This window comes from Actinomadura violacea, from assembly GCF_017573465.1.
Taxonomy (GTDB): Bacteria; Actinomycetota; Actinomycetes; order Streptosporangiales; family Streptosporangiaceae; genus Spirillospora; species Spirillospora violacea.
Genome location: NZ_JAGEPF010000048.1, coordinates 1 through 56,092, shown reverse-complemented (window position 1 = coordinate 56,092; position 56,092 = coordinate 1). Strand labels below are relative to the sequence as shown.

Annotated in this window: 50 protein-coding genes (1 of these 50 cut by a window edge); 19 read left to right on the top strand and 31 right to left on the bottom strand. The window is 72.2% G+C overall.

Translation table 11 applies throughout. From position 1 onward, the window contains the following. The 7 genes from J4709_RS49335 to J4709_RS49305 form a co-directional block, all read right to left on the bottom strand. Positions 1–387, bottom strand: the 5' portion of a protein-coding gene (locus tag J4709_RS49335) for an EF-hand domain-containing protein (RefSeq protein ID WP_208252441.1). 141 nt of this gene lie to the left of the window's left edge; 387 of the gene's 528 nt are visible here — the first part of the coding sequence; the start codon lies at positions 385–387; its stop codon lies beyond the left edge, outside the window. A gap of 235 nt (positions 388–622) precedes the next feature. Continuing rightward, on the bottom strand, positions 623–1,048 hold the full coding sequence (locus J4709_RS49330) for a DUF6917 domain-containing protein (protein ID WP_208252440.1): 426 nt from the start codon (positions 1,046–1,048) through the stop codon (positions 623–625). Continuing rightward, on the bottom strand, positions 1,045–2,037 hold the full coding sequence (locus tag J4709_RS49325) for a Gfo/Idh/MocA family protein (protein ID WP_208252439.1): 993 nt from the start codon (positions 2,035–2,037) through the stop codon (positions 1,045–1,047). The genes J4709_RS49330 and J4709_RS49325 overlap by 4 nt, the downstream gene beginning before the upstream one ends. Then, positions 2,034–3,191: an Ldh family oxidoreductase gene (locus tag J4709_RS49320; RefSeq protein ID WP_208252438.1), complete on the bottom strand. Its 1,158-nt coding sequence runs from the start codon at positions 3,189–3,191 to the stop codon at positions 2,034–2,036. Before J4709_RS49320 ends, J4709_RS49325 begins: the two co-directional genes overlap by 4 nt. Continuing rightward, positions 3,188–4,486, bottom strand: a complete 1,299-nt coding sequence (locus tag J4709_RS49315; RefSeq protein WP_208252437.1) for a M20/M25/M40 family metallo-hydrolase — start codon at positions 4,484–4,486, stop codon at positions 3,188–3,190. The genes J4709_RS49320 and J4709_RS49315 overlap by 4 nt, the downstream gene beginning before the upstream one ends. After that, positions 4,483–5,352, bottom strand: a complete 870-nt coding sequence (locus J4709_RS49310; RefSeq protein WP_208252436.1) for a sugar phosphate isomerase/epimerase family protein — start codon at positions 5,350–5,352, stop codon at positions 4,483–4,485. The genes J4709_RS49315 and J4709_RS49310 overlap by 4 nt, the downstream gene beginning before the upstream one ends. Continuing rightward, positions 5,333–6,337, bottom strand: coding sequence for a Gfo/Idh/MocA family oxidoreductase (locus J4709_RS49305; protein WP_232385243.1), 1,005 nt, complete (start codon positions 6,335–6,337; stop codon positions 5,333–5,335). The genes J4709_RS49310 and J4709_RS49305 overlap by 20 nt, the downstream gene beginning before the upstream one ends. Positions 6,338–6,634: 297 nt before the next feature. On the opposite strand from J4709_RS49305, the gene J4709_RS49300 reads away from it, so the two are divergent. Further along, a complete protein-coding gene (locus J4709_RS49300) occupies positions 6,635–6,997 on the top strand; it encodes a hypothetical protein (protein WP_208252434.1) in 363 nt (120 codons plus the stop codon). An 83-nt stretch (positions 6,998–7,080) separates the two neighbouring features. On the opposite strand, the gene J4709_RS49295 is transcribed toward J4709_RS49300, so the two are convergent. Beyond that, positions 7,081–7,791, bottom strand: coding sequence for a DUF4386 domain-containing protein (locus J4709_RS49295; RefSeq protein ID WP_208252433.1), 711 nt, complete (start codon positions 7,789–7,791; stop codon positions 7,081–7,083). Positions 7,792–7,871: 80 nt separating this feature from the next. Between J4709_RS49295 and J4709_RS49290 the strand changes: the two genes are divergently transcribed. Both J4709_RS49290 and J4709_RS49285 read left to right on the top strand, forming a co-directional pair. Continuing rightward, entirely contained in the window at positions 7,872–8,360 is a 489-nt protein-coding gene (locus tag J4709_RS49290) for a MarR family winged helix-turn-helix transcriptional regulator (RefSeq protein ID WP_232385242.1), read from the top strand. 28 nt (positions 8,361–8,388) lie between these two features. Beyond that, the gene (locus tag J4709_RS49285) at positions 8,389–9,144 is read left to right on the top strand and encodes a hypothetical protein (RefSeq protein ID WP_208252431.1); all 756 of its coding nucleotides are present in this window, start codon (positions 8,389–8,391) and stop codon (positions 9,142–9,144) included. Between the two features lie 98 nt (positions 9,145–9,242). On the opposite strand, the gene J4709_RS49280 is transcribed toward J4709_RS49285, so the two are convergent. From J4709_RS49280 to J4709_RS49270, 3 genes are all read right to left on the bottom strand, one after another. Then, a complete protein-coding gene (locus J4709_RS49280) occupies positions 9,243–12,047 on the bottom strand; it encodes a vitamin B12-dependent ribonucleotide reductase (RefSeq protein WP_208252430.1) in 2,805 nt (934 codons plus the stop codon). 119 nt (positions 12,048–12,166) lie between these two features. Beyond that, positions 12,167–12,640 (bottom strand): transcriptional regulator NrdR, encoded by a 474-nt coding sequence (gene nrdR / locus J4709_RS49275; protein WP_208252429.1) that lies wholly within the window; start codon positions 12,638–12,640, stop codon positions 12,167–12,169. Between the two features lie 252 nt (positions 12,641–12,892). Beyond that, positions 12,893–13,225, bottom strand: a complete 333-nt coding sequence (locus J4709_RS49270; RefSeq protein ID WP_208252428.1) for a LysM peptidoglycan-binding domain-containing protein — start codon at positions 13,223–13,225, stop codon at positions 12,893–12,895. Positions 13,226–13,400: 175 nt separating this feature from the next. Here J4709_RS49270 and lexA point away from each other — a divergent pair, with 175 nt between their 5' ends. After that, entirely contained in the window at positions 13,401–14,099 is a 699-nt protein-coding gene (gene lexA, locus J4709_RS49265) for a transcriptional repressor LexA (RefSeq protein WP_208252427.1), read from the top strand. A gap of 96 nt (positions 14,100–14,195) precedes the next feature. On the opposite strand, the gene leuS is transcribed toward lexA, so the two are convergent. Beyond that, entirely contained in the window at positions 14,196–16,664 is a 2,469-nt protein-coding gene (leuS, locus tag J4709_RS49260) for a leucine--tRNA ligase (RefSeq protein ID WP_208252426.1), read from the bottom strand. Positions 16,665–16,984: 320 nt separating this feature from the next. Here leuS and J4709_RS49255 point away from each other — a divergent pair, with 320 nt between their 5' ends. Both J4709_RS49255 and J4709_RS49250 read left to right on the top strand, forming a co-directional pair. Next, positions 16,985–17,572 carry a lytic polysaccharide monooxygenase auxiliary activity family 9 protein gene (locus J4709_RS49255; protein WP_208252425.1) on the top strand — a complete coding sequence of 196 codons (588 nt, stop codon included), beginning with the start codon at positions 16,985–16,987 and terminating at the stop codon, positions 17,570–17,572. A 165-nt stretch (positions 17,573–17,737) separates the two neighbouring features. Further along, positions 17,738–19,282: a long-chain-fatty-acid--CoA ligase gene (locus tag J4709_RS49250; RefSeq protein WP_208252424.1), complete on the top strand. Its 1,545-nt coding sequence runs from the start codon at positions 17,738–17,740 to the stop codon at positions 19,280–19,282. A gap of 27 nt (positions 19,283–19,309) precedes the next feature. Here the strand turns inward: J4709_RS49250 and J4709_RS49245 are convergent, their stop codons facing one another. Beyond that, positions 19,310–20,152 carry a helix-turn-helix transcriptional regulator gene (locus tag J4709_RS49245; RefSeq protein ID WP_208252423.1) on the bottom strand — a complete coding sequence of 281 codons (843 nt, stop codon included), beginning with the start codon at positions 20,150–20,152 and terminating at the stop codon, positions 19,310–19,312. Positions 20,153–20,265: 113 nt separating this feature from the next. Here J4709_RS49245 and J4709_RS49240 point away from each other — a divergent pair, with 113 nt between their 5' ends. Continuing rightward, positions 20,266–21,009 (top strand): SDR family oxidoreductase, encoded by a 744-nt coding sequence (locus tag J4709_RS49240; RefSeq protein ID WP_208252422.1) that lies wholly within the window; start codon positions 20,266–20,268, stop codon positions 21,007–21,009. A gap of 55 nt (positions 21,010–21,064) precedes the next feature. Here J4709_RS49240 and J4709_RS49235 read toward each other — a convergent pair whose 3' ends face one another. Continuing rightward, on the bottom strand, positions 21,065–21,907 hold the full coding sequence (locus J4709_RS49235) for a helix-turn-helix transcriptional regulator (RefSeq protein ID WP_208252421.1): 843 nt from the start codon (positions 21,905–21,907) through the stop codon (positions 21,065–21,067). Positions 21,908–22,020: 113 nt separating this feature from the next. Here J4709_RS49235 and J4709_RS49230 point away from each other — a divergent pair, with 113 nt between their 5' ends. Continuing rightward, a complete protein-coding gene (locus J4709_RS49230; RefSeq protein WP_208252420.1) occupies positions 22,021–22,761 on the top strand; it encodes an SDR family oxidoreductase in 741 nt (246 codons plus the stop codon). Between the two features lie 6 nt (positions 22,762–22,767). On the opposite strand, the gene J4709_RS49225 is transcribed toward J4709_RS49230, so the two are convergent. The 3 genes from J4709_RS49225 to J4709_RS49215 all read right to left on the bottom strand — a co-directional run bounded on the left by J4709_RS49225 (position 22,768) and on the right by J4709_RS49215 (position 27,683). Then, the gene (locus J4709_RS49225) at positions 22,768–24,762 is read right to left on the bottom strand and encodes a glycosyltransferase family protein (protein ID WP_208252419.1); all 1,995 of its coding nucleotides are present in this window, start codon (positions 24,760–24,762) and stop codon (positions 22,768–22,770) included. A gap of 155 nt (positions 24,763–24,917) precedes the next feature. Then, positions 24,918–26,177 carry a cytochrome P450 gene (locus J4709_RS49220; RefSeq protein WP_208252418.1) on the bottom strand — a complete coding sequence of 420 codons (1,260 nt, stop codon included), beginning with the start codon at positions 26,175–26,177 and terminating at the stop codon, positions 24,918–24,920. 114 nt (positions 26,178–26,291) lie between these two features. Beyond that, positions 26,292–27,683, bottom strand: a complete 1,392-nt coding sequence (locus tag J4709_RS49215; RefSeq protein ID WP_208252417.1) for an aspartate aminotransferase family protein — start codon at positions 27,681–27,683, stop codon at positions 26,292–26,294. A gap of 204 nt (positions 27,684–27,887) precedes the next feature. Here J4709_RS49215 and J4709_RS49210 point away from each other — a divergent pair, with 204 nt between their 5' ends. Beyond that, positions 27,888–28,781 (top strand): alpha/beta fold hydrolase, encoded by an 894-nt coding sequence (locus tag J4709_RS49210; protein ID WP_208252416.1) that lies wholly within the window; start codon positions 27,888–27,890, stop codon positions 28,779–28,781. A 3-nt stretch (positions 28,782–28,784) separates the two neighbouring features. On the opposite strand, the gene J4709_RS49205 is transcribed toward J4709_RS49210, so the two are convergent. Beyond that, positions 28,785–29,660, bottom strand: a complete 876-nt coding sequence (locus tag J4709_RS49205) for an alpha/beta fold hydrolase (protein WP_208252415.1) — start codon at positions 29,658–29,660, stop codon at positions 28,785–28,787. Positions 29,661–29,768: 108 nt separating this feature from the next. Here J4709_RS49205 and J4709_RS49200 point away from each other — a divergent pair, with 108 nt between their 5' ends. Beyond that, positions 29,769–31,748: an AfsR/SARP family transcriptional regulator gene (locus tag J4709_RS49200; protein WP_208252414.1), complete on the top strand. Its 1,980-nt coding sequence runs from the start codon at positions 29,769–29,771 to the stop codon at positions 31,746–31,748. A 130-nt stretch (positions 31,749–31,878) separates the two neighbouring features. On the opposite strand, the gene J4709_RS49195 is transcribed toward J4709_RS49200, so the two are convergent. The 4 genes from J4709_RS49195 to J4709_RS49180 all read right to left on the bottom strand — a co-directional run bounded on the left by J4709_RS49195 (position 31,879) and on the right by J4709_RS49180 (position 36,224). After that, positions 31,879–33,144, bottom strand: a complete 1,266-nt coding sequence (locus J4709_RS49195) for a class I SAM-dependent methyltransferase (protein WP_208252413.1) — start codon at positions 33,142–33,144, stop codon at positions 31,879–31,881. A 91-nt stretch (positions 33,145–33,235) separates the two neighbouring features. Beyond that, positions 33,236–34,603 carry an FAD-binding oxidoreductase gene (locus J4709_RS49190; RefSeq protein WP_208252412.1) on the bottom strand — a complete coding sequence of 456 codons (1,368 nt, stop codon included), beginning with the start codon at positions 34,601–34,603 and terminating at the stop codon, positions 33,236–33,238. 212 nt (positions 34,604–34,815) lie between these two features. Then, positions 34,816–35,334: a DUF1707 and DUF4870 domain-containing protein gene (locus J4709_RS49185; RefSeq protein ID WP_208252411.1), complete on the bottom strand. Its 519-nt coding sequence runs from the start codon at positions 35,332–35,334 to the stop codon at positions 34,816–34,818. A gap of 35 nt (positions 35,335–35,369) precedes the next feature. Then, on the bottom strand, positions 35,370–36,224 hold the full coding sequence (locus J4709_RS49180; protein ID WP_208252410.1) for a polysaccharide deacetylase family protein: 855 nt from the start codon (positions 36,222–36,224) through the stop codon (positions 35,370–35,372). Between the two features lie 173 nt (positions 36,225–36,397). Here J4709_RS49180 and J4709_RS49175 point away from each other — a divergent pair, with 173 nt between their 5' ends. Then, positions 36,398–36,769: a hypothetical protein gene (locus J4709_RS49175; RefSeq protein ID WP_208252409.1), complete on the top strand. Its 372-nt coding sequence runs from the start codon at positions 36,398–36,400 to the stop codon at positions 36,767–36,769. Between the two features lie 4 nt (positions 36,770–36,773). Here the strand turns inward: J4709_RS49175 and J4709_RS49170 are convergent, their stop codons facing one another. The 3 genes from J4709_RS49170 to J4709_RS49160 form a co-directional block, all read right to left on the bottom strand. Beyond that, positions 36,774–37,349, bottom strand: coding sequence for a TetR/AcrR family transcriptional regulator (locus J4709_RS49170; RefSeq protein ID WP_208252408.1), 576 nt, complete (start codon positions 37,347–37,349; stop codon positions 36,774–36,776). Positions 37,350–37,506: 157 nt separating this feature from the next. Then, positions 37,507–38,511 carry a DUF4192 domain-containing protein gene (locus J4709_RS49165; protein WP_208252407.1) on the bottom strand — a complete coding sequence of 335 codons (1,005 nt, stop codon included), beginning with the start codon at positions 38,509–38,511 and terminating at the stop codon, positions 37,507–37,509. Positions 38,512–38,572: 61 nt separating this feature from the next. Next, a complete protein-coding gene (locus J4709_RS49160) occupies positions 38,573–39,070 on the bottom strand; it encodes a phosphoribosyltransferase (RefSeq protein WP_173095575.1) in 498 nt (165 codons plus the stop codon). Positions 39,071–39,240: 170 nt separating this feature from the next. On the opposite strand from J4709_RS49160, the gene J4709_RS49155 reads away from it, so the two are divergent. Further along, positions 39,241–41,301, top strand: a complete 2,061-nt coding sequence (locus J4709_RS49155; RefSeq protein WP_208252448.1) for an ATP-dependent DNA helicase — start codon at positions 39,241–39,243, stop codon at positions 41,299–41,301. Positions 41,302–41,308: 7 nt separating this feature from the next. Here the strand turns inward: J4709_RS49155 and J4709_RS49150 are convergent, their stop codons facing one another. From J4709_RS49150 to J4709_RS49140, 3 genes are all read right to left on the bottom strand, one after another. Continuing rightward, positions 41,309–42,520 carry a pyridoxal phosphate-dependent aminotransferase gene (locus J4709_RS49150; protein WP_208252406.1) on the bottom strand — a complete coding sequence of 404 codons (1,212 nt, stop codon included), beginning with the start codon at positions 42,518–42,520 and terminating at the stop codon, positions 41,309–41,311. A 95-nt stretch (positions 42,521–42,615) separates the two neighbouring features. Continuing rightward, positions 42,616–45,126 (bottom strand): ABC transporter permease, encoded by a 2,511-nt coding sequence (locus J4709_RS49145; protein ID WP_208252405.1) that lies wholly within the window; start codon positions 45,124–45,126, stop codon positions 42,616–42,618. Further along, a complete protein-coding gene (locus J4709_RS49140) occupies positions 45,123–45,902 on the bottom strand; it encodes an ABC transporter ATP-binding protein (RefSeq protein ID WP_208252404.1) in 780 nt (259 codons plus the stop codon). The genes J4709_RS49145 and J4709_RS49140 overlap by 4 nt, the downstream gene beginning before the upstream one ends. 241 nt (positions 45,903–46,143) lie before the next feature. On the opposite strand from J4709_RS49140, the gene J4709_RS49135 reads away from it, so the two are divergent. From J4709_RS49135 to J4709_RS49120, 4 genes are all read left to right on the top strand, one after another. Beyond that, positions 46,144–46,836 carry a TetR/AcrR family transcriptional regulator gene (locus J4709_RS49135; protein WP_307802139.1) on the top strand — a complete coding sequence of 231 codons (693 nt, stop codon included), beginning with the start codon at positions 46,144–46,146 and terminating at the stop codon, positions 46,834–46,836. A gap of 61 nt (positions 46,837–46,897) precedes the next feature. Next, entirely contained in the window at positions 46,898–47,899 is a 1,002-nt protein-coding gene (locus J4709_RS49130) for an AurF N-oxygenase family protein (protein ID WP_208252403.1), read from the top strand. 2 nt (positions 47,900–47,901) lie between these two features. Then, positions 47,902–49,470 (top strand): flavin-containing monooxygenase, encoded by a 1,569-nt coding sequence (locus tag J4709_RS49125; RefSeq protein WP_208252402.1) that lies wholly within the window; start codon positions 47,902–47,904, stop codon positions 49,468–49,470. Between the two features lie 90 nt (positions 49,471–49,560). Beyond that, a complete protein-coding gene (locus tag J4709_RS49120; RefSeq protein WP_208252401.1) occupies positions 49,561–50,373 on the top strand; it encodes an SDR family NAD(P)-dependent oxidoreductase in 813 nt (270 codons plus the stop codon). 59 nt (positions 50,374–50,432) lie between these two features. Here the strand turns inward: J4709_RS49120 and ctaD are convergent, their stop codons facing one another. Then, positions 50,433–52,100 carry an aa3-type cytochrome oxidase subunit I gene (gene ctaD, locus J4709_RS49115; protein ID WP_208252400.1) on the bottom strand — a complete coding sequence of 556 codons (1,668 nt, stop codon included), beginning with the start codon at positions 52,098–52,100 and terminating at the stop codon, positions 50,433–50,435. Between the two features lie 92 nt (positions 52,101–52,192). Here ctaD and J4709_RS49110 point away from each other — a divergent pair, with 92 nt between their 5' ends. Then, positions 52,193–52,690: a 2-thiouracil desulfurase family protein gene (locus J4709_RS49110; protein WP_208252399.1), complete on the top strand. Its 498-nt coding sequence runs from the start codon at positions 52,193–52,195 to the stop codon at positions 52,688–52,690. Here the strand turns inward: J4709_RS49110 and J4709_RS49105 are convergent, their stop codons facing one another. Then, on the bottom strand, positions 52,691–53,314 hold the full coding sequence (locus tag J4709_RS49105) for a TetR/AcrR family transcriptional regulator (RefSeq protein ID WP_208252398.1): 624 nt from the start codon (positions 53,312–53,314) through the stop codon (positions 52,691–52,693). It abuts the gene before it with no gap. Between the two features lie 77 nt (positions 53,315–53,391). Here J4709_RS49105 and J4709_RS49100 point away from each other — a divergent pair, with 77 nt between their 5' ends. Then, positions 53,392–54,111: an SDR family NAD(P)-dependent oxidoreductase gene (locus J4709_RS49100; protein WP_208252397.1), complete on the top strand. Its 720-nt coding sequence runs from the start codon at positions 53,392–53,394 to the stop codon at positions 54,109–54,111. A 25-nt stretch (positions 54,112–54,136) separates the two neighbouring features. Here the strand turns inward: J4709_RS49100 and J4709_RS49095 are convergent, their stop codons facing one another. After that, a complete protein-coding gene (locus tag J4709_RS49095) occupies positions 54,137–55,081 on the bottom strand; it encodes an AraC family transcriptional regulator (protein ID WP_208252396.1) in 945 nt (314 codons plus the stop codon). A gap of 83 nt (positions 55,082–55,164) precedes the next feature. Here J4709_RS49095 and J4709_RS49090 point away from each other — a divergent pair, with 83 nt between their 5' ends. Further along, positions 55,165–56,001 carry an NAD(P)H-binding protein gene (locus tag J4709_RS49090; protein ID WP_208252395.1) on the top strand — a complete coding sequence of 279 codons (837 nt, stop codon included), beginning with the start codon at positions 55,165–55,167 and terminating at the stop codon, positions 55,999–56,001. Positions 56,002–56,092: the final 91 nt, after the last annotated feature.

Sequence of the window (56,092 nt, the reverse complement as noted above, 5' to 3'; positions counted from 1 at the left end):
GATCGCGGCGAACCAGCCGTGCATCTCCCCCGGCGACACCTCGCCGTCGCCGTCGCGGTCCAGGATCCCGACGATCGCCTCGATGGTCGGCTTCACCACGGAGGCGAACCCGTCGTCGCCCTTGCCGATGATCTCCTGGTCGGCGGCCTGCAGGAACTGGCCGCGGTTCATCGCCGGGCTGCCGGCCGCCTCGGCCAGCTTGTCGAACATGCCGAGGTAGGCCTGCCTGAGCTTGTCGGCCTGGGGGGTGCCCTGCGCGCCGAGCCGGGCGATGATGTCGTCGGCCTCGCGCTCGAAGTCCGAGCGCTCGACGACGCCGTTGCCGTTGCGGTCCCACAGCCGGAACCGCTCTTCCAGGCGGTTGGACTGGGTGGTGGCCATGACCATTTCGTTCTCCTTCTGCACCGTGCGGTGAAGTGGGCGGACGAGCGAATCTCCGCGGATCCGGCCAGTGGTCCGGATTCCGCCTCGCAGCACCCACTCTGCCTAAGTCCAATCCCTCGGGCCATGCACTTTGAGTAAGGGCTTGATAACTCACCGTAGAACGTCGCGTCACTGGAATAGGGCGAGGCCGGCGCACGCCGGATAAGCGCCCGTTACATTTCGGGCGCGGGCGCGTTTTTCAGCCGATTCGCATCGGCGGGGCGCCCTGGCAGAACGCCAGCCGCTCCCCCGGTGAAAGGCCGAGTTCGGTCCCGGTGCGCGCCGGCTCGGCGCGCACCAGCACGTTGTAGTGGTTGGGCAGGTGGCAGCCGTCGAAGCCGAGCAGGACGCCGATGCGCCGCCCCGCGATCCACAGCTCGTCGCCGCGGTCGAGGACGCCCGCCGCGTTGATCTCGGCGAAGCCGAGGAACGCGACGCGGTCGATGCGCGCGCCGGCGGCGGTCTCGCCGTGGTCGGTGGCCACCAGCTCGTGGACCTCCCCGGCGCGGACGCAGCGGCTGGCGAACGGCTCCAGCAGCATGCCCCGGTCCGTCCGCCGGTGCGCCAGCACCTTCACGAGCGTCGCGGCGACCGCGCTCTTCGGCCCGTCCTCCAGCGGGTTCATCCCGCGCCTCCCGTCCGGGCGTCGTCGCCCACCGCCGTGCCCGGCGACGCCGCCGCGGCCGGTGCGCAGGGCTTGCCGGGCCGCGGTTCCGCCAGGTGGTAGGCGGCCCGGACGAACCGGAGGGCCGCGAGGCCGCCGTCGGGCCGTCCGGGATCGCGGACGCACCGCTCGAAGTCGCGCAGCACGCCCACGTACTCGTGCCACAGGGAGCCCTTGAAGCCGGCATGGCCGGCGAGCATGTCCGCGTGGAGCGTGCGCCCGTCCGCCAGGTGGACGTCGACGTCCTTGCGCTCTCCGGGATACGACCAGTCGAGCAGGATCCGCGCGCCGGCCGTCCGGCTCCGCAGCCGGACGTCGGCCCGGCGGTCGGTGCCGCGGGCGTCCCGCCCGATCCGGGCGCGCACCACCTCCGGCGCCGCCTCGGCCGGCCCGAGCAGCAGGTTCAGCAGGTCGAAGGCGTTGGGGCCGTTGTCGGCGACGCATCCGCCGCCGCAGCGCTGCGGGTCCAGGTACCAGCCGTCGTCGCCGGCGTGCTCCTCGATGCGTTCGAGGTAGCGGACGGTCACCTCGGTGATCCGAGAGCCGGCGCACTCCTCGCGCAGCCGCGCGACCGCCGCGTTGTAGCGGCGGTGGAAGGCCGTGAACAGCGGGACGTTCCGCCGGTCGGCGAGCCGCCGCAGCGCGGCTCCTTGCGCGACGTCCAGGGCGAGGGGTTTTTCCACGCAGACGGCCACGTCGCGTTCCAGCGCGTCGGCGCACACGCTCAGGTGCACGTCGTTCGGCACGGTGACGACCAGCGCGTCCGGACGTTCCTCGTCGAGCAGCCGGGCATGGTCGGTGTAGCCCGGCTCCGGGCAGGAGCCCGCCTTGGCGGGGTCGCGGTCGCACACGGCGACCAGCTCCATCGAGGACGAGGCGCGCAGCGCCGCGAGGTAGAAGCGGGAGATCACGCCGAGGCCGACGACGCCGACGCGCAGCGGCGCGGTCACGGCCGGTCCAGCGCGGCGGGCGCGGGAAGGGCGAGGCGCGACGCGGTCTCGCACAGCTCCCGGTAGAGGTCCCCGGCCAGCGGGACGCCGTTGCGCAGCCGCTCCTGCGCCCGCTGATGCTCGTACCAGCCGGGATACCGGACGGGATCGGCGAGGTCGGCGGGCGGGCAGCCCAGCAGGGCGCCGAACAGGGTGCCCGCGTCGTCGGCGGCGCCGGCGCGCAGCGCGTCCGGGGCGATCGCGGCGGTGAAGAAGCCGATGTCGTCGTCGCGGCCGGACGGCCCGCCGTCGCCGCCGAACGCGTCGGGGTGCGCGCCGAGGCCCGCGCCGGACACGACGGCGGCCAGGATCTCCACCGCGATGCCGAGCCCGAACCCCTTGTGCTGGCCGGCCTCGCCGCCCAGCCACATCAGGTGCGCCCGCCCCTCGTCGAAGGCGGCCGGGTCGGTGACCATGGCGCCGTCGTCGCCGCGCAGCACGCCCTCCGGAACCGTCCGCCCCTCGCGGGCCGCCTGCCGGATCCGGCCCGTCGGGGCGGCGGTCGTGCTCATGTCCAGCACGAACGGCGGATGCGGACCGGCCGGCGCGGCGATGCTCAGCGGGTTGGTGCCGAGCATCGCGACGGCGCCGCCGGGCGGCCGGGCGATCCGCTGCCGGCCGCAGTTGGACGCGACCAGGCCGATCATGGCGTGCTGCACCGCGCGCAGCGCGTGGTGCCCGGCGCAGCCGAAGTGCGTCGCCCCGCGCACGGCCACCATCCCGATCCCGAACGTCGCGGCGCGCTCGACCGCGAGGTCCATGGCGGCCTCCCCGGCCCACAGGCCGAGCGCGCGCCCCGCGTCCAGCAGGACCGACGCCCCGCGGTCGGCGACCGGCCGCGGCTCCGCGCCCGGGTCGACCCGCCCGTCCTCGAAAAGCGGCAGGTAGAGGCGGGTGAGGTTGGTCAGCCCGTGGGACGTCATGCCGGTGAGGTCGCCGTAGCACAGCGCCCGCGCCGCCGCGTCCGCCCGCGCGGACGGCAGCCCGCAGCGCCGGAACACGGCCACGGTGAAATCGAGCAGGTCGGTGTAGGCGACCCGGACGTGCCGGGCCTCCGCTCGCGGAGCGGTGCCGGGGGCGGGTGAGGCGTGCCAGGAGGGCGAGGTCGTGGTCACGGTGATCCATTCAGGTCGTCGGTGAAGGCGGTGAGGACGCGGGAGACGGTGGCGGCGAAGTCCGCGAGCTGGCCGGCGCCGGCGAACTCGCCGTCGGCGTGGGCGTTGTTGGCGGCGAGGTCCCCGGGGCCGAGCACGACGGTGCACGCGCCGGGGACCTGCGACATCCAGATCGCGTCGCAGGTGAACGCCGGTTCGCCGGACGGCCAGGGCGCGACGCCCGCGCGTTCGCGCAGCAGCGCGTGGCCCCAGGCGTCGCGGTCGTCGAGGACGGGCAGCCCGTGCTTGAGCCATTCGAGCCGGGTGACGGCGCGGGCGTCGGCGGCGGTGCGGCCGAACAGCGGCGTGCCGGCGAACGCGAACGCGAACTCCGCCAGGCCCTCGTCCAGCGCCGTCCGCAGCTCCCGTTCGAGGCGGCGGGCGGCGTCCGGCGATGCGTAGGCGAGATTGAGCAGCAGGGAACCGCCGCCGTACACCTTGTTGTGCTGGGTCCCGGTGTGCAGGCCCGCCACGCACACGGTCGCGTGCGGCACCGACGTGCCGAGCGCGCGACCCAGATGCTGGGCGAGGAAGCCCAGCAGGACGCTGGCGTTGTGGCCGTGGCCCGGCCGGTCGTCGATGGCGTCGTCGCCGTCCACCACGATCCGCGCGGTCATCGCCGCGGTGCTGCGCGCCATGAACCGTCCGCCGGTCGGCTCGCAGAAGACGTTCAGCCGTCCGGTGTAGCCGCGGCGGACGAGCGGCCGGGTGCCGAACACGCCCATCGCGCCGCCCTCCTCGCCCGCGACGGCCTGCACCAGCACGCCGACGTCGCGGCCGAGGGCGGGACGCGCGGCGCGCGCGGCGCGGATCCCGGCGAGCAGCGCGACCGCCGGCCCCTTGGCGTCGATCGCGCCGCGCCCGTGGAAGCGTTCGCCGTCGAAGGAAACCGGCTGCCGGCCGGCGACGGTGTCCAGGTGCACGTTGAACATCACCGTGCGGGCGGCGGGCAGGTCGTCCGGGCCGAGGCGGAGGACGAGGCTGGGCTGGCCGGCGAGGAACCCGGGACGTGACGCGGCCGCGCGGACCGCCGCGGGGACCGGCCCGCCGTCCAGGTCGGCGGGCTCGGCGGGGGCGTGCCGGACGGTCCGCAGCCCGATCTCGGCGGCGTGCCGCCGGTAGACGGCCTGCGCCTCGGCCAGCCGCGGCGGCGGCGAGCCCGGTTCCAGCGGCCCGGCGGTCGGCAGCCGGAGGAGCCGGAGCAGCAGGTCGCGGTCGTCGGGGCCGAACGGCGCGGGCAGGCCGGCCGCGGTCACCGCGCGCCTCCGATCTCGCCGATCAGGTGCTCAAGGGCCCTCCCGTACGCGACGAACGCGGCGGGATCACCCGCGCCCGACCCGAGGTGAGGGGCCAGCGCGAGGTGCGGTTCGATCGAGAGCACGCCGCCGTAACCGTGCCGCAGCAGCAGCCGCAGGCACTCGGCGACCTCCGCCTGCCCTGTCCCGGGCGACACGAAGGCGACCTCGCCGTCCTTCCCGACGCGCGCGTCCTTCACGTGGACGTGCACGACGTAAGGGAGGATCTCCCGCAGCATCGGCAGGGACGGGTACCCGTGCGCCACGCCGTTGCCGATGTCGAACAGCAGCCGCAGCGCCGGGCTGCCGATACCGGTGACCAGGTCGATCATCCGGTCGGCGCGGTCGCCCGCCCATCCCGCGCAGTTCTCGTGCGCCAGGACCAGACCGTGGTCCTCGGCGCGCAGCGCCAGCTCGCGCAGCCGCTCGCAGGCGCGCCGCCCCCACTCGGGCTCGTCCAGGCCCCCGGACGGGTACGACATGATCCGCACCAGCCGGGTGCCGAGGACGTCGCAGCGGCGGGCGAGCACGTCCAGCTCGTCGAGGTCGAGGGCGAAGTCGCCGGTGGCCGGCCGCGACCAGTCGCCGATCTTCGACGCGACGCCCGCGACGGACGTCCCCGCCGACTCCAGCAGCCCCACCGCGTGCCGGAACGCCCGCTCGTCCAGCCGCGCGACGGGCGTGCCGCCGATCGCGCGCAGCTCCAGCCGGTGCCAGCCGAGCTCCGCCACCGCGCCGATCTGGCCGGCGAGGCCCGGCGAGGCCTCGTCGCCGATGCCCGCGAGCCGGATCCCGTCCGGTACGCCTTCAGCGGACGGCCGGGACATCCCGCACCTCCTCCCCCGCGACGTCCTCCGCGGCGCACAACCGCTTGGCCTCGGTGAGCAGCCGGACCGCGTCCACCTGCACGGGGAGCGTCCGGTGCATCGACGTCACCGACCGCGCGTACCGGACGTACGCACCATGCAGGAACGCCGGGAACGCGTCGTCGGTGAACACGGCCCGGCTCGCCTCGCCGCCGGGCCGGACGGTGCGCAGCTGGGCGGTGTGGTCGGTGTCGCTGCACGGGTAGTGGCCGACCAGGACGGCCCGGTCGAAGTGCAGGGTGATGCTCCGCTCGCGGACCGGGGAGGTCAGATCGGAGTCGATCTCGGTGCGGACGCCCCCGGCGTGCTCCAGCCGCAGCCGGGCGCGGCCGAGGCGCGGCACCCGCGTCCGGCCGAGGACCAGGTCGTCCCAGGACGCGTCGACGATCCGCGCGCCCCCGGCGAGGCTGAGCACCACGGCGAGCGCGTGCGGCAGCTCGACGTCGAACGCCGTCGGATGGTCGCGGGCCGCGATGCTGCGGGTGAACCGCGGCTTGTTCTGGACGACGCGGATCCGCCGCAGCGCCCCGTACTCGCCCGCGGCCACCGCCGTCCGCAGCCGCCGGGTGAGGTCGCTGTCGAGCCAGTGCGTGGCGACGGCGACGTCCAGGCCCCAGCGGCGCCGGATCCGGGCCACCTCGGCGAGCCCGGGCAGGTCCACGGCCAGCGGCTTCTCCACGATGATCTTGCGGTAGCCGAGGCCGGCGAGCCGGGCCAGCAGCGCCGCGCGGGCCTGCGGCGGCGTGCACAGGTGCGCGACCGTCAGCGCGGGCGGGCGGCACCGGGCCGCCTCCTCCAGCGACTCCGCCCGCACCATGCCGGGGACGTCGGGCGGCGGGCGGAGCGGGTCGAACGCGACGACCGGCCCGTCGGCCAGCAGCCCGGGGGCGGCGGCGCGCACCTTGTCGAGCGACGGCAGGTGCAGGCCCCGGCCCGCCCTGCCCATCCCGACGATGAGAGTATGCAACATTGCAGGTCAGAGCCCTTTCCGGTGCACACGCGGGAGGACGGTCCAGGCGGCCGGGAACTGGCCCTCCTGACCGCGAGTCAAGCTAATCAACTCTCCGTCACCGGTCAATGACGATTCGTGATCGTGAATGTAGTTAGCGGCGAAACCGCACGTCAGAGGCGGGCGCCTCGGAATATTGACCACGAACGGTAACAACGCCCTTGCTCAGCGTTAAGGAACGGCGCGGGCCGGGCATCATCGCCGCGTTCCCCCATTCGACCCGCAAGGAGCGGCATGCCCATCCCCTCACGCCTCGCCACTGTCGCCACAGCCCTCACGGCGGCGCTCGCCGCCGCCTCGGCGGCCCCCGCCGCCGGCGCCGCGGAACGCCTCGCGCCACCGGAAGGGAAGATCATCGTTTTCGTCACCGAGGGCACGCAGATCTCCTGGGCCGGCACCCGCCTCAAGGAGTATTCGCCCTCGCCGAACTGCCAATCCCTGCCGCCCGGCGCACACGTGGTCGTCAACGAGAGCACCGCCCGCCTGCGGTTCTACTCCGACCCGTTCTGCGCGATCCCCGTCCCGCCCCCGTTCAGCTCCATTTCCCCCGGCTACGGCGCGCACGTTTCCCCCACCGGCAGTTTCAGGACCGGCTGACCGCACGAATGGAAAACCGGCGGCGGAGTCGTCCGCCGCCGGTTTCCCGGTCCGTTCCCGCGCCGTACGCGGGAATCGCACGTTCACGCCGTCGCGGCGCCGTCCCGGGCCCGCACTTCGTGGCGGGTCCGCGGCAGCAGCGCGGCGGTGGCGACCAGCCACAGCAGCCCGCCGAAGCGGACGACCGGGGCGAGGACGGCGAATCCCGAGCCCACCAGCGCCAGCGTCCCGACCATGCCGGCGAGGGCGATCGCCAGCCCGATCCAGGCCATCGGCCGCGGCAGCAGCCGGGCGAGCAGGCCCGTGACCGCCAGGCCCGCGACGAGCAGCGCGAACGACGCGGCGTAGCCGGGGCCGCCGGACAGGAACGACAGGTCGGCCAGCGCCCGGGCCAGCGCGGGGCTCGCGTCGGCGGGCAGCCGTCCGCCGGCCCAGCCGAACATCGCGCTGAGCGCGAGCATGCCGGCCGCGAGGATCCCGCCGGCCAGGGTGATCGCCGATCCGGGCGCGGTGATGCCGAGCGCCCGCAGCCGCCGGTAGAGGACGCAGGCGGCCACCGTGAGCGGGAAGGCCGAGCCGAGCAGCAGGAACGTGCCGATCTTGATCGCGGTCCCGTGGTCCTGGGCGTAGCGCAGCACGTCGGCGCCGGACGCGTCCGGATGCGGCGTGGACCGGTTGGCCACCACGTAGGCGACGGTCAGCGCGGTGAAGGCGAGGACGGGCAGCAGCAGCGGCGGGCCGGACTGCGGGCGGCGGCCGGATCCCGCGGGCCGCGCGGCGGTCTGGGTGTTCATGGTCTCTCCCTCTCGACGTACCGTATACATTCGATAATGATTACAAAATGGAACGATTGTCAAGAGGCTACGATGTCGGCATGACCGCGAGCGCACCCACGCCCCGGACGGGCGTCGCCTTCCTGCTGGCCCAGCTCGGTGCGCACGCGGCGGGGCAGTTCGCCGACCGGATCGCCGGTCTCGACCTGACCCCCGCGCAGGCCGGGCTGCTGCGCATGCTGGCCGCCGCCCCGGGCCGCAGCCAGCGCGAACTCGCCGGCGACCTCGGCATGCCGCCGAGCCGGTTCGTCCCGTTCGCCGACGAACTGGAGGAGCGCGGCCTCATCGAGCGCCGCAGGAACGCGACCGACCGCCGCGTCTACGCACTGCACCTCACCGGCAAGGGCGAAGCGCTCCTCACCGAACTCGCCCAGGCGGGCATGGCGCACGAACTGTCGCTCTGCGAGGCCCTGAACGACGAAGAACGCGACCGGCTCCTCGCCCTGCTCCGCCGCATCGCCGACCAGCAGGGCCTACACCCCGACGTCCACCCCGGCTACCGCAACCTCCGCCCCAGGCCCAAGCCCTGACCCCGCGACACACGAGAAACTTCGAGCTGTGATCGATTGGGCGCGCCTGCAGGGCGTCTACGGGTCGGCGCAGGACGTCCCGGCACTCCTCAAGGCTGCGGAGACCGGTGACCACGACGCCTGGAGCGAACTGTGGGCGCAGCTCTGGCACCAGGGGAACACCTGCGAGGCAGGCATCGCCGCGTTGCCGGCGCTGGCCTCCCTCGCCCAGCACACGAACCGAGCGGTGAGGTACGCGGCGATCGAGCTCGCAGGCGAGATCGTCGGGGCTGCTCTCCGTGAGGGCCGGCCTCTGGAAGGGACGGAGGGGCTTCACCGGTCGCTGGCCATGCTGAGCGCCGCGGCTGACAGGTGGTCGTCGGAACGTCCGGACGACTACCGGACGTGCTTCCGGGCGAAGCTCGCATTGGACGGGTATCCGGTGCTGAGCGACACGCTCGATGACTTCTTCGATTTCTGCATCGAAGTCCGCTGCCCCCGGTGCTCCGACAAGGTCAGCCCCGTGATCGGGGACTTCGGCTGCTACTCGTCGATTCGCGACTGGGACCTCGGTGACGTCCGTCCCATCCCGCTGCGCCCTGCCGCCGCGGGCGACCTGATGGGCGTCGAGGGGCGGTTGCACCACGGAGCGGTGCGGGACGATCAGCCGAGGCTCGCCTGGGGCCTCAGGCACGTGTTCGGCGACGCGGAATGCGGCACCTGCGGTTCGGTCTTCTCCCCCGTATCCGCCTTGGAGACCAAGAGAGCGGCGGGTGGCGATGCGCTCCATCGAGCGCCCGAGTGAGTCGGGCGGTGGCGAGACGATTCGTCCCGCCACCGCCCTTGACGACGCCTATGGCATCTCAGTGCCGGATGTCGCGTCCTCTGCGGTCTTGCCGGAAATCAGCTGCAGCCGCTGGTGGAGCCGCAGCCTTCGCAGACGTAGCAGCTGCCCGCCGGGCGCATCTTCGTGCCGCAGGTGAGGCAGAGCGGCGCGTCGGCGGTACGGCCCTGGCGGCTCTCGATGACCTCCATCGACGAGCGCGCCTCCGGCGCGGGCGCCGGCACCGCCGGACGGGTGATCTCCGCCGACTGCGCGAGCGTCTCGTGCTCGATCTCCTCCTCGGCGTGCAGGGTCGCCGGGTCCTCGCCGTTGGCCTGCATCGCACGCTCCGCGGCGGTGAAGATGCCGAGGCCCGCGCGCTCCTCGTACGGCAGGTGGTCCAGCGCCAGGCGGCGGAAGATGTAGTCCATCACCGAGGTGGCCATGCGGATGTCGGGGTCGTCGGTCATCCCGGCGGGCTCGAACCGCATGTTGGTGAACTTCTCCACCCAGGTCTCCAGCGGCACGCCGTACTGGAGGCTGATGGAGATCGCCATGGAGAAGGCGTCCATCACGCCGGCGAGCGTGGAGCCCTGCTTGCCGAGCTTGAGGAACACCTCGCCGAGACCGTCGTCGGGGTAGGACGAGGCGGTCATGTAGCCCTCGGCGCCCGCGACGGAGAAGCGGGTGACGGTGGCGGGCCGCTGCTTCGGCAGCCGCTTGCGGACGGGCCGCACCTCGACCGGGGCGACCTCCGCCTTCGGCTCCTCCTTCTTGCCGGCCGCCGACAGCGGCTGGCCGACCTTGCAGTTGTCGCGGTAGATCGCCAGGGCCTTCAGGCCGAGCCGCCAGCCCTCGAAGTACACCTTCTCGATGTCCTCGACGGTGGCCTGCTCCGGCATGTTGACGGTCTTGGAGATCGCGCCGGACAGGAACGGCTGCGTCGCCGCCATCATCCGGACGTGCCCCATCGGGCTGATCGCCCGCTCGCCCATCGCGCAGTCGAACACCTCGTAGTGCTCGGGGCGCAGGCCCGGAGCGTCCACGACGTGACCGTTCTCGCCGATGTACTCGACGATCGCCTCGATCTGCTCCTGCTGGTAGCCGAGCTTGCGCAGCGCCCGCGGCACCGTCTGGTTGACGATCTGCATCGAGCCGCCGCCGACGAGCTTCTTGAACTTCATCAGCGCGAGGTCGGGCTCGATGCCGGTGGTGTCGCAGTCCATCATCAGGCCGATGGTGCCGGTCGGGGCCAGCAGCGACGCCTGCGCGTTGCGGTAGCCGTGCTTCTCGCCGGTCTTCAGGCACTCCTGCCACTGCTTGGCGGCGGCGGCGTGGATCGCCTTGTCCATGTCGTCGAGGGTGCGGATGTCGTCGTTGGCCGCGGCGTGCTTGCGCATGACCCGCTTGTGGCCCTCGGCGTTGCGCGCGTAGCCCTCGTACGGGCCGACGACGCCGGCCATCTCGGCGGAGCGGCGGTAGGCGACGCCCGTCATCAGCGAGGTGATGGCGGCGGCGAGGGACCGGCCGCCCTCGGAGTCGTAGGCGTGGCCGGTCGCCATCAGCAGCGCGCCGAGGTTGGCGTAGCCGATGCCGAGCTGGCGGTAGTCGCGGGTGGTCTGCGCGATCTTCTCGGTCGGGAAGTCGGCGAAGGTGATGGAGACGTCCATCGCCGTGATGATCAGCTCGGTGAGCTTGACGAACTTCGCGACGTCGAAGGTGCCCTCGTCGGTGAGGAACTTCAGCAGGTTGATGCTGGCGAGGTTGCAGGACGAGTTGTCCAGCGACATGTACTCCGAGCACGGGTTGGACGCGGTGATCCGGCCCGACTCGGGGTTGGTGTGCCAGTCGTTGATCGTGTCGTCGTACTGGATGCCGGGGTCGGCGCACTCCCAGGCGGCCTGCGCCATGAGCCGGAACAGCTCCTTGGCCTTGATCGTCTCGACGATCTCGCCGGTCATCCGGGCGCGCAGCCCGAACTCGCCGTCGGACTCGACCGCGTGCATGAACTCGTCGGAGACGCGGACGGAGTTGTTGGCGTTCTGGTACTGGACGCTGCCGATGTCCTTGCCGCCGAGGTCCATGTCGAATCCGGCGTCCCGCAGCGCGCGGATCTTGTCCTCCTCGCGCGCCTTGGTCTCGATGAACTCGGCGACGTCGGGGTGGTCGACGTCCAGCACGACCATCTTGGCGGCCCGGCGGGTCGCGCCGCCGGACTTGATCGTCCCGGCGGAGGCGTCGGCGCCGCGCATGAACGACACGGGGCCGCTGGCGGTGCCGCCGGAGGACAGCAGCTCCTTGCTGGAGCGGATGCGCGACAGGTTCAGGCCGGCGCCGGAGCCGCCCTTGAAGATCACGCCCTCTTCCTTGTACCAGTCGAGGATCGACTCCATGGTGTCGTCCACCGACAGGATGAAGCAGGCCGACACCTGCTGCGGCGACTTCGTGCCGACGTTGAACCAGACCGGCGAGTTGAAGCTGAACAGCTGGTGGACCAGCGCGTACTTCAGCTCGTGGTCGAAGACCTCGGCATCCTGCTCGGAGGCGAAGTAGCCGTTCGCCAGGCCGGTCTCCACGTACACGCCGACGACCCGGTCGACGAGCTGCTTGAGGCTCCACTCGCGCTGCGGGGTGCCGACGGCGCCGCGGAAGTACTTGGACGTGACGATGTTGACCGCGTTCAGCGACCAGAAGTCGGGGAACTCGACCCCGCGCTGCTCGAAGTTGACCGAACCGTCGCGCCAGTTGGTCATGACGACGTCGCGGCGTTCCCAGCGCAGCTCGTCGTAGGGGTGGACGCCGGGCGTGGTGAAGATCCGCTCCACCTTCAGCCCCTTGCGGCCCCCCTTGCCGCGCCGTGCCGGGCCGCTGACCGTCTCCGTCATGACTTCCCCCTCCCGGGCCCTCCCGCCGGGCCCTGTACAGGAACAACTCCGCCGCCGCACGGGCCATGCCCGCGCGGAGGCGCCTTCACAATGTGCTTCTCGTATTTCCGGAACCGCCCCTACCGGGGCGGGCCGGGCTCCCCCGAGGAACCGGCCTTCCGCAGTGCGTCGATCTCCTTGGCGAAGTCGTCCAGCGACTCGAAGCTCCGGTAGACCGAGGCGAATCGCAGATAGGCGACCTCATCGAGTTCACGAAGGGGCCCCAGGATCGCGAGCCCGACCTCGTGCGAGGGGATTTCCGCGGATCCGGACGATCTGATCGCCTCTTCGACCCGCTGCCCCAGCTTCGCGAGCGCATCCTCGTCCACCGGGCGGCCCTGGCAGGCCCTGCGCACCCCGGCGATGATCTTTTCCCGGGAGAACGGCTCGGTGACCCCGCTGCGCTTGGCCACCATGACGAGCACATTCTCCTGCGTGGTGAATCGCTTGCCGCATTCCGCGCACGCGCGGCGGCGCCGAATGGCGCCGCCGTCGTCGGTGGCACGGCTGTCGATCACTTTGGTGTCAGGGTTGCGGCAGAACGGGCAGTGCACGCGCTATCCCTCCCCTGACGGAAAACGAGTCACACCGACTACACGCCATATATAGGTGAGTTACATCAGTGTTACTACTAGATGTTGTGGTCAACCGTACGGCTCGGCGCAGGGCTACGCAACCTGATCCACGGCCCCGGGAGTAGACCCCCGTCACATCCGCCCGCGTAGATCCAGGTCACGTCGGGCGATCCCGCGCACGGCCCCGGGCGTGTCGCCGCGAGGTGGCCGGACGCGGCCGCCGGGAGCCGGTCAGCCGGGCAGGAGGAGCCGCTGGCCGGGCTGTACCGTGGGGTCGCCGCCCATCCCGTTGAGGTCGATGATCCGCTGCACGGTGACGCGCGGGTCGGCGCCGGGGTCGCAGGCGGTCGCGATGCCCCAGAGGGTCTCGCCGGGCTCGACGACGGCCGTCCGGACGTGCCCGGACGGCGCGCGGTGGTCGGCGCGGCCGCCGGCGAAGGCGCCGGTGCCGCCGTCCACCCAGAGGGCGGCGAGCGTGACGGCGGCGGCGAAGGCGACCAGCACCGTGCGGCCGCGGCGGGTCAGCCGCAGCGGGGCCCGCTCGGCGGACGGCGAATCGGGCATCTCCACCCTCCTCGACTTCGAATGAATTTTCGATCGAACGCCTGTACGATGTTGTACCGCAGCCCACCCGCGAAACGCGAGCACATCTTCGAACAATTGTTTGATCATTTCGTCCGGACGCGATAGCGTTCATGACAAGGAGTGACGGATCGAGGCGCCCGGGAGGCGACGAGCGATGAGCAAGGTCCGGGAGCTGCCCGACGGGCCCGCGGAGGAGTCGGGCCTGACCCAGCGGCAGCGCATGGTGCTGGAGGTGATCCGCGACTCGGTCCAGCGCCGGGGGTACCCGCCCTCGATGCGCGAGATCGGCGAGGCGGTCGGCCTGACCAGCACCTCCAGCGTGTCGCACCAGCTCCGGGCCCTGCAGCGCAAGGGGTACCTGCGGCGCGACCCGAACCGCCCGCGGGCGGTCGAGGTGCGGGTGCCCGGCGCGACGCCGGTGCGCACCGAGCCCGACTCCTACGAGGCGGTGGGCGGCCAGGAGACCTCGACGCGGCCCGCGCCGGCCTACGTGCCGCTCGTCGGCCGGATCGCCGCCGGTGGGCCGATCCTCGCCGAGGAGGCCGTGGAGGACGTGTTCACGCTGCCCAAGCAGCTCGTCGGCGAGGGCACGCACTTCCTGCTGAAGGTCACCGGCGACTCGATGATCGAGGCGGCGATCGCGGACGGCGACTGGGTCGTGGTGCGCCAGCAGCCGGTCGCCGAGCAGGGCGACATCGTCGCCGCCATGATCGACGGCGAGGCCACGGTGAAGACGTTCAAGCGCAAGGACGGCCACATCTGGCTGATGCCGCAGAACTCCGCCTACGAGCCGATCCCCGGCGACGAGGCGTCCGTGCTGGGGCGCGTCGTGGCGGTCCTGCGCAAGATGTAGCGGGGCGCCCCGCGAGGGCGTGCGAGCGACGCTGAGAGGCGGCCGCGGGGGACGATCCCCGCGGCCGCCTCAGCGCGTGCGGCCGGCTCGGTGCGCCTAGCGCTTCGGGACGATGTTCACGATCTTCGGCGCCCGGACGATGATCTTGGCGATCTCCGCGCCGCCCAGCGCGTCCTGGACCTTGGCGGAGGCCAGCGCCTGCCGCTCCAGCTCCTCGGCGGCGATGCCGGGCGGCACCTCCAGCCGGTCGCGGACCTTGCCGGCGACCTGCACCACGCAGGTCACCGACTCCTCCACCAGCAGCGCCGGGTCGGCCTGCGGCCAGCCCGCGCGGATCACCGGCGCGGTGCGTCCCAGCAGCTCCCACGCCTCGTCGGCGGTGTAGGGGGCGAACAGCGACAGCAGCACCGCGATCGCCTCGGCGGCCTCGCGGACGGCCGGGTCGGCGGCGCCGGGCCCGGAGTCGATCGCCCGCCGGGTGGCGGTGACCAGCTCCATGATCCGCGCGATCGCCACGTTGAACCGCTGCGTCTCGACCATCCTGGTGGCCTCGTCGACGGTGCGGGCGGTGGCGCGGCGCAGCTCGGTGTCGCCGGACGCGGGGTCGGCGCCGGGCGCGGAGGACACCTCGGTGGCGATGCGGTGCACCCGGGTCAGGAACTTGGACATGCCGTGCGGGGACACGTCGGCCCAGTCGATGTCGTCCTCGGGCGGGCCGGAGAACAGCATCGCCAGCCGGACGACGTCCACGCCGAACTCGCCGATCTGGTCGCCCAGGTCGACCAGGTTGCCGGTCGACTTCGACATCCCGCTGCCGTTCAGGATCACCTGGCCCTGGTTCAGCAGCCGGGTGAACGGCTCGGTGAAGTCGACCATGCCCATGTCGTACAGGACCTTGGTGAAGAACCGGCTGTACAGCAGGTGCAGGATCGCGTGCTCGACGCCGCCGGTGTACTGGTCGACCGGCATCCAGCGGCGGACCTGCTCGACGTCGAACGGGCCGCCCTCGTAGCCGGGCGAGCAGTACCGGAAGTAGTACCAGGACGAGTCGACGAAGGTGTCCATGGTGTCGGTGTCGCGCTTGGCGGCGCCGCCGCACTTCGGGCACTCGACGTTCACCCAGTCGGACGCGGCGGCCAGCGGCGAGGTGCCCTTGGGCGCCAGGTCGGCGCCGCGCAGGTTCTCCGGCAGCCGGACGGGCAGCTGGTCGTCCGGGACCGGGACCTCGCCGCACGCCGGGCAGTGCACGATCGGGATCGGGCAGCCCCAGAACCGCTGCCGCGACACCAGCCAGTCGCGCAGCCGGAAGTTGACGGAGGAGCGTCCGGTTCCGCGCTCGTCCAGCACCTCGATGATCCGGGCGATGCCGTCGGCCTTGCCCAGCCCGTCGATCGGGCCGGAGTTGACCAGCCGGCCGTCGCCGGGGGTGGCCATGCCGGTCTCGGCGGGGTCGGGCAGCCCGGTCTCCACGACGGTGCGGACCGGCAGCCCGAACTTCAGCGCGAAGTCCAGGTCGCGCTGGTCGTGCGCGGGCACCGCCATGATCGCGCCGTGCCCGTACTCGGCCAGCACGTAGTCCGACGCCCAGACCGGCAGCCGCTCGCCGTTGACGGGGTTGACCGCGTAGCGGCCCAGGAACACGCCGGTCTTCTCGCGCTCGGTGGACAGCCGCTCGATCTCGCTCTCCCGCGAGACCTCCTCGCGGTAGGCCTCGAACGCGGCGCGCTGGTCGGGGTGGCAGACCTCCTCGGCCAGCGCGGCGTCGGCGGCGACGACCATGAAGGTGGCGCCGAACAGGGTGTCGGGGCGGGTGGTGTAGACGGTGACGGGCTCGTCCCGGCCCTCGATGACGAAGTCGACGTCGGCGCCGGTGGAGCGGCCGATCCAGTTGCGCTGCATCAGCAGGACGCGCTCGGGCCACTTGCCCTCCAGCTGCGCCATGTCGTCCAGCAGCCGGTCCGCGTAGTCGGTGATCTTGAAGTACCACTGGGTCAGCACGCGCTTCTCGACCAGCGCGCCGCAGCGCTCGCAGTGCCCGCCGACGACCTGCTCGTTGGCCAGGACGGTCTGGTCCTTGGGGCACCAGTTGACGTGGCCGCCCTTGCGGTAGGCCAGGCCCCGCTCGTAGAAGCGCAGGAACAGCCACTGCGTCCACTTGTAGTACTCGGGGTCGGAGGTGTGCAGGCGGCGCGTCCAGTCGAAGGACGGGGCGTAGCGGCGGAACGAGGCGGCCTGGGTGTCGATGTTGGCGTAGGTCCACTCGGCGGGGTGCGAGTCGCGCTTGATCGCGGCGTTCTCGGCGGGCAGGCCGAAGGAGTCCCAGCCGATGGGGTGCAGGACGTTGTGGCCGCGCTGGAACCAGTAGCGGGCGACGACGTCGCCGATGGCGAACGCCTCGGCGTGCCCCATGTGCAGGTCGCCGCTGGGGTAGGGGAACATGTCCAGCGCGTAGCGCCGCTCGCGGCCCTCGTCCTTGTCCTCGGCCGTGAAGGGGTCGAGCTCCGCCCAGCGGGCCTGCCACTTGTCCTGAACCGCCCGTGGGTCGTACTGCTCGTCGCTGCTCACGCTTCCGCTCCGGTCTCCGTCTGGGGTCACAGGGCCTACGGGGCTGTCCGTCACATGAAACGGCCCCTCGCGCAGGAGGGGCCACCACGTCGACGTCGATGCGTCAACGTGGTCGTTGAAGGAGCAGCCTGGCCGACATACATCAAGAGTAGCGCAACCGCAAGCCTTCGGGCGGGCCCTCGGGGCCGGGGGGTTGACGCGCGACGCGGGATCGCCGATCCTCATTCAAAAGGAAAGTTTCCTATTTAAAAGGAGGATCCGGCCGAGGCTCGCTCCGGTCCCTTCACCCAGAGGGGGCCACCCCCGCCAAGGAGACGCGCATGCCACGCAAGTCCACCCTCGCCATCGCCGCCGCGGTCGGCGTCGGCGCCTCGCTCCTCACCGCCGCTCCCGCCCTCGCCCACGGCTACACCAGCAACCCGCCCAGCCGGGCGCTGCTGTGCAAGCAGGGCGCCGTCCAGAACTGCGGCCCCATCCAGTGGGAGCCGCAGAGCACCGAGGGCCCCAAGGGCTTCCCCCAGTCCGGCCCCGCCGACGGGACGCTCTGCGCGGCCGGCGACAGCCGCTGGGCCCCGCTCGACGACCCGCGCGGCGGCACCTGGCCCGCCACGAAGGTGGCCGGCGGGCCGTACACCTTCACCTGGCACCTCACCGCCGCCCACGCCACCACCTCGTTCCGCTACTTCATCACGCGGGACGGCTGGAACCCCGCGCAGCCGCTCACCCGCGCGCAACTCGACCTGACGCCGTTCCTCCAGGTGAACTACGGCGGGCAGCGTCCGCCGTACGACGTCAGCCACAGCGGGACGCTGCCCGCCAAGCACGGCCGGCACATGATCCTGGCCGTCTGGGACATCGCCGACACCGGCAACGCCTTCTACCAGTGCTCGGACGTCGACTTCGGCTGAGCACCGGGGCGGCCGGACCGCCGTGACCGCCCCTCCCGGCCGCGGTCCGCCCCGCCCCGGGCCTGCCCGCCCCCGGCCAGGCGGGACCCCACGTCCCGCCTGGCCACCTGGTCATAGACTCCTCGGTAACAAACCGGCCGGTCACCTTTCCGCGCGAGGAGTGCCATGCTCAACCTGTCCGTGCTGCTGGAGGACGCCGCCAGGGAGACGCCCGACCGCGACGCCGTCGTGTTCGGCGACCTGCGGCTGCCGTACTCCTTCGTCGACTCGGTCGCGAACCAGGTCGCGAACCTGCTGCGGTCGCGCGGCGTGCGCCCCGGCGACAAGGTGGCGCTGTCCAGCCCGAACCTGCCGTACTTCCCGATGGTGTACTTCGGCGCGCTCAAGGCCGGCGCGGTGGTCGTCCCGCTGAACGTGCTGCTCAAGCCGCGCGAGATCGCCTACCACCTGGCCGACTCCGAGGCCAAGGCGTTCTTCTGCTTCGAGGGGACGCCGCAGCTGCCGCTCGGCGAGGCCGGCCGCGCGGGCTTCGAGCAGGCGGAGGGCTGCGAGCACTTCTTCCTGCTGCCGGCGAACCCGGCCGCGACCGAGTCGCCGGTCGAGGGCGCCGAGCTGTTCTGGGCGGCGCTCGCCGGGCAGCCGGGCACCTTCGAGACCGAGCGGACCGAGGGCACCGACACCGCGGTGATCATCTACACCAGCGGGACGACCGGGCAGCCGAAGGGCGCCGAGCTCACGCACGGCAACCTGCTGATGAACGCGATGGTGGACGACACGCTGTTCGCGCGGACGCTGCACGACACCTCGCTGGTGACGCTGCCGCTGTTCCACATCTTCGGGCAGACGTGCGTGATGAACGTCGGGTTCTACCGGCGCGGCACGCTCGTCATGCAGCCGCGGTTCGACGCCAAGGAGGCGGTCGAGCTGATGGTGAAGGAGAAGGTGACGATCTTCGCCGGCGTCCCGACCATGTACTGGGCGCTGCTGAGCGACGACACCTCCGCCGCGGACGTCGCGACGATCCGGGAGACCCTGCGGGTCGCGGTGTCGGGCGGCGCGGCGCTGCCGATGGAGGTCATCAAGGGCGTCCGGGACAAGTTCGGGATGAACGTCCTGGAGGGCTACGGGCTGTCGGAGACCTCCCCGGTGTGCTCGTTCAACCGGCCCGACCGGCCGACCAAGCCGGGCTCGATCGGGCTGCCGGTCTGGGGCGTGGAGATGAAGCTCGTCAACGACGAGTGGAAGGACGTCGAGGGCGAGGGCCCCGGCGAGATCGCCGTGCGCGGCCACAACATCATGAAGGGCTACTACAACCGGCCCGAGGCGACCGCCGAGGCGATCAAGGACGGCTGGTTCCGCACCGGCGACGTGGCCCGCCGCGACGAGGAGGGCTACTACTACATCATCGACCGCTCCAAGGACATGATCATCCGGGGCGGTTACAACGTGTACCCGCGGGAGCTGGAGGAGGTCCTGATGACCCATCCGGACGTCTCGCTGGCCGCGGTGGTGGGCGTGCCGCACCCGAGCCACGGCGAGGAGGTCAAGGCGTACGTGATCCGCAAGCCCGGCGCCGCGGTCACCGAGGACGAGCTGATCGCGTGGGGCAAGGAGCAGTTCGCCAACTACAAGTACCCGCGGATCGTGGAGTTCCGGGACGAGCTCCCGATGACCGCCACCGGCAAGATCCTCAAGCGCGAGCTGCGCTGACCCGGCCGGCCAGAGGGGCCCGGGGCCTCAGCGCGTGCTGAGGTCCTGGGTCCCGACGACCCGGAGCAGTTTCAGCGCCTCGTGCGACGGGGTGCCCGGCGCGGCGGTGTAGAGGACGACCTTCTGGTCCCGGTCGGGGACGACGAGGACGTCGCAGAACACTTCGAGGTCGCCCACGACCGGATGCTTCATGCGTTTCACGCCGTTGCGCCGGACCTCGATCTGATGCCGGTCCCATAGCCGGCGGAACAGGTCGCTGCTCTCATTCAGTTCATTGACGAGCGCCTTGATTCCGGGGTCATGCGGATAGCGCCCGGCCGCCGCTCTCAGGTCGGCGACGCTCTGCTGTGCGAACTTCCCGTATTCGTCGTCATCGTCGATGAGGCAGGCGTCGGGGTGGAGGAAGAACGCCCGCACGATGTTGCGTTCGCGCGGCGAGACCTCGGAGAAGTCGGCGATCAGCGCCGCCGCCATGTCGTTCCAGGCGAGGACGTCGTATTTGGCATCCAGGACGTACGCGGGAGTGTCGTCCAGCCGTTCCAGCAGATGCAGGATGCCCGCGGGCACTTCCTGCGGCGGTCCTGGCGGCGGCCCCATCGGCTCGCCCGCGAGGTTGTAGAGGTGGCTGCGCTCGTCATCGGAGAGCCTCAGCGCGCGCGCCAGCGCCGCGAGGATCTGCCTTGACGGCCTCGGTCCGCGCCCCTGTTCCAGCCGGATGTAGTAGTCCACCGACATGCCGGCGAGGCGGGCGACCTCCTCCCGGCGCAGACCGGGCGTCCGGCGGCGCGTCCCGGACTGCAAGCCGACGTCGGCGGGCTGCACACGGGCCCGGCGCGCGCGCAGGAACGCGGCCGTCTCCTGCCTGTCCATACGTCCCAGCATGGCGGACGCAACGGCCGGGCGGCCGTCCCCAAGGTGGTACCGCCGATCCCAGCTTCGAGCGGTCTCTCCTATCGCGGGCCGGTCCGCAACAGGCTGAAGCCATGAACACCACGCAGATCGCGCTCATCACCGGAGCCAACAAGGGGATCGGTTTCGAGACCGCCCGTCTCCTCGGCGAGAAGGGCATGACCGTCCTGGTCGGCGCCCGCAACACCGAACTCGGCGAGAAGGCCGCGGCCGACCTCGCCGGCCAGGGCGTCGACGCCCGCTTCGTCCGGATCGACGTCACCGACGCGGCGAGCGTCGACGCCGCCGCGCAGCGGATCGAGGAGGAGCACGGGCGGCTCGACGTCCTGGTCAACAACGCCGGCATCTCGCCGTCGTCCGCGTACGGCGCGCCCAGTGCGACGTCGATGGACGGGCTGCGCGAGACCTACGAGACCAACGTGTTCGGCGTCGTCGCCGTCACCAACGCGATGCTCCCGCTGCTGCGCCGCTCCCCCGCCGGCCGCATCGTCAACCTGTCCAGCGAGCTCGGCTCGCTGACGCTGCTGACCGACCCGTCCAGCCCGTTCTTCCCGTTCAACCTGCTGGCGTACAACTCCTCGAAGACGGCGCTGAACGCCGTCACGATCGCCTACGCCAAGGAACTGGCCGACACCCAGATCAAGGTGAACCTCGCCAACCCCGGCTACTGCGCCACCGACCTGAACGGCAACAGCGGCTTCCGCACGCCGGTGCAGGGCGCGGAGGAGGTCGTGCTGCTGGCGACGGTGGGCGACGACGGCCCGAACGGCGCCTTCCAGGGCGGCGCCGAGAAGCCCGGTCAGCCCGTCCCCTGGTGACCCGACTCATGCCGCACCGCGGCGCGCCGGGTCCGAGGGCACGGCGCGCCGCGGTTCAACGTGCGGCGAGCGATCCCTGGGCGATCTCGCGCAGCGCCTTCAGGGCTTCATGGGACGGCGTGCCGGGCGTCGTGGTGTAGAGCACCACCCGCTGGTCGCGCTCCGGCACGTACAGGACGTCGCAGTGCAGTTCCAGCGGGCCGACCAGCGGATGGACCATGCGTTTGCGGGTGCCGCGCCTGATGCCGACCTCCCCGGAGTCCCACAGGCGCGCGAACAGCGGGCTGCGCGCGGACACCTCCGCGACCAGTTCGGCTATGCCGGCGTCGCCGGGATAGCGGCCGGCGGCGGCGCGCAGGTCCGCGACCGACTCGCCCGCCAGTTCCGCCACGTACTCGTCGGTGTCGTAGCGGTCGGCGACCGGGCTGGTGAACAGCCAGCGGATCACGTTGCGCTCCCCGGGCGGCAGGACGGCGAAGTCCGTCATCAGCGCCGCCGCCAGCGGGTTCCAGGCGAGGATGTCGTGGCGGGCGTTCAGCACGTAGGCGGGCGTGTCGTCGAGCCGTTCCAGCAGGTGCAGGATGCCGGGCGGGACCTCCTTGGACGGCGCCGCAGGCAGTTCCGGCGACTCTCCCGCCAAGTGATAGAGGTGGCCGCGCTCGTCGTCGGTGAGCCTCAGCGCGCGCGCCAGCGCGGCGAGGATCTGCCTGGACGGGTTCGGGCCGCGCCCCTGTTCCAGCCGGATGTAGTAGTCCACCGACATCCCGGCCAGCTGCGCGACCTCCTCGCGGCGCAGACCCGGCGTCCGCCGGCGCGTCCCCGCCTTGAGCCCGACGTCCGCCGGCTGTACGCGGGCCCGGCGCGAGCGGAGGAACGCGGCCAACTCCTGCCTGTCCATGGGTTCCAGCATGGCCGATGCCGTCGGCCGGCCGCCACGCCGAGGGTGGTATCGCCGATCCCAGCTTCGAGCGGTCTCTCCTATCGCGGGCCGGTCCGCAACAGGCTGGTGCCATGACCACTGCACAGATCGCGCTCATCACCGGCGCGAACAAGGGAATCGGTTTCGAGACGGCGCGCATCCTCGGCTCCGGCGGCATGACCGTGCTGATCGGCGCGCGTTCGGAGGAGCTCGGGGAGAAGGCCACGGCCGAACTGGCGGGCGAGGGCATCGATGCGCGTTTCGTCCGCATCGACGTCACCGACGAGGTGAGCATCAAGGCCGCCGCCGACCGGATCGGCGCCGAGCACGGGCGGCTGGACATCCTGGTCAACAACGCCGGGATCACCTCGACGGACGCCTCCGGCTCCGGCCGCTCCACGCCGCCGAGCCGGACGACGGCCGCGCAGGTCCGGGAGACGTTCGAGACGAACGTGTTCGGCGTCGTCGCCGTCACCAACGCGATGCTGCCGCTGCTGCGCCGCTCCCCCGCCGGCCGGATCGTCAACGTCTCCAGCGAACTCGGCTCGCTGACGCTGCACAGCGACCCGTCCGCGCCCGTGAACCGCGTCAACCTGCTCCCCTACAACACGTCCAAGTCGGCGCTGAACGCGGTGACGGTCGCCTACGCCAAGGAGCTCGCCGACACCTCGGTCACCGTGGTCGCGGCCGCGCCCGGGTTCTGCGCCACCGACCTGAACGGGCACACCGGCCCCCGCACGCCTGCCCAGGGCGCCGCCGTGATCGCCGGAGCGGCGAACGGCGGGGCGGCGAACGGCGCGTTCGTGGCCGAGGGCGGCCCGGTGCCCTGGTAGGTCCGGTCAGAACAGGATGTGCTCTTTGGGGAGGCCGTAGAGCACCAGCCTGCCGGAGTCGAGAAGCTCCATGTCGGTGGGCCGCCAGGTGTGGCGGGTGGCGTCCGCGTGCCGGACGGTGACGAACGAGAACCTGTCGGCCGCGTACACGCGGACCCCGTCCGCGCGCAGCCGCTGGAAGAGGTCGGTGTCCTCGCCACATCCACGGTCGGCGAACCGGTACGTGCGCATCAGGTCGCCGTCCCCGAGCACGGCACCGCCGCGTACGACGTCCACGTAGCGGTGCTCGTGCTCGGGATAGCGCAGCACGGTCGCGTTGAACGATTCCAGATGGGCGTAGTGGGCGAGCTTCCCCACGACACCGGCCTCGGTGTAGGAGAAGGCGGGAAGCAGGTCGGACACGTAGTGCGGCCCGTACAGTTCGTCGTCATCGACCTTGCCTATGTACGAGCCATCCGCGGCCTCTATGCCGAGGTTGAGGCACTCGCCCAGGGACAGTGACGCGCCGGCCTTGCGGACGACGACGTCGTCGATCCCTGCGGCGATCGCCCGCTTCTCCACGTCCCTGGCATCGAGGTCGAGGCGGTGCAGCACCAGCACGAGCTGCAGCGGACGCCAGGTCTGCGCCGCGATCTGCTCGATCGACGAGGCGATCTGCTCGGCCCGGCAGGTGGACAGCACCAGCGACACCGACGGCGGCCTTACGGGCGCGGGCCCGGTTCCAAGGTGTTCCAGGAGGGTGTCGACCCGATGCCCGTAGGTGTGCTCGGCGTGGACGCGGCGCAGTGCGAGGTGCGCCTGCCGGTCGCGTAGTTCCGAGGACCTGAGGAGCGCGCGCAGGGTGCGCTGCGCCTCCTTGGTGTCCTGCACCGCGGGGCCGAACGCCGGGCTGGCGTCCGCCCGGTGGTGGATGAGGGGCACGCCGGCCGCCGCCGCCTCGTACGCCAGTCGCGGCTCGGGCGCGATGAGGACGCGGAACCGCTTGCGGATCGCGACGGCCTCCTCGTACGGGCGCGGTGGCGCGACCCGCTGCCGGTACAGGCGGGGGAAGCCGGTGGCGAAGAAGTGCGCGCCGAGCCTGGGCGCGGGCGCGATGAGCGGTTCGGCGGCCTTGTCGTACTCCCCCTCGTACAGCAGCGGGTAGCGGCCGTGGTCCTGCACGCGCATCGGGTTGTGCAGGCGCGGCTGCGCGGCTAGTGGCAGATGGTGGACGCGGTCGTGGCCGAGGCTCCGCCGGTGCTCCGGCACCGCCGCCGCGTCCACGGTGAACACATGGTCGAAGTGCGCGGCGGCCTCGCCCAGGCCGGCGCCGGTGTCCCAGTAGGCGGTCGGGACGCCGCGCTCCCGGCACCACGCCGCCATGTCCGCGACGGGCAGGGCGGTCGGGACCGACTCCACGAGCAGCAGCCCCGGCGGCCGCTCCTCGAACGCCTCCCGCCAGCCGCCCGGCACGGGGGCCTGCGTCCACTCGTAGCGGAGGTTCGCCTCCAGGACGGCGCCGAGGACGACGGCGGCGACGAGGCCAGGCCGGTTCAGCGGCCCGTCCGGCGCCGCCGCGGCGCCCGCATCGACCGGCTCGGTCTCGGCCACGAGGACGTCGGGGCGGCGCGTCCGCGCCGGCTCGGCGGGCGGCTCGGGCGGCGCGGGCAGGGCGCGCAGCGCCTCCCGGACGCGCCGGTACGAGCGGGCCGCCAGCGGGCGGCGGCGCAGCGCGGTGAGCGCCGGGCCGAGCCGCGACCAGCGCCGCAGCCGCAGCGCCTCGTGCTCCCACTCGGCGCGCTCGGCGCGGTGCTCGGCCGCGGCCCGGCGGCGGTCGAGGTCGCCGATCCGCCGGGCCGCCTCGTTCAGCGCGCCGATCAGCCGCCCGATCTGCTCGTCCCGGTCGGCCTGCTCGTTCTCCAGCTCGGCGAGCCGCAGCCGGACGGCCGCGTTGTCGGCGGCGAGCCGGTCGCCCCGTTCCCGGGCCGTGCGCGGCTCGGCGGTCGGGTCGGTCTCGGGCACGGGCGCTCCCGGAACGTGCGGAACTGGGCCTCTCCGCACGTTAACCGGGCCGGGTGCCGTCCCGGCGGCCGGCCACGCAACGTTCACCGAGCCGTCGACCGCCGGTTGCGATGATCCCGGACAAAGCCGCCGAAGCGCCCTGCGCGGGGCCTCGCTCAGATCGTGTACGGCAGCCGCTTGATCCCGTTGATGAAGTTGGACTCCAGCCGGTCGGGCTCGCCGGCCTTGATCGCGGGGACCTTGGCCAGCAGCTCGCGGAACATCACGGTGATCTCCCGCCGCGCGAGGTGGGCGCCGAGGCAGAAGTGCGGGCCGGGGCCGCCGAACCCGACGTGCTCCTTCGCGTCGCGCAGGATGTCGAACTTCTCCGGGTTCGTAAAGACCGACTCGTCCCGGTTCGCCGACCAGTAGTAGAGGACGAGCTTGTCGCCCTCCTTGATCTCGTGGCCGTTCAGCGTGGTGTCGCGGGTCGCGGTGCGGCGCATCCAGATGACCGGCGACACGTACCGGACGATCTCCTCGACGGCGCCCGCGATCCGGCCCTCGAAGTCCTCGGTGAGCAGGGCGCGCTGGTCGGGGTTGCGGGTGAGCAGGTCCAGGCCGTGCGCGATCGCGTTGCGGGTCGTCTCGTTCCCGGCGACGACGAGCAGGATGAAGAACGACCCCAGCTCCTGGTCGGTCAGGGACTCGCCGTCGATGTTGGCGTTGACCAGGGCGGACGTCAGGTCGTCGGTGGGGTCCTCGCGGCGCTTGCGGCCGAGTTCCTCGACCAGGCCGCGCAGCGTCTCGCCCGCGTTCAGCAGCGCGAGGGCGAGCTGCTCGGGGTCGCCGGTGGGCACGAACTCGGCGTCGTTGCCGGCGAGGATGACGTTGGTCGCGTCCAGGACGGTCTGGTACTGGTCCTCGGCGATCCCCATCATGTCGCAGATGATCTTCAGGGGCAGCCGGGCGGCCACGTCCGCGACGAAGTCGCCGGTGCCGCCGCCCGCCGCGACGTTCCCGACGATCTCGGCGGCGACCGCCTCGACGCGGTCCTCGAACCGCTGGATCATCCGCGGCGAGAACGCCCGGGACACGATCCGGCGGATCTTGGCGTGCCGGGGGTCGTCCATGCTGATCATCGAGCCGAAGTACTCGTGCATGTCACCGGGCATGTCCGGGATGCTGATCGCGCCGCGGCCCGAGCAGAAGTCCTGCGGGCGGCGGGACGCCTCGACGACGTCGGCGTGCCGGGTGAGGGCGTAGTAGCCCGGCCCCTGCGGCGCGATGATGATGTCGGGCTCCTCGAACTTGACGAGTTCGGGGTGCCACCGCAGGGCCTTGAAGGCCGCGTGCCGCTGGTCGTGCGGCCGGCGCCAGAACTCCCAGTCCGTCAGGTTGATGTCCTCCACCTCGAGCACGTGCCATCTCCTCATCCGAACGCGATTCGGTTTACAAGCACTGTCTCAAAGTAAAGCGCGCGACCGACACCGGGCGGCACGGTGACCCGCATCACACCGTGCCGCCCTACACCGTACCGCCCGGACGGATCAGAGCCGCGCCCACGCCTCGCTCAGCACCGAGCGCAGGATCTGCTCGATCTCGTCGAAGTGCGACTGGTCGCAGGTCAGCGGCGGCGCCAGCTGGACGACCGGGTCGCCGCGGTCGTCGGCGCGGCAGTACAGGCCCGCCTCGTACAGCGCCTTGTCGAGGAAGCCCCGCAGCAGCCGCTCCGACTCCTCCTCGGTGAAGGTCTCCCGCGTATCGCGGTCCTTCACCATCTCGATGCCGTAGAAGTAGCCGTCGCCGCGGACGTCCCCGACGATCGGCAGGTCCCGCAGCCGCTCCAGGGTGGCGCGGAACGCGTCGCGGTTGCGCATGACATGGCCGAGCAGGTCCTCGCGCTCGAACAGGTCGAGGTTCGCCAGCGCCACCGCCGCCGACACCGGGTGCCCGCCGAAGGTGTAGCCGTGCGCGAACATCGTCTCGCCGTGCTTGAACGGCTCGAACAGCCGGTCCGTGACGAGCATCCCGCCGAGCGGCGAGTACCCCGAGGTCACGCCCTTGGCGAAGGTGATGATGTCCGGCGTGTAGCCGAACCGCTGCGCGCCGAACATGGTGCCGAGCCGGCCGAACGCGCAGATCACCTCGTCCGACACCAGCAGCACGTCGTGCCGGTCGCAGATCTCGCGGACGCGCTGGAAGTACCCCGGCGGCGGCGGGAAGCAGCCGCCCGCGTTCTGCACCGGCTCGAGGAACACCGCCGCGACCGTCTCGGGGCCCTCGAACTCGATGGCCTCCTCGATCCGGTCCGCGGCCCAGCGGCCGAACGCCTCCGGGTCGTCGGCGTGCTCGGACGCCCGGTAGATGTTGGTGTTCGGCACCCGGAACGCGCTCGGGACCAGCGGCTCGAACGGCGCCTTCAGCCCGGGCAGGCCGGTCAGCGACAGCGCGCCGTGCGGGGTGCCGTGGTAGGCGACCGCGCGGCTGATCACCTTGTGCTTGGCGGGTTTGCCGGTCAGCTTGAAGTACTGCTTGGCGAGCTTCCAGGCGCTCTCCACGGCGTCGCCGCCGCCGGCGGTGAAGAACACCCGGTCCAGGCCCTCCGGCGCCAGCCCGGCGAGCCGCTCGGCCAGCTCGACCGCCTTGGGGTGCGCGTACGACCAGATCGGGAAGTAGGCCAGCTCCGCGGCCTGCTTGGCGGCGGCCTGTGCCAGCTCCTCGCGCCCGTGCCCCGCCTGGACGGTGAACAGGCCGGACAGCCCGTCGAGGTAGCGCCGGCCCGCCGCGTCGTAGACGTACGGCCCCTCGCCCCGGACGATCATCGGGATCTCGGCGCCCTCCTGGGAGGCCGAGTGCCGCGCGAAGTGCATCCACAGGTGGTCGCGGGCCGCCCTCTGCATCGGTTCGTTGTGCTGGCTGGTCACGTCCGGCTCCGTCATCACGCTTCCCTTGTCACGACCGAGGATGCACGCGAATGCGAGCGATCCAGTTGCGATGATGCTAAGCGACGACTAAATCCGATGTAAACACGTAATCAGACACATGTATCCGTAGCGTCGTGGCCACGTGCCCCCTACCCGGCCGCACCGCACGGAACCGGTCCGGAGTAGCGTCACCGCGGGACCAAGGAGGCGAACACCCGCATGGGCGACATCACGACCGGTTCGGTCAAGGCGAACGGCCTGGAATTCGGCTACCTCGCGGCGGGCCCCGAGAGCGGCCCGCTCGCACTGTGCCTGCACGGCTTCCCCGACTCCGCGCACACCTGGCGGCACCTGCTCCCCGAACTGGCGGCCGCCGGATACCGCGCGGTCGCGCCCTTCATGCGCGGGTACGCGCCCACCTCCGTGCCCGAGGACGGCGCCTACCAGGGCGGCGCGCTCGCCGCGGACGCCAACGCCCTGCACGAGGCGTTCGGCGGCGGCTCCGACGCCGTCGTCATCGGGCACGACTGGGGCGCCTTCGCCACCTACGGCGCCGCCGCGTCCGCCCCCGAACGCTGGCGCAAGGCCGTCGCCATGTCCGTCCCGCCCATCTCGGTGATGGCGACGGCCTTCTTCGACTACGAGCAGCTCAAGCGCTCGTTCTACATCTTCGTGTTCCAGACGCCCTTGGCCGAGGCCGCCGTGAACCGCGCCTTCATCGAGGGCCTATGGCGCGACTGGTCCCCCAAGGACGCGGGCTACGCCGCCGAGGACGTCGACCACGTCATGGACTGCCTCGCCACGCCGGACAACCTGTCCGCCGCGATCGGCTACTACCGCGCCATGCTCGACACCTCGCGGCACATCCCCCGCTATGCGGCGGAGCAGAGGGCGGCCAACTCGGTGGGCGTACGCCCCGTCCTGTACCTGCACGGCACCGAAGACGGCTGCCTGGGGCCCGACGTCGTCGCTCCCGGCGACGACGTCGGCGCCGTCCTGGCCGGGCTCCCCGCCGGCTCGCGCGCCGAACTCGTCCCCGGCGGGGGCCACTTCCTCCAGCTGGACCGCCCCGCGGACGTCAACCGCCGCATCCTCGACTGGCTGTCCGCCTGACGGTTACCGAGCCATCAGCTCGCGCAGGGTCTTGGCGATCTCGGCGGGCGCCTGCTCGGCCATGAAGTGGCCGTGGTCGACCGTCCCGTGCACCAGGTCCGGCGCCCACGCCGACCACAGCGCCCGCGCGTCGAAGCCGAGCGCGGCGCCCCAGTCCTGCTGGAGGACGGTGACCGGCATGCGCAGCCGGTTGCCGGCGTCGCGGTCGGCCTGGTCGTGCGTCACGTCGATGCCGGCGGACGCCCGGTAGTCCGCGACGATCGACGGGACGGCGGCGCGGCACGCGTCCAGGTAGTCGGCGCGGACGTCGGCGGGGATCGCCTCCGGGCCGGCGCCCCAGACGTCCAGGAAGTGGCCGAAGAACTCGTCGGCGGTGGCGGCGATCATCCGCTCGGGCAGGCCGGGCGGCTGCGCCATCAGGTAGAGGTGGAAGCCGACGGCGGCGCTCACCCCGTGCATCGCGTCCCACATCTCCAGCGTGGGCAGCACGTCCAGGCAGGCCAGGTGCGTGATCACGTCCGGGTGGTCGAGGCCGGCGCGGAAGGCGACCAGGGCGCCGCGGTCGTGCCCGGCCAGCGCGAAGCGCTCGTGCCCGAGCGCGCGGGCGAGGGCGACGGTGTCGGCGGCCATGGTCCGCTTGGAGTAGGTGTCCGGGCCGTCCACGGGCTTGTCGCTCGCCCCGTATCCGCGCAGGTCAGGGCAGATGACGGTGTGGTCGGCGGCGAGGTCGGCGGCGACGTGCCGCCACATCAGGTGGGTCTGCGGGAAGCCGTGCAGCAGCACGATCGGGCTGCCCGCGCCGCCGACGGCGGCGTTCAGGGACACGCCGTCGGCGACCTGAACCCGCCGGTACTCGAAACCGTCGATGGTCGTGGTCATGGAATGGTCCTTCTCTCTCGTTGAACGCTTATCCACAGGTTGCCGGGCGCGAATGAGCAACCGGTCAGCGCGCGCTAGCGTGAGGTGGGGGCGAGATCTGGGGGGCGCGTGCGGGTCGTTTTCGGGGTGCTGGGGCCGGTGACGGCCTGGGACGCGGCGGGCGAGCCGATCGCGCTGAAAGGGCCGCGGCACCGCGCGGTGCTGGCGCGGCTGGTCATCGCGCGGCGCCGCGTCGTCCCGGTCGGGCTGCTCGTCGACGATCTCTGGGACGACCCGCCCGCGGGCGCGGTCGGCGCCGTCCGGACGTTCGTGGCCGCGCTGCGGCGGGCGCTGGAGCCCGACCGTCCGCCCCGCACCCCGTCCCGGCTGCTGGTCACCGAAGGCCCCGGGTACGTGCTGCGCGCCGAGCCCGGCCAGGTGGACGCCTGGCGGTTCGAGCAGGCCGTGGCCGACGCCGCCGAGCTGCCGCCCGGCCGGGCGCAGAGCCGGCTGGAGGAGGCGCTGGGCTGGTGGCGCGGCCCCGCCTACGCCGACTTCGCCGACGAGCACTGGACGCGAGCGGAGCGCTCCCGGCTCGCCGAGCTGCGGCTGCACGCGGTGGAGCGGCGGGCGCAGGCGCGGCTCGACGCCGGGCTGGCCGCCGAGACCGTCCCGGACCTGGACGCGCACGTCGGCGAGCATCCGTGGCGCGAGTCGGGCTGGCGGCTGCTGGCGCTCGCCCTGTACCGGACGGGGCGGCAGGCGGACGCGCTGGCGGTGCTGCGCCGCGCGCGCGGCATCCTGGCCGGGCAGCTCGGCCTCGATCCCGGCCCGGAGCTGCGGCGGATGGAGGCGGACGTGCTGGCCCAGGCGCCGGCGCTGGACCGTCCCGCCGAGCCGGAGTCGGCGGCGGCGCGGCTGTGGACGCGGGCGGCGGCCGACTACGACCGCACGGTCTCGGCGGGGGCGCGGGGGCGGCTGGAGTCGACGGTCGGTCTCCTCCGCGACCTGGCGGTGAGCGGGGGCAGCGGGCTGGAGGCGGTCCGGGGCCACCGCCCGGCGGCCGTCGCCGCGGCCGAGGAGTTCGGCGACCCGGAGCTCACCGCCCGCGTGATCGGCGCCTACGACGTCCCTGCGAACTGGACGCGCAGCGACGACCCCGAGCTCGCCCGGCAGATCGTCGCGGCGGCCGAACGGGTCCTGCCGCAGCTGCCGCCGGGCCCGGCCCACGACGCGACGCGCGCCCGGCTGCTGGCCACGATCGCGCTGGAGATGCGCGGCACCCGGTCACCGAGGGGTCCGGAGGCCGCCGCGCAGGCGGAGGCGATGGCGCGCGACCTGGACGATCCGGCGCTGCTGGCGTTCGCGCTCAACGGCGCGTTCATGCAGTCGTGCACGCGCGCCGGGCTCGCCCCGCGCCGCGACGCGATCGGCGCCGAGCTGGTCGCGCTGTCGGCGCGGCACGGCCTGGTGACGTTCGAGGTCCTCGGCCACCTCGTCCGGCTCCAGGCGCGGTCCGCGCTCGGCGACTTCGCGGCGGCCGACGGCCACGCGGCCGCCGTCGACCGGCTCGCCGAACGCCACGAGCACCCGCTGGCCCGGGTGTTCACGCGGTGGTACGCGGCGCTGCGGCTCGCCGCGTCCGGGCGCGCCCCCGTCGCGGAGACGGAGGCGGCGTACCGGGCGGCGGCGACGACGCTCGACGGCGCCGGAATGCCCGGCCTGTCCGAGGGGCTGCTCCCGCTCGCCCTGCTCAGCGCGCGCCTGCTCGACGGCCGGAACCCGGTCGAGGTCGACCTGGACGACGACTGGGGCCCGTACCGCCCGTGGGCCGAACCGTTCGCCCTGCGCGGCGCCGGCCGGAACGACGACGCGAGCGCGGCGCTGCACGCCCTGCCCGAGCCGCCCGCCGACCTGATGTACGAGGCGATGTGCTGCCTGGAGGCCGCGGTCGCCTTGGACATCGCCGACAAGGCCGTCCTGGAGCGGGCTCGCGACCGTCTCCGCCCGGCCTCCGGAGAACTCGCGGGCGCGGGGAGCGGCCTGCTCACCCTCGGCCCCGTCGACTCCTGGCTCGCCCGGCTGGAGACCGCCCTCAACGGCCGCTAGCCGCCGCTATCGAGACACCGTCCGCCCAGGTGGGAACGGTGGTCCTCCGCGCGGGAACAGGCGCGGACGACGGGGGCGGGCCGTCCGGTCGCCCGGCCGGCCCGCCCCCGTTCGCGGAGCGCTCGCGCTGTCACACGCCCCAGTCGGGACGCAGCGGCATGTGGCTGCGGCCGTCATCGTCGAGCTTCACGCCGAGCGTCTGGTGCAGCTGGATCCAGTTCTGGTTGAAGCCGAGCACACAGCCCGCCATGTAGACCCGCCACACGCGGGCGATCCCCTCGCCCACCTCGGCGACGGCCTCGTCCCAGTGCTCGTCCAGGTTCCGGCACCAGCCCGTGAGCGTCCGCGCGTAGTGCTCGCGCAGGTTCTCCTGGTGCCGGATCTCGAAACCGGCGTCGTTCATCTGCATCTGGACGTAGCCCGGCCCCTCGAGCTCACCGTCCGGGAACACGTACCGGTTGATGAACCCGTTCTCCTTGCGCGGAGGCACCAGGTTGTTCGGACGGGTGATGGTGTGGTTCAGCATCCGCCCGCCGCGCTTCAGCTTCCCGTTCAGGAACGCGAAGTACGAGGGCAGGTTCTTCTTGCCGATGTGCTCGGTCAGCCCGATCGAGCTGACCGCGTCGAAACCGGTCTCCGTCACGTCCCGGTAGTCCATGTGCCGGACCTCCGCGAGGTCCGACAGGCCCCGGTCCGCGATGGCCTTCTGCGCCCACTCGGCCTGCTGCTTGGACAGCGTCACGCCGAGCGCCTTCACGCCGTACTCCTTCGCGGCGTGCATCACCATGCCGCCCCAGCCGCAGCCCACGTCCAGCAGCCGCATCCCCGGCTTCAGCCCGATCTTCTTGGCCACCAGGTCGTGCTTGTGGAACTGCGCCTCCTCCAGCGTCGAGTGCTCCTCGGGGAAGCACGCGCACGTGTAGGCCATGGACGGCCCCAGCACCCACTCGTAGAAGGTGTTGGACACGTCGTAGTGGTGCGAGATGGCCTTGGCGTCCCGCTTCTTGGAGTGCCGCAGCCACGACGGGATGCGGCTGAAGGGGGCCTCCTGCGGCGGCGGGTCGAGCCGGCGGGACATCGCGGCGCGCAGCAGCGGGTCCCCCAGCACACCGCCGACGATCCGCGCCTTGTCCCGCGGCGTCACGTCGCTCAGCACCTGCTGCATCGTCGTCAGCGCCTCGATCATGTCGCCGTCGACGTCGATCATGCCGGTCACGTAGGCGCGGGCCAGGCCCAGCGCCCCCGGCGAGTGCAGCAGGTAGGACACCGCGTAGGGCGAGCGCACATCGAACCGGATGGGCGCGCCGGGCACGCCCGACCGCGAACCGTCGTACGCCGTGAACTCCACTGGCGCCTCAGCCCCGGCGAGCTGCTCGAAGACCTTGGCCAGCGTCATCTTGTTCCTCCTGTCTCTTCGCCCCGGACGGGACGACGATGGTCGACCACCGGCCCCTCCGGGGCCCACCCCCGAAACCGCGGACGCTCGGTCAGCGTCCGCGCACGCACTTGTCGTAGAGGTCCAGCAGCCGCTCGCCGGGGTCGTACTCCCCCTTGAGCCGCCGGTAGGTCTCCCCGTCGTAGTACCGCCAGAACTCGTCCCTGCCGTAAAAAGCGGTCGAGTACAGGGACTTGTGGCCGTCAAGCTTGGCGACCTCGCGCTCGATCAGCCGGTTGTGGTACTCGGGGATCTGGCCCGGCGGGAGCCGGACCGTCCCCCAGAAACCGGCGTTGACGTACGGGCGGCCGACCTCGAGCGGGTACAGCGGCCACTGCTCCTTCGCACGCAGCGGGCACAGCCAGATCGGGCTCATCCCGATCTTGCCGTGGAAGAACTCCAGGAACTCCGGCAGCCGCTCGACCGGCACCTCGATGTCCTGGATGACGTCCTCGCGAGGACGCAGCCCCCGCCACCGCTCCACGCGCGCGAGGAGCTGGTACCGCCGGTCGTAGGCGACCATCTTGCGGTACACGTCGGACCGCTTGTACTTGTCGGGCCACAGCCGCCGCACCGTCGGGTTCTGCACGCCGAACGCGCCCGAGCACCAGAACCAGTCGGTGTCCCAGCGCCAGATGTAGTCGCGCACCGTCAGGAAGTCGACCGAGCGCTCCTGGATCGACCGGTAGTAGATCCCCTGGCCGGTGTATTCGGAGGTGTAGGGCGCGTCGTCGGCGAAGAACCCGAGCGTGATGTACTGCTCGTCCTTGCCGAAGACCGTCCCGTCCAGGAAGTCGACGGTCTCGCCCTCGAACTCCCCGGACTCGGTGATCTCGCCCATCGCCTTCGCGAGCTCCGCCGCGTCGCCGAACCGCAGGTGCCGCAGCCGGACGTACGGCCGCACCGGCCGCAGCTCGATCTTCAGCCGCAGCGAGTAGCCGAGCGTCCCGTAGGAGTTCGGGAAACCGTAGAACAGGTCGGCGTGCTCGTTGTCGCGCGTCGCGGTGATGATGCGGCCGTCACCGGTCAGCACCTCCATCTCCAGGACGCCCTCATGCGGGAGGCCGTCGCGGAACGAGGTCGACTCGATGCCGAGGCCCGTCACCGCCCCGCCCAGCGTGATCGTCTTCAGCTGCGGGACGACCGTCGGCATCAGCCCGTGCGGAAGGGTCGCGTCGACCAGGTCCTCGTAGGTGGTCATCCCCTGGACCTGCGCGGTCCGCTCGTTCGCGTCGACGCTCAGCACCCGGTCGAAGCCGGACACGTCCAGCCCCGGGGCCGCCGAGGGGTCGCGCCACCGGAACAGGTTCGAGGTCTTCTTCGCCAGCCGCACCGGGGTGCCGGCCGGGATCGCCTCGTACGATCGCCTGAGCGCCTCCACCGCCCGCTGGTGATCGCCCTTGAGCGCAAGCTCCGTCATCTACCCCTCCCTCGCATAGTTAAGCCATGATCCCATGTACCGTCCACATAACCCGGACGTTAGGGTCATCACAGGTGGGGAGGGGAATAAAGCCACGGCCATGATCATGTGCGGTCCGGCTCCTCGGGACGCGGCCGCCTGGCGGGGCGGCCAACGTTGACCTTTCCCCGCCCGCACGCGCCGACAAACCCGTCCGGGCCGTCCGCTCGCCGCTACTTCACCAGCCGCAGGATCCACGGGTAGCGGAAACCCTGCCCGGCGAGCGCGAACACAGCCGCCACGGCCGACAGGATCCACGTCACGGCGTACAGCGCCCCGCCGACCCCGAACGTCACGATCGTGATCAGCAGCAGCGTCACCTGGAGGTTCACCGCCTCCATCGCCTGCCGCCGGATGAACTCCGAGCGCTTGCCGCTCACCAGCATCAGCACCAGCGGGCCCACGAACAGCGTCGGCACCGCGACCGCGTGCGCCGCCGCGGCCAGCATCCGGTCCTCGCCCGTCGGCTCCGCGAGCTCCAGGGCGCCGCCCGCGCGCCCCCGCACCGGCTCCAGGTCCCGGGTGACCGCGGCGAGGTCGTCGCGCGTCTTGGACGTCATCGCCAGATGCGTCCGCATGTCGAACTCGTCGTGGTCGAGCCTGCCCTCGGCGTACGCGTCCTGGAGCCGCCGGACGACCGCGTCCCGCTCGGCGTCGGAGACCCGCAACCGCCCCACGTCACTGCTGTCCATGCCTCCATGCTGGGCGGCGCGGCCGCGATCGGCCATCAGGGAAGACCCTGACGATCCCCTGAGTCGAGCCGCACGTACTCCTTCCCGGGGGTGAGCGTCCCGCCGAACAGCTCCGGCACCGTCACGAACGAGTAGCCCTCCGCCGCGAGCTTCTCGATGATCGCCGGGATGGCCTCGACCGTCGTCGGGTGGATGTCGTGCATCAGCACGATGTAGCCGGGCTTCACCGCCTTCAGCACGCGCCGTTCGACGTACTTGGTGTCCCGGTGCTCCCAGTCGAGCGGGTCGACCGTCCACAGCACCTGGGCCATCCCCATCCGCGTCGTGATGGCGGTCAGCCGCTTCGACAGCGACCCGTACGGCGGCCGCAGCATGGTCGGCGCGACCCCGGACGCCCGCCGGATCGCCTCCTGCGTCCGGTTCAGCTCCGAGAGGATCTTCTTGGTGGACGCCCGCCCGAGGTCGGCGTGCGTGTAGCTGTGGTCGGCGATCTCGTGCCCGTCCTCGTGCTCGCGCCGCACCAGGTCGGGGAACTTGGCGGCCTGCTCCCCCACGATGAAGAACGTCGCCCGCACACGGTGCGCGGCGAGGATGTCCAGCAGCCTGCCGGTGCTCTCGGCGGGCCCGTCGTCGAAGGTCAGCGCCACGCACTTGGCCCGCAGGCAGTCCACCCGCGGCGCCGCGGGCGCCGGCGCGGGAGCCCGCCGCCCGCCCGTCCCCGCGCGGCCGTGCCCGGCCCCGGCGGGACCGTGCCCGTGCTCCGGCGCCGTCCCTGCCGCGACGGCCAGGCGCACCCGCGGCGGCCCCGGTCCGAGGGTGCTCAGCGCCCCGCACACGGTGGCCGCGAGCACGATGGCGGCCGCCCGCCGGACCACGATGGGCCCGTCCATCAACACCCCCCGCTGTTGATCTCCTGGGCCCGGCCAGTCTAGGGTGCTGTGCCCGGCTCGCCAGGGACGCCGCCGCTGTGTCGGGAACCCGGCGGCGCCGGACGTTCGTTGTCCGCAGACACCCCACCGGTCCCGCAACCCCCCTCCGGGGCCGCCCGACGACAGGACAGGCGATGAGGTTCCGGGACCGATTCGGCATCCGCCGGCACCGCGGCGCGACGGTGGCCAAGCTCGACCGGGAGGCGACGGACGCCGACATCGAGGCGCTGATCTCCTTCGCCCGCGACCGCCGCGGCGTCGAGTTCTACGTCGAGCCGGAGACCTTCGCCACCGACACCACCGCGGTCGCGGTCGCCCACGACGGCGAGTGGACCCGCCGCCGCGTCGGCTCCCCCAAGGTCATCGGCAAGGTCGCCCGCGACCTCGGCGTCCCCGCCTACGACGTCCAGATCGTCGGCTACCCCCCGCGGATGCGCGCCTGGAACGAGCGCAACCGCGACCGCCGCATCGACCCCGGCACCCCGGGTCAGGCCGTCTCCTCCTAGCCGGTCAGGCGGGCGGCCAGTTCCGCAGCAGAACATCGAGGGCGTCCAGGGACCGATGCCAGGAGACGTCGACGTCCCGGGCAGCGCGCGAGTGGTCGAACCCGCCCGCCTCCTCCAGGCTCACGTAGCCGTGGAACACACCGCCCAGCAGCCGCACCGCGTCCGTCTGGTCGGGCTCCGCCAGGTCGTAGCCGCGCAGGATCGCCCGCATCATCTCCGCGTGCCGTCCCGCCGCACTGGCGGCCGCGGTCTCGGGATCGAGCCGCAGCCGCGCCGCCGCGTACCTTCCCGGGTGCTTCTTCGCGTACTCCCGGTAGGCGCCCGCGAACGCCACCAGCGCGTCCTTGCCCGCGCGCCCCGCGAGCGCGGCGGCGGCGTGGTCCGCGAGCTCGCCCAGCGCGAACACCGCCACCCGGGCCCTGAGGTCCTGCAGGTTCCTGACGTGCGAGTACAGGCTCGCGTCCTTGACCCCGAACCCGCGCGCGAGCGCGGACACCGTCACGTTCTCGAACCCGACCTCGTCGGCCAGCTCCGCCGCCGCCCGTACCAGCCGCTCCGCGCTCAGCCCCGCCCGCGCCATCCGCCCTCCTCGCTCACCTACACCAACTAACCACCTGCCTAACCCTCCAAGGAAATCCAACCACCCCACCCGCACAACGCCACGAGACGAACGGTGCGGTGCGGGCGGTGCGGTGCGGTGCGGGCGGTGTAGCGGGGGCGGGGCGGGGGTGGGTGGGTTAGCTGGCTTCTTGGGTGTCGTTATAGGCGTCCGCCAGTTGGCTCGGGGTCATGCCTATGCGGGCTTGGGCTGGTGGGATGCCGGCGTCGATGAGGCTGCGGAGCAGGACGGCCATGGAGTACGCGGGGTCGGACTCCAGGGCGCGTTCGAGGGCGACGTTGGCGAGGCCGCCGTCGCCCGCGGTGTAGGCGGCGAAGGCCAGGAGGGACGCGGGCGCCGGGACGTAGGGCGGTTCGACGCGGCGCAGGACGTCGCGCCAGAAGGCGATGTCGGCGGCTGGGGCGTCCTCGTCGATGCGGATCCACGCCTCGTCGCGGACGCGCAGGTCGGTGAGGAGGAAGCCGAGCCGGGCGACGTCGTCGTCGGTGGGCGGGGTGCCGCCGCGGGCGCGGGCGAGGACGCGGGGGACGTGGTCGAGGCCCTCGGCGGTGAGGCGGGACGGGAACCGGGGCGCGGGTTCGCGGGCCCAGCGCAGGAAGCGCCTCTCGACCCGTTCGGTGGCGCGCCGCATGGACTCGCGGACCGGGCCGTCGAAGGGCTGGACGGAGCGGACGAGTTCGTCCCGGTCGGCGAGGGCGACGTGGCCGGCGAGCGTGGCCTGCGCGGCGATGAGGCTGCTGGAGATGTCGAAGGGGGTGCCTTCGGCCGGGCAGCAGTCACCCTCGCAGGTGAGGGACCACCAGCGGCCGTCCCCGACCCGGACGGATTCCAGGACGTCGAGGCCGGCGGCGGTGAGGGCGGCGGCCGTGGCGCCCGCGGAGCCCTCCACCTCGTCCGCGGGCCCGTAGCCGAGCAGGAGCGCCTTGCGGAACCCGTTGCCCGACAGCAGGCCCGCGACGCGTTCCCCGGCCGGGGCGGGCACCGGTAAGTCGAGCCGGACGGCGCACGTGCCGTGCGGTCCGTCGTAGCCGATGACGACGAGGCTGCGGGCGGGGTGGAACCCCAGCAGGTAGGGAACGGCGGCTATGGCGTCCTGAGCGGAGCGGATGACCAGTGCTGTCATGCCTTCGACACTGGCAGCCCGCTCCGGACGGCCGATAGCGCGCAGCGAAATGTGGATAACCTCAGGCGTCGAGGATCTGCTGCGGCCGGCTGACGACGGGCGGCTCGGTCGACCAGGGGAAGTTGATCCAGCGGTCGGTGTGCCGCCAGACGTACTCGCACTTCACGCTGGAGTGCGGCTTCTCGTAGACGACGGCGCAGCGGACGTCGGCGACGTGGTCGGCGCAGAAGTCGCGGACGAGCTTGAGGGTGGCGCCGGTGTCGGCGACGTCGTCGGCGACCAGGACCTTGGCGCCGGACAGGTCGACGGCGTTCGGCACCGGCGGGAGCATGACCGGCAGTTCGAGGCGCTGGTCGACGCCGGTGTAGAACTCGACGTTCATCACGTGCAGGTTCTTGACGTCGAGGGCGTAGCCGAGGGACCCGGCGACGAACAGGCCGCCGCGGGCGATGGACAGGATCAGGTCGGGCCGGTAGCCGTCGGCAGCGATCTCCTGGGCCAGCTCACGCCCGGCCGTGCCGAACAACTCCCAGGTCAGGACTTCTCTTTCAGCAGACACGGCCCCTATCTTGGCCGACCCGTCCCAAAGGGCGTCAACCGGACCGGGCCGAGCCCGGCGGAGTGGTGCCCGTCACCGCGTCCGGGCGCGGGTGTCCGCCGCGGGCTGTAGCGTTGGGCGACGTGCCCGCCCCTGATCTGCTGACCGACAGCGACACCCAGATTCCGGACATGCCGACGCTGCTGTCCGCCGCCGTGGAGGCCATCGGGGGCGCCGAGCGCCCTGGTCAGGTGGAGATGGCGGGGGCGGTGGCGAAGGCCATCGCCTCGGGCGAGCACGTCGCCGCGCAGGCGGGCACCGGGACGGGCAAGTCGCTGGCCTATCTCGTCCCGGCGATCCGGTACGCGGTGGAGAAGCAGACCACGGTGGTGGTGTCGACCGCCACGATCGCGCTGCAGCGCCAGCTCGTCGACCGGGACCTGCCGCGGCTGGCCGAGGCGCTGAACCCGCTGCTCGGCCGGGAGCTGAAGTTCGCGATCCTGAAGGGCCGGCGCAACTACCTGTGCCTGCACCGGGTGCAGACGGGCGCGCCGGAGGAGGACGAGGGCGGCTCGGGCCTGTTCGACCCGCAGCAGCTGTCCAATCTTGGGCGCCAGGTCAAGCGGCTGAACGAGTGGGCCGAGGAGACGACCACCGGCGACCGCGACGAGCTGGTCCCCGGGGTGAGCGAGCAGGCGTGGCGGCAGGTGGCCGTCACCGCGAAGGAGTGCCTGGGCGCGCAGCGCTGCCCGCAGGGGACGGAGTGCTTCGCCGAGCTGGCGCGCGCCGAGGCGGGCGAGGCGCACATCGTGGTGACCAACCACGCGCTGCTGGCGATCGACGCGCTGGAGGAGTTCCAGGTCCTGCCGGAGCACGACGTGGTGATCGTGGACGAGGCGCACGAGCTGGTCGACCGGGTCACCTCGGTCGCGACGGGCGATGTGAGCGCGGCCGCGGTGGACACGGCGGCGCGGCGCTGCGGGCGCCTGGTCGAGGAGGGCGTCGCCGACCGGCTCAAGGAGGCCGCGGAGGGGCTCGGCGTCCTGCTGGAGGATCTGCCCGCAGGCCGTATGGACGTCCTGTCCCCCGCCTTGGGCAACACGCTCGCGGCCACGCGGGACGCGCTGCACGCGTGCGTCACGGCGATCGGCCCGGAGAAGAAGGACGCGGATCCGGGCGACATGGCCGCCCGGAAGGCGGCGCGGTCTTCGCTGGAGGATCTGCACGACACCGCCGTGCGGATGCTGGAGGCGTTCCAGCCGGAGATCTCGCAGCGGTTCGACGTGGTGTGGCTGGAGAAGCCGTTCGTCCAGGAGGGGCGCCCGAAGCGCCCGCCGGCGCTGCACGTCGCGCCGATCGGGGTGGGCGGCCTGCTGCGGACGACGCTGTTCGAGCAGCGCACGGCGGTGCTCACGTCGGCGACGCTGACGCTGGGCGGGTCGTTCGAGCCGCTGGCGCGGCAGTGGGGGCTGCCGCCGCTCGGCGAGAACGCGCCGAAGGACGCGCGGACGGCCGCCGAGGGCCTCGCGCAGACGGCGACCGACGGCGGGGACGCGAAGGACGGCAAGGAGCTCGTCTGGTCCGGTCTCGACGTCGGTTCCCCGTTCGACCATCCCAAGTCCGGCATCCTGTACGTGGCGCGGCATCTGCCGCAGCCCGGCCGGGACGGGCTCGCCGACGCCTACCTGACCGAGATCACCGAGCTGATCGAGGCGGCGGGCGGCCGGACGCTCGGGCTGTTCTCCTCGATGCGGGCGGCCCGGCAGGCCGCCGACGAGCTGAAGGACCACCTGTCGCACCCGCTGCTGTGCCAGGGCGAGGACTCCACGTCCCTGCTGGTCAAGCAGTTCGCGGAGGACGAGCGGACGTGCCTGTTCGGGACGCTGTCGCTGTGGCAGGGGGTGGACGTCCCGGGCCCGTCGCTGCAGCTGGTGATCATGGACCGGATCCCGTTCCCGCGCCCGGACGACCCGGTGTCGTCGGCGCGGTCGCGGGCGATCGCGGCGCGCGGCGGCAACGGGTTCATGTCGGTGGCGGCGACGCACGCGGCGCTGCTGCTGGCGCAGGGCGCGGGCCGGCTGCTGCGGTCGATGGACGACCGGGGCGTGGTCGCCGTGCTCGACCCGCGGCTGGCGACGGCCCGCTACGGCGGGTTCCTGAAGAACTCGCTGCCGCCGTTCTGGGCGACGACCGACCCGGACGTGGTGCGCGGCGCGCTGCGGCGCCTGGACGCCGCCGCGTCCGGGTCGTGACGGCCCGTCAGCGCCGGTAGGCGCTCAGGTAGTCGCCGATGCGGCCGACGGCCTCTTCGAGGTCGTCGGCGTACTGCAGGGTGACGACGCGGAAATGGTCGGTGGACGGCCAGTTGAACCCGGTCCCCTGCACGACGAGGATCTTCTGCTTTTCGAGCAGGTCGAGGGCGAAGCGCATGTCGTCCTCGATCGGGTACATCTCGGGGTCGAGCCGCGGGAACACGTACAGCGCGCCCTTCGGCCGGACGCAGCTGACGCCGGGCAGGTCGTTGAGCAGCTTCCAGGCGCGGTCGCGCTGCTCGCCGAGCCGGCCGGCGGGCAGGACGAGGTCGTCGATGCTCTGGTAGCCGCCGAGCGCGGCCTGGATCGCGTGCTGGCCGGGGACGTTGGGGCACAGCCGCATGTTGGCGAGGATGTCCAGGCCCTCGATGTAGGACTCGGCGTGCTCCTTGGGCCCGGACAGCACCACCCATCCGGACCGGAACCCGGCGACCCGGTAGTTCTTCGACAGCCCGCCGAAGGTGAGGCACAGCAGGTCGGGGGCCAGCGAGGCGATCGGGACGTGCACGGCGTCGTCGTAGAGGATCCGGTCGTAGATCTCGTCCGCGAAGACGATCAGATTGCGGCGGCGGGCGATCTCGACGATCTGGGTGAGCACCTCGCGCGGGTACACCGCGCCGGTCGGGTTGTTCGGGTTGATCAGCACGATCGCCCGGGTGCGGTCGCCGATCTTGGCCTCGATGTCGTCCAGGCTCGGCGCCCAGTCGGCGGCCTCGTCGCACAGGTAGTGGACGGGGGTGCCGCCGCACAGCGACACCGACGCCGTCCACAGCGGGTAGTCGGGCGCGGGGATCAGCACCTCGTCGCCGTCGTTGAGCAGCGCCTGCAGCGTCAGCACGATCAGCTCGGACACGCCGTTGCCGAGGTAGACGTCCTCGACGTCCAGGCCGGTGACGCCGTTGTCCTCGAACCGCTGCACGATGGCGCGGCGGGCGGGGAGGATGCCCTTGGAGTCGCTGTAGCCGTGCGCGTCCGGCAGGTTGCGGATCATGTCCTGGAGGAGCTCCGGCGGAGCCTCGAACCCGAACGGGGCGGGGTTGCCGATGTGCAGCTTGAGGATGTTGTGGCCCTCGGCCTCGAGCTGCTTGGCGCGCTTGAGCACCGGCCCGCGGATGTCGTAACAGACGTTGGTCAGCTTGCCCGACTGTGTGACCTGCATGGACACACACTATCCGCGCCGCGGCGCCGCGAGCCGCCCGGGCGGCCCGCCCCGCAGGCCCTGCGGGGCCTTGCGGGGCGGGGCCGTGGGCGGTGTCACGGTGCGGCGATCGAGGCGAGGATCGCCCCCCGGGCGGCCCGGCGGGCGGGCCTGATCGCCGCGAGCGCGCCCGCCGCAGCTCCGACCAGCGCGATCACGGTCAGCTGGACGGGCGGGGCGGCGAACGGGTTGCCGAGCGCGGCGCCGAGCCCCCAGCCGAGGAACACGCCGAGGCCGAGGCCGCCGGCGGTGCCGAACAGCGCGACGATCAGCGATTCCCAGCGCACCATCGAGCGGATCTGCGGCCGGGTCGCGCCGACGGCGCGCAGCAGCCCGAGCTCGCGGGTCCGCTCGTGCACCGACAGCGACAGCGTGTTGGCGATGCCGAGCAGCGCGATGATGATCGCGAGGGCGAGCATCCCGTAGACGACGGCGATGAAGCCGTTCATGTCGGACGTCTGCGCCGCGACGAACGCGCCGCGGGTCTCGACCTCGGGTGCTCCGTACGGCTTGGCGAGCGCGGTGAGGGCGCGCCGCGCCGAGGCGACGGACGCGCCCGGCCTCAGGTCGACGAAGGCACTCGTCATGAGCGGCTGCTTGGTGTGGGCGTCCCAGATCGCCGACGGGACGAGGTAGTCGCCGGTCAGGTCGGTCCGTTCGTAGACGGCGCCCACCGTGACCTGCCGGGTGGTGCCGTCGGCGAAGGTGAGGCCGACGGGCGAGCCGGCGTGCCAGCCGCGGTCGTCGGCGGCCTTCTTCGACACCGCGAACGTGCCGGGCCCGGCGAGGGACCCCTGCGTGACGTCGAGGTCCAGGACGCGGCCCAGCGCGGACGGGTCGCCCACGGACACGGTCGCGACGCGGCCGCCGACCCGCATGCCGCCGGTGCCGAGCCCGGCGATCCCGGCGACCTGCGGCAGCCGCCCCGCCTCGTCGACGAGCCGCGGGGCGAAGCCGCCGGTCTCGTTGCCGCCGCCGTCCACCACGAGCGGGCCCTTGAACGACCCGGCGACGCCGTCCTCCAGCGACGCGCGCAGCGTGCCGACGAACACCGTGAGCAGCGTGACGACGCCGACGCCGATCATCAGCGCGGTCGCGGCGCCGGCGGTGCGGCGCGGGCTGCGCGCGGCGTTGCCCCTGGCCAGCGCGCCGGGCACGCCCCGCAGCCGTGCGGCCGGGGCGCCGGCGAGGGCGGCGGCCGGGCGTGCCACGGCCGGTCCGAGCACGACCATCGCGACCAGGCAGAGCACCGCGCCGGCGGCGGCCATCGCCATCTGCCCGCCGGCCGCGCCCAGCACGACCGTGCCCGCGGCCACCGCCCCGAGCACCCCGCCGATGATCACCCGGGTGTCGGACGGCCGCGACGGCTCCGCCGCGACCTCGCGCAGCGCCGCCAGCGGCCGCACCCGCGACGCCCTCACCGCGGGCCCGATCGCCGCGACGAGCGTCACCAGCAGCCCGGCGGGCACCGCGACCAGCAGCGTCGTCGCGGAGACGGTGAGCCCCTCCATCGCGATCCCGATCCGGAACGTGGTGAACAGCAGCCTGAGCAGCGCGGCGAAGCCGAACCCGCCGGCGAGCCCGGCCAGGGTGGCGGCGCCGCCGATCACCAGCGCCTCGATCCCGGCGATCGACACGACCTGGCGGCGGCCGGCGCCGAGCGCGCGCAGCAGCGCCGACTCGCGGGTCCGCTGCGCCATCGTGATCGCGAACGTGTTGTGGATGCTGAACGCCGCGACGAACAGGGCGACGCCGCCGAACGCGCCGAGCACGATCCGGAACGTCTTCAGGAAGCCGTCCTGCACGGCGGTCATGCCCTCGTCGACCTGGGCGCGGTTGGTGACGGCCTCGGTCCCGGCGGGCAGCACCGGGCGGATCCGCGCGGCGAGCCGGTCCTGGCCGATCCCGCCGGCCGCGCGGACCGCGACGCTGCTGATGCGGCCGGGCGTCTTCGCGACGTACCGCTGCGCGCCCTCGAGGCTGAACGCGGTGAACGACGTCTCGCCGAACGCGTCCTCGCCGCCGAACCTGCTGATCCCGACGACCGTCACCGGGACGCGCTCGGGTGTGAGCACGGCCGTCCGGTCGCCGACCTTCAGCTTGCCCTGGTCGGCGAACAGTTTGTTGATGACGACCTCGTCCGGGGCGCGCGGCGCCCGTCCCTCGGCGAGCCGGTAGGGGTTGAGCTTCGGGTCGTTCAGCCAGTTCCCGGCGGTCCTCGGGCCGCGCGACGGGATGGTCGTCCCGTCCTTGGCGAGCAGCTGCCCGGACCCCTGGATGACGGGTTCGGCGTTCGCGACGCCGTTCACGCCGCGCACCTTGCCCAGTACCGACGCGTCGATCTGCCCGCGCGCGCCCCAGGGCGAGTCGCTGACCTTGGTGGAGTTGCGGACGCTGACGTCGCTCTTGCCGTAGGCGCCGGAGAAGTAGCCGCCGATGCTGGACGCGAGCGTGTCGCCGAGCACCAGCGTGCCGGTAAGGAACGTCACGCCGAGGAACACCGCGACCAGCGAGCCGACCATGCGGCGCTTGCGCCCCCACAGCTCCTTGAAGACGAGCCCGGTCATGACCGGTCCCCCAGCCCGCGCATCCGGTCGAGGACCCGGTCGGCCGTGGGCTCGTCCATCACGTCGACGATGCGCCCGTCGGCGAGGAACACGACCGCGTCGGCGTAGCCGGCGGCGACCGGATCGTGGGTCACCATCGCGACCGTCTGGCCGAGGTCGTCGACGGCGCCGCGCAGAAGGTCCAGCACCTCCGCGCCCGTACGGGAGTCGAGGTTGCCGGTCGGTTCGTCCGCGAACACGATCCGCGGACGGGTGACCAGTGCGCGCGCGAGCGCCACCCTCTGCTGCTGTCCGCCGGACAGTTCCGACGGCTTGTGAGTGAGCCGCTGCCCCAGCCGCAGTACGCGCACCACCGTGTCCAGCCACTCCGGGTCGGGGTGCGTGCCCGCCAGCGTCATCGGCAGGACGATGTTGTCCTTCGCGGTGAGCGTCGGGAGCAGGTTGAACGCCTGGAACACGAAGCCGATGCGCTCGCGCCGCAGCCGCGTCAGCCGCCGGTCCGAGAGCGACCCGAGTTCCTGGTCGCCCACGTAGACCTTGCCCGACGTGGCGTCCTCCAGGCCCGCCACGCAGTGCATCAGGGTCGATTTGCCGGCGCCGGACGGCCCCATGATGGCGGTGAAGCGCCCGGCGGGGAACGCCACGCTCACCTCGTCGAGCGCGCGCACCGCCATGTCGCCGGCCCCGTAGACCTTGGTGAGCCGTTCCGTGCGGGCGCCGCCCATGGCCGCGTCCGCCTCGCTGATGGTTCGTCTTGCCTCTGCCGCGTTTCCCATGGCCGGGATCGTCACGCGGCGGTACGGCCCGCGTCGTCCGGCTGCGAGAGGCACCGCACCTACCCCGGGGGCGGCACCGGCGCGCCCGCGCGTACCGCCGGGGCGGCAGCGCGGCCGGGCCGGGTACCCCGCCGGGTGTACTCCTCCGCCGCAAGATCAATAAGACGCGGTGTCCAATTGTGATGCGAGCAACATACAAGCAGGCTTGCTTGCTTGTAAGTGGGCTCGTACCGTCGGAGGCGTGTCAGTGAGCAGCCGCCGGCGCCGGCGCCACAGCAGCGGAACGCGCCGGACCCAGGAGGAGCGCCGGTCGTACACGCAGGCCAGGCTCCTCGAGGCCACCATGGAATGCCTCGTGGACCTCGGCTGGTCCGGCACGTCGACCACCGAGGTCGCCCGCCGCGCGGGCGTCTCGCGCGGGGCGCAGCAGCACCACTACCCGACCAAGATGATCCTGGTCGCGGCGGCGCTGGAGCACCTCCTCGAAGCGCAGCGGCTGGCGTACGAGACGGCGTTCGCGGTCCTGCCCAAGGAGCGCCGCAACGTCACCGGCGCGCTCGACCTGCTCTGGGAGGTCTTCCGCGGCCGCCCCGCCAAGGCGCTGATGGAGCTGGCGGTGGCGGCCCGCACCGACGAGGAGCTGCGCCCGCTCTGCGTCGACCTGAACGAGCGGATCCTGCAGACCATCGCCGAGACGTTCGAGCGGCTGTTCCCCGCGAACACGCTGCCGCCCGACTTCACCGACACGATGCTGCGCGGCCTGTTCGCGATGTTCGTCGGGCTGTCGATCCAGAACGCCCTCGACGACGATTCCCGCGGCCACCAGGCCGCCGTGCTCCGCCAGGTGAAGGAGATCGCGCAGCTGATCGTCCCGGAACCGGGCGGGAGCGTGCCGCAGCAGTCGCCCGCGGCGGCCGCCGCGGGCACCCCCTAGCCACGAAGAAGAGCCACCCCCGGCCCCCGCAGGCCGCACCACCCCCGAGGGAGCGCCTCACATGCCGAAAGCCCCCACCGAACTCGCCGACGAGGTCCGCGAGCAGGTCAAGGACAGGAAGTCGTACCTGGGCGTCGTCGACCGCCTGAACAAGGCGTCGGTCGACAAGCACTGGGAGGCCTACGCCGACATCCCGTGGGACGACCCCGAGTTCGTCGTCGACAAGAACGACCCGCGCTGGGTGCTGCCGCAGTTCGACCGGCTCGGCGAGACCGAGTGGTACCGGTCGCAGCCGCCGCAGATCCAGGCGCAGATCGGGCTGTGGCGGGTCGCCACCGCCATGAAGATCGGCCTGCAGTTCGAGAACCTGCTCAAGCGCGGGCTGCTCAACTACGCCTACCGGCTGCCGAACGGCCGCCCCGAGTTCCGGTACGTCTACCACGAGACGACCGAGGAATGTCACCACGGGATGATGTTCCAGGAGTTCGTGAACCGGACGAAGATGCCGATCCGCGGCATGCCGCGCTCGCTCAGCCTCATCGCGCAGGCCGCGCCGTGGATCCCGCTGGTCTCCACCGAGATGTTCTTCGTGTTCGTGCTCGGCGGCGAGGACCCGATCGACTACGTGCAGCGCAAGTCGCTCAAGGGCGGGCACATCAAGCACCCGCTCGAAGAGACGATCATGAAGATCCACATCGCGGAGGAGGCCCGGCACATCTCCTTCGCCCGGCACTACCTCAAGCACCGGATCCCGTCCATGAACCCGGCGCGCCGCCGCATCCTCGGCTTCGCCACCCCGATCGTGCTCGGCGTCATGGCGCGGATCATGCTGTCCCCGCCCGGGCCGCTGGTGCGGCACTTCAACATCCCGAAGGACGTCGTCCGGCAGGCCTACAAGAACCCGGCCGCGCAGGCGGAGATCTCCAACTCGGTCGGCAAGATCCGCGACCTGATGGCCGAGCTCGGCGTGATCGACCCGGTGAACCGGCGGGTCTGGAAGGCGTTCGGCATCTGGGACAAGCCCGGGACGCGGCGTCCCGTCGAGCCGTCCAAGGCCGCGTGAGCATGGCCGGGGCGAACGGCGCCGGCGCGCCCGCCGCGCCGCGTCCCGCCGTGGTGACGCCGGCGGCGGGACGCGGCGGCGCGTACAAGGCCGTCATCATCGGGACGGGCTTCTCCGGCCTCGGCATGGCGATCGGGCTGAAGAAGGCCGGCGTGCACGACTTCGTCATCCTGGAGAAGGCGGACGAGGTCGGCGGCACGTGGCGGGAGAACACCTATCCCGGCTGCGCCTGCGACATCATGTCGCTGCTGTACTCCTACTCGTTCGAGCCGAAGAACGACTGGTCGCGGATGTTCCCCAAGCAGGGCGAGCTGCTGCAGTACATCAAGGACATCGTCGACAAGTACGAGCTGGCGCAGCACATCAGGTTCGGCACCGAGGTGACCGCCGCGGAGTACGACGACGCCACCGACACCTGGCAGGTGTCGATCGAGGGCGCGGGCGCCGAGCCCGGCGAGACCGTCCGGGGACGGGCGCTCGCCGCGGGCATGGGCCCGCTGCACCAGCCGAACGTCCCCGACCTGCCGGGCCTCGCGTCGTTCGAGGGGAGGACGTTCCACTCCGCCGAGTGGGACCACTCCTACGACCTGGCCGGCAAGCGCGTCGCGGTGATCGGGACGGGCGCGTCGGCGATCCAGTTCGTCCCGCAGATCGCGAAGACGGCCGGGTCGCTGACGGTGTTCCAGCGGACGCCTCCGTGGATCATGCCGAAGCCGGACCGCCGGGTGACGGGGCTGGAGAAGGCGCTGTTCCGGCGCGTCCCCGGCTTCCAGCGCGGCTACCGCAACGGCATCTACCTGCTGCAGGAGAGCTTCGTCCTCGGGTTCAAGAACCCGCGGCTGCTGAAGGCCGCGAGCTCGATCGCGCAGTGGCACCTGGCCCGCCAGGTGCCCGACCGCGAGCTGCGCCGCAAGCTCACGCCCGGCTACACGATGGGCTGCAAGCGGACGCTGGTGTCCAGCGACTACTTCCCGGCGCTGATGCGGCCGAACGTGGAACTGACCACCGAGGGCGTCGCCGAGGTCCGCGAGCGCTCGATCGTCACGCGGGACGGCCGCGAGCACGAGGTCGACGCGATCATCTTCGGCACCGGGTTCCACGTCACCGACGCGTTCGAGAACGCGCGGATCACGGGCCGCGGCGGGCTGAAGATCCAGGACGCGTGGAAGGACGGCATCGAGGCGCACCTCGGCGTCGCGGTGAAGGGCTTCCCGAACCTGTTCCTGCTGCTCGGCCCGAACTCCGGCCTCGGCCACAACTCGATGATCTTCATCATCGAGGCGCAGGTCCGCTACGTCCTGCAGTGCCTGGCGATGCTCGACGGGGCGGGCGCCTCCCGGATCTCGGTGAAGCCGTCCGTGCAGGACCGCTTCAACGCCTGGGTGCAGCGCAAGTCCGAGGGCGCGGTGTGGGTGGCCGGCGGCTGCGACAGCTGGTACCTGGACCGCAACGGCGTCAACCGGGCCGCCTGGCCCGCGTCGACGGTGAACTACTGGCTGCGGACGCGCCGCCTCGACCCGCGCGACTTCCGGGTGGAGGGGCGCGACGAGCCGGCGGTCCCCGCTTCGTAGCCGGGTGAGTGTCGGCGCCGCCGCCCCACCCCGTAGAATCCCCGCAATTGAACACAACATCCAATTAGCACATCGAGCGGAGCGCGCAACATGAGCATCGCGATCGTGACCGGAGGCGCATCCGGCATCGGCCGTGCGATCGCCACGTCCCTGGTGGCGCGCGGCGACACCGTCGTGGTCAGCGACATCAACGCCGACGGCGCCGCGGCCGTCGCCGACAAGCTGAACACCCTCGGCAAGGGCAAGGCGTCCGCCGCCCCCCTCGACGTCACCGACGCCGACGCCGTCACCGACCTCTACAAGCGCGTGAAGGCCGAGAACGGCCGGCTCGACCTGGTGTTCAACAACGCCGGCATCGCGATCGGCGGGCTGGCCGAGGAGCTCACCCTCGACCACTGGAACCGCGCGATCGACATCAACCTCAAGGGCGTCGTGCACGGCGTGCACGCCGCGTACCCGATCATGCTGGAGCAGGGCCGCGGGCACATCGTCAACACCGCCTCGCTCGCCGGGCTCGTCCCGATGCCGATCGGCATCCCCTACACCGCCACCAAGCACGCCGTCGTCGGCCTGTCGCTCGGCCTGCGCGCCGAGGCCGCCGGACGCGGCGTCAAGGTCAGCGTGGTCTGCCCGAGCTTCGTCGACACCCCCCTGCTGCACAACGTCAACCCGGACCTGCCGGAGACGGCGCTGAGCGGCAACGCCACCGAGGACATCGCCAAGGCGTCGCCGCGCCTCTACACCGCCGAGAAGCTCGCGCGCGACATCATGAAGGGCGTCGCCAAGAACCAGGCGCTCATCGTCGCGCCCGCGCACGGCCGCCTCGCCTGGCGCGGTGTCCGCCTCAACCCGGCCGCCGCGGTCCGCGTCGCACAGATCGCCGTCAGCCGCATCTCCAAGTAACCCTCCAGCCGTCGTACAGCAGCCGCCCGCGCACGCTCCCCAAGCGCGCGCGGGCGTCCTCATGTCTTATCCGGGGCGCCGGGCGCGGCCTCAGCCTCTGCTGCCTTCGGGTGATGCAGGTCGAAGGCGGGCCTTTCCGAGCGGATCCGCGGGATCGAGGCGAAGTTGTGCCGCGGCGGCGGGCACGACGTCGCCCATTCCAGCGAATTGCCATAGCCCCACGGGTCGTCCACCTGGACCCGCGTGCCGCGGCGCGACGTCAGGTACACGTTGTAGATGAAGAACAGCGTCGATACCCCGAGCAGGAACGCCCCGGCGCTGGAGACCCGGTTCAGTCCCGTGAACTCCTTGGCATAGTCGGCGTAGCGGCGCGGCATCCCCTCGGCGCCCAGCCAGTGCTGGACGAGGAACGTCGTGTGGAAACCGATGAACAGCGTCCAGAAGTGAACCTTCCCCCACGCCTCGTTGAGCATCTTCCCGGTCATCTTCGGCCACCAGAAGTAGAAGCCGGAGAACATCGCGAACACGACCGTCCCGAAGACGACGTAATGGAAGTGCGCCACCACGAAGTAGGAGTCCTGCACCTGGAAGTCCAGCGGCGGCGACGCGAGGATGACGCCCGTCAGCCCGCCGAACAGAAACGTCACGAGGAATCCCACGGCGAACAGCATCGGCGTCTCGAAACTGAGGTTGCCGCGCCACATCGTCCCGACCCAGTTGAAGAACTTCACCCCGGTCGGCACCGCGATGAGGAACGACATGAACGAGAAGAACGGCAGCAGGACCCGGCCCGTCGTGAACATGTGGTGCGCCCACACCGACATCGACAGCCCTGCGATCACCATCGTGGCGCCGACCATCCCGAGATAGCCGAACAGCGGTTTGCGGCTGAACACCGGGATGACCTCGGTGACGATCCCGAAGAACGGCAGCGCGATGATGTACACCTCGGGATGCCCGAAGAACCAGAACAGATGCTGCCAGGTCAGTGCCCCGCCGTAGGCCGCGTCGAACACGTGCGAGCCGAACCGGCGGTCCGACTCCAGGCACAGCAGCGCCGCCGCGAGCACCGGAAAGGCCAGCAGCACCAGCAGGCTCGTCAGGAACACGTTCCAGGTGAAGATCGGCAGCCGGAACATCGTCATTCCCGGCGCCCGCATCCCGATGATCGTGGTGATGAAGTTGACGCCGCCGAGGATCGTCCCGAACCCCGACAGCGCGAGCCCCATCACCCACATGTCGCCGCCGATGCCCGGCGTGCGCAGCGCGCTGTTCAGCGGCGCGTACGCCGTCCAGCCGAAACTCGCCGCGCCGCCAGGCGAGACGAACGACCCGAACACGATCAGGCCGCCGAGCAGGAACAGCCAGTAGCTCAGCATGTTCAGCCGCGGGAACGCCACGTCCGGCGACCCGATCTGCAGCGGCATCACCACGTTCGCGAAACCGACGAACAACGGCGTTGCGAACAGCAGCAGCATCACCGTGCCGTGCATCGTGAACAGCTGGTTGTACTGCTCGTTGGAGACGAACTGCAGGCCCGGGGAGGCGAGCTCCGCCCGCATCACCATCGCCATCAGTCCGGCCAGCAGGAAGAACACAAACGAGGTGGTCAGATACAGATATCCGATCACCTTGTGGTCGGTGGTGGTCAGCCAGGACACCAGGACCGAGCCCCGGGGGCGTGCCTCGGAAGGCGCCTCCGGGAGTCGACGGCCGAGAAGGACCATGCCGGGCTCCCAATCGACGGGGGATGCCCTCACTATTCGCCGGGCACCAGAGGGGCGCAAGACATCTCCGCGTCCCGCATAGGCTGAAAGGCGTGGAGCGCATACTGGTCAGTTCCTGCCTCGTGGGACGGCCCGTCCGATACGACGGGGCCGCCAAACCGGTGGGCGGCGCCCTCGTCGAGCGGTGGCGCGCGGAGGGGCGGCTCGTCCCGTTCTGCCCGGAGGTCTCCGGCGGCCTGCCCGTCCCCCGGCCGCCCGCCGAGATCGTCGGCGGGGACGGCGGCGACGTCCTGGACGGCACCGCCCGGGTCGTCACCGACGCCGGCGCCGACGTGACGGCCGAGTTCCTGCGCGGCGCCCGCCTCGCGCTGGCCGCCGCCGAGCGGTCCGGCGCCCGCATCGCGCTGCTGAAGGAGGGCAGCCCGTCCTGCGGCAGCGGCCGCGTCTACGACGGCACGTTCTCGGGCGCGCCGGTCCCCGGAGCCGGTGTGACGACCGCCCTGCTGCGCCGCGCGGGCATCAGCGTCTTCGGCGAGGACGACCTCGACGCCGTCCAGGAGCTACTGACCGGCCTGGAGCAGGCGCCCTGATCAGCCGCCGCCCATGATCGCGGCCATCTGATCCGGTGACAGCGCGGGGACGGGCAGCGGACGCGCCGCGCCCGCGCGCAGGCCGTCGAGGAAGAGGCCGAGGAACCGGCGCCAGACCGCGTCCCCCGACTCGCGGATGATCTGGGACATCGCCCACATCAGCGGCACGATGTCGGTGACCTCGAAGTCGCCCCGCAGCTGCCCGGCCTCCTTGGCCCGCTCGACGATCCGGGCCAGGTGCGCGAAGCCGCGATCGCACGCCTCGCTGAGCTCGGACGCGAGCGGGAATCGGCGCGCGAGCACGTCGTTCAGTCCCCGGTCCGCCGCCTGCAGCGCGACGATCCCCTCGACGAAGGCGGCGAACCCCGCCCAGGGATCGGGGTCGTCCAGTGCCGCCGCGGCGAGCCGGTCGAGTTCGGCCAGCCGGACGGGGAAGATCGCGTCGAAGAGATCCTGCCGTGCGTGGAAGTGGTTGTAGAGCGTGCCGATGCTGACCCCGGCGCGGCGCGCGACCTCCTCCAGCGGCGCGTCGAGACCGCGGTCCCCGAACACCTGCGCCGCGGCCGCCACCAGCTTCTCGCGGTTCCGCGCGGCGTCGGCCCGCACCGGCCTGCTCCTGGACATACCGCCATCCTATGAAGTTGAGGAAACCCTCAAGTTCCGGTTAAGTTGAGGGCATTCTCAACTTCTTGGAGGTCCCCATGACCGCGACGACCGTCGTCATCGGCGCCGGCCCCGGGCTCGGCCTGTCGATTGCCCATCGGTTCGGCCGCGAAGGGCGCCCCGTCGCCCTCGTCTCCCGCAACGCGGCGCGCCACCCCGGCTACCTCGCGTCGCTCGCGTCCGCCGGCGTCGAGGCGACGGCCCACGCGGCCGACGTCCGCGACCGCGACGCGCTCCGCCGCGCCCTCGACGACATCACCGCACGGCACGGCGCGATCGACGTCGTCTACTACGGCCCCGGCGCCGCCGACCCCACCGCCCGTCCCGCGCCCATTACCGAGACCGACGTACCGGCCGTGCAGGACGCGATGAGCTGGCTCTACCCGGCGATCGACATCGTCGGCGCGGTCCTGCCCGGCATGCTGGAGCGCGGAAACGGCGGCCTGCTGTTCGCCGGCGGCCTCAGCTCCGTCGTCCCGATGCCGGTCCTCGGAAGCCTGGCGCTCTCGTCCGCCGCCCTGCGCAACTACGCCGTCACCCTGAACGCCGCCCTCGCCGACCGGGGCGTCTACGCCGGGACGCTCACCATCGGCGGCGTCATCGAGCGCGGCGACATCCACAGCGCGATCGTCGCCCAGCCCGACCTCGTCGGCGGCATGGAGATCCGCACGCTCGACCCCGACGCCCTCGCCGACACCGCCTGGGACCTCTACAAGAACCGCGACCGGGCCGAAGCCACCTTCAACGTCCTCGCCTGACCCGTACCTCCGCGGTACGACCGGGTCAGCCCGTCCCGCGCCGCCAGCCGGACGGGCTGACGCCCCGGACGCGCTTGAAGGCCACGCTGAAGGCGAACGCGTCCGCGTACCCGACGTCGCGCCCCACGGCGGCGATCGTCGCGTCGGTGTCGCGCAGCAGGTCCGCCGCGAGGGTCATCCGCCAGCCGGTGAGGTAGGTGAGCGGCGGCTCGCCCACCAGACTGGTGAACCGCGCCGCGAACACCGCCCGGGACATCCCCACCTCGGCGGCCAGCGCGGCGACCGTCCACCGGCGCGCCGGGTCCTCGTGCAGCAGCCGCAGCGCCTCACCGACCGCCGGATCCCCCAGCGCCCCGTACCAGGACGGCAGCTCCGAATCCGGCCGCGCGCACCAGGCCCGCAGGGCCAGGACGAGCACCAGGTCCAGCAGCCGGTGGAGGACGGCGTCCTGGCCGGGCTCCTCGCGGCCGACCTCGGCGGCGAGCAGGTCCAGCGCGCCCCGCGTCCGCGGTCCCGCCGGGACGACCGCCACCGGAGGGAGCATCTCGAGGATCCGGCCGCCGACATCTCCGTGCAGTTCGTAGGCACCGCGGAGCATGACCGTGGCGCCGGGGAGGCCATCGCCGTAGGTGCGGGGAGCCAGGTTCCATTCCCCGCCCGCGACCGGATCACCGCTGCCGGCCCGGTACTTCCGCCCCTGCCTGATCACTACCTGGGACGGCGTGGACGGGTCGTCCGCGATCGTGTACTCACCGGCGGCGGTGATCAGTGCGATGTCCCCCGCGGCGAGAGAGACCGGTGCGGCGCCCGCCTCGTCCAGCCGGACCGCGGCACAGCCGCCCAGCGTCGCCACGACCGTAAGAGCGGCCGCGTCGGCGAACGTCAGCGCCCATGGCGGCCGCTGGACCAGCTGCCTGACCAGCGCATCCCCGGCGCGTGCCCGGTGCAGCAGATCGCTCAGGACGTCCATGCCGCACACGCTAGACGATGACAAAGGAAACCGAGACGTCCTCCCATGGATCGTCTGGCGGGTCCTGCGGTTGCCTAGGGGGCATGGAGAACACGCTCATTCTCGGCGCCACCGGCAAGACCGGCCGCCGCGTCGTCCGGCGGATGCGCGCCGCCGGCCATTTCGTCCGCACCGCGTCCCGCACGGGCAGCGACGTGACCTTCGACCTCGGCGACCCGGCGACCTGGCCCGCCGCCCTCGACGGCGCCACGGCCATCTACCTCCTGGAGCCCGTCCTCCAGCCGGTGCCCGACCGCGCAGCGCGCATGCCCAAGTTCGTGACCGAGGCGGTCGGCGCGGGTGTGCAGCGCCTCGTCCTGCTGTCCGCTCACGGTGTCGGCGACGCCCCTGACGACCACCCGCTGAAGTCCGCCGAGCTGGCCGTGCGCGAGTCCGGGGTCGGCTGGACGATCCTGCGGCCCGGCTGGTTCGCGCAGAACTTCAGCGAGTCGTTCTGGAAGCCCTGGGTCCTCAGCGGGACCGTGGCCGTGCCCACCGGCGACGGCCGCACCCCGTTCGTCGACGCCGAGGACATCGCGGAGGTCGCGATGGCCGCCCTGACCGATGACCGCCATCGCGACCAGATGTACCAACTGACCGGGCCACGTGCGATCAGCTTCGCCGAGGCCGCCGAACTCATCGGCAAGGCCGCCGGCCGCACGGTCCGCCATGTCGATGTGACGACGGAGGCCTTCATCGAACGGCTGGTCTCCAACGGCGTCCATGCCGATGCCGCCCGGCTCCTCGCCGGCCTCCTCGCCGCAATAAGCGACGACGGGGAAGCCGCGGTGTCGGACGGCGTCGAGCGCGCCCTCGGACGGCCGGCCAGGCCGTTCGAGGACTACGTCGCCGAAGCCGCCGCCGCGGGCCACTGGGCCTGACCCCGGAAATGCGGAAGGCCCCGCCGTAAACGGCGGGGCCTTCCTAATATGAGTCCGGCGGTGTCCTACTCTCCCACACAGTCTCCCATGC

Excerpts from the sequence above, each read along its gene's own strand:
- J4709_RS49100 (WP_208252397.1), top strand. The coding sequence starts at position 53,392 with ATGACCGCGACGACCGTCGTCATCGGCGCCGGCCCCGGGCTCGGCCTG.
- J4709_RS49155 (WP_208252448.1), top strand. The coding sequence starts at position 39,241 with ATGCCGACGCTGCTGTCCGCCGCCGTGGAGGCCATCGGGGGCGCCGAG.
- J4709_RS49300 (WP_208252434.1), top strand. The coding sequence starts at position 6,635 with ATGCCCATCCCCTCACGCCTCGCCACTGTCGCCACAGCCCTCACGGCG.
- J4709_RS49190 (WP_208252412.1), bottom strand. The coding sequence starts at position 34,603 with ATGACGGAGCTTGCGCTCAAGGGCGATCACCAGCGGGCGGTGGAGGCG.
- J4709_RS49195 (WP_208252413.1), bottom strand. The coding sequence starts at position 33,144 with ATGACGCTGGCCAAGGTCTTCGAGCAGCTCGCCGGGGCTGAGGCGCCA.
- J4709_RS49175 (WP_208252409.1), top strand. The coding sequence starts at position 36,398 with ATGAGGTTCCGGGACCGATTCGGCATCCGCCGGCACCGCGGCGCGACG.
- J4709_RS49305 (WP_232385243.1), bottom strand. The coding sequence starts at position 6,337 with ATGGGCAGGGCGGGCCGGGGCCTGCACCTGCCGTCGCTCGACAAGGTG.
- J4709_RS49310 (WP_208252436.1), bottom strand. The coding sequence starts at position 5,352 with ATGTCCCGGCCGTCCGCTGAAGGCGTACCGGACGGGATCCGGCTCGCG.
- J4709_RS49235 (WP_208252421.1), bottom strand. The coding sequence starts at position 21,907 with ATGGACAGGCAGGAGTTGGCCGCGTTCCTCCGCTCGCGCCGGGCCCGC.
- J4709_RS49215 (WP_208252417.1), bottom strand. The coding sequence starts at position 27,683 with ATGACGGAGCCGGACGTGACCAGCCAGCACAACGAACCGATGCAGAGG.
- J4709_RS49120 (WP_208252401.1), top strand. The coding sequence starts at position 49,561 with ATGAGCATCGCGATCGTGACCGGAGGCGCATCCGGCATCGGCCGTGCG.
- J4709_RS49140 (WP_208252404.1), bottom strand. The coding sequence starts at position 45,902 with ATGGGAAACGCGGCAGAGGCAAGACGAACCATCAGCGAGGCGGACGCG.
- J4709_RS49180 (WP_208252410.1), bottom strand. The coding sequence starts at position 36,224 with ATGGACGGGCCCATCGTGGTCCGGCGGGCGGCCGCCATCGTGCTCGCG.
- J4709_RS49170 (WP_208252408.1), bottom strand. The coding sequence starts at position 37,349 with ATGGCGCGGGCGGGGCTGAGCGCGGAGCGGCTGGTACGGGCGGCGGCG.
- J4709_RS49145 (WP_208252405.1), bottom strand. The coding sequence starts at position 45,126 with ATGACCGGGCTCGTCTTCAAGGAGCTGTGGGGGCGCAAGCGCCGCATG.
- J4709_RS49105 (WP_208252398.1), bottom strand. The coding sequence starts at position 53,314 with ATGTCCAGGAGCAGGCCGGTGCGGGCCGACGCCGCGCGGAACCGCGAG.
- ctaD (WP_208252400.1), bottom strand. The coding sequence starts at position 52,100 with ATGGTCCTTCTCGGCCGTCGACTCCCGGAGGCGCCTTCCGAGGCACGC.
- J4709_RS49125 (WP_208252402.1), top strand. The coding sequence starts at position 47,902 with ATGGCCGGGGCGAACGGCGCCGGCGCGCCCGCCGCGCCGCGTCCCGCC.
- J4709_RS49245 (WP_208252423.1), bottom strand. The coding sequence starts at position 20,152 with ATGGACAGGCAGGAGACGGCCGCGTTCCTGCGCGCGCGCCGGGCCCGT.
- J4709_RS49240 (WP_208252422.1), top strand. The coding sequence starts at position 20,266 with ATGAACACCACGCAGATCGCGCTCATCACCGGAGCCAACAAGGGGATC.
- J4709_RS49230 (WP_208252420.1), top strand. The coding sequence starts at position 22,021 with ATGACCACTGCACAGATCGCGCTCATCACCGGCGCGAACAAGGGAATC.
- J4709_RS49255 (WP_208252425.1), top strand. The coding sequence starts at position 16,985 with ATGCCACGCAAGTCCACCCTCGCCATCGCCGCCGCGGTCGGCGTCGGC.
- J4709_RS49210 (WP_208252416.1), top strand. The coding sequence starts at position 27,888 with ATGGGCGACATCACGACCGGTTCGGTCAAGGCGAACGGCCTGGAATTC.
- J4709_RS49130 (WP_208252403.1), top strand. The coding sequence starts at position 46,898 with ATGCCGAAAGCCCCCACCGAACTCGCCGACGAGGTCCGCGAGCAGGTC.
- J4709_RS49165 (WP_208252407.1), bottom strand. The coding sequence starts at position 38,511 with ATGACAGCACTGGTCATCCGCTCCGCTCAGGACGCCATAGCCGCCGTT.
- J4709_RS49095 (WP_208252396.1), bottom strand. The coding sequence starts at position 55,081 with ATGGACGTCCTGAGCGATCTGCTGCACCGGGCACGCGCCGGGGATGCG.
- lexA (WP_208252427.1), top strand. The coding sequence starts at position 13,401 with ATGAGCAAGGTCCGGGAGCTGCCCGACGGGCCCGCGGAGGAGTCGGGC.
- J4709_RS49185 (WP_208252411.1), bottom strand. The coding sequence starts at position 35,334 with ATGGACAGCAGTGACGTGGGGCGGTTGCGGGTCTCCGACGCCGAGCGG.
- J4709_RS49270 (WP_208252428.1), bottom strand. The coding sequence starts at position 13,225 with ATGCCCGATTCGCCGTCCGCCGAGCGGGCCCCGCTGCGGCTGACCCGC.
- J4709_RS49330 (WP_208252440.1), bottom strand. The coding sequence starts at position 1,048 with ATGAACCCGCTGGAGGACGGGCCGAAGAGCGCGGTCGCCGCGACGCTC.
- J4709_RS49090 (WP_208252395.1), top strand. The coding sequence starts at position 55,165 with ATGGAGAACACGCTCATTCTCGGCGCCACCGGCAAGACCGGCCGCCGC.
- J4709_RS49150 (WP_208252406.1), bottom strand. The coding sequence starts at position 42,520 with ATGCAGGTCACACAGTCGGGCAAGCTGACCAACGTCTGTTACGACATC.
- J4709_RS49220 (WP_208252418.1), bottom strand. The coding sequence starts at position 26,177 with ATGAGGAGATGGCACGTGCTCGAGGTGGAGGACATCAACCTGACGGAC.
- J4709_RS49290 (WP_232385242.1), top strand. The coding sequence starts at position 7,872 with ATGACCGCGAGCGCACCCACGCCCCGGACGGGCGTCGCCTTCCTGCTG.
- J4709_RS49250 (WP_208252424.1), top strand. The coding sequence starts at position 17,738 with ATGCTCAACCTGTCCGTGCTGCTGGAGGACGCCGCCAGGGAGACGCCC.
- J4709_RS49205 (WP_208252415.1), bottom strand. The coding sequence starts at position 29,660 with ATGACCACGACCATCGACGGTTTCGAGTACCGGCGGGTTCAGGTCGCC.
- J4709_RS49280 (WP_208252430.1), bottom strand. The coding sequence starts at position 12,047 with ATGACGGAGACGGTCAGCGGCCCGGCACGGCGCGGCAAGGGGGGCCGC.
- J4709_RS49295 (WP_208252433.1), bottom strand. The coding sequence starts at position 7,791 with ATGAACACCCAGACCGCCGCGCGGCCCGCGGGATCCGGCCGCCGCCCG.